This is a genomic window from Myxococcus sp. AM009 (assembly GCF_013372605.1).
GTDB classification, from domain to species: domain Bacteria; phylum Myxococcota; class Myxococcia; order Myxococcales; family Myxococcaceae; genus Myxococcus; species Myxococcus vastator.
The window spans coordinates 1-44,492 of the sequence record NZ_JABXEP010000065.1; the positions used below are offsets into that span (position 1 = coordinate 1).

The 44,492-nt window shown below is 69.9% G+C and carries 41 protein-coding genes and 1 pseudogene; 19 read left to right on the forward strand and 23 right to left on the reverse strand.

What is annotated here, in order from left to right; genetic code table 11:
* Positions 1 to 4,423, reverse strand: a 4,423-nt coding sequence (locus HV824_RS17705) for an SDR family NAD(P)-dependent oxidoreductase (protein WP_306465609.1), incomplete at its 3' end; no start/stop codon positions are given.
* 266 nt (positions 4,424 to 4,689) lie between these two features.
* On the opposite strand from HV824_RS17705, the gene HV824_RS17710 reads away from it, so the two are divergent.
* Positions 4,690 to 5,439, forward strand: a complete 750-nt coding sequence (locus tag HV824_RS17710) for an enoyl-CoA hydratase-related protein (protein WP_176423826.1) — start codon at positions 4,690 to 4,692, stop codon at positions 5,437 to 5,439.
* A gap of 7 nt (positions 5,440 to 5,446) precedes the next feature.
* Here HV824_RS17710 and HV824_RS17715 read toward each other — a convergent pair whose 3' ends face one another.
* The 3 genes from HV824_RS17715 to HV824_RS17725 all read right to left on the reverse strand — a co-directional run bounded on the left by HV824_RS17715 (position 5,447) and on the right by HV824_RS17725 (position 9,637).
* Positions 5,447 to 6,922 carry a hypothetical protein gene (locus HV824_RS17715; RefSeq protein ID WP_255208120.1) on the reverse strand — a complete coding sequence of 492 codons (1,476 nt, stop codon included), beginning with the start codon at positions 6,920 to 6,922 and terminating at the stop codon, positions 5,447 to 5,449.
* 116 nt (positions 6,923 to 7,038) lie between these two features.
* Positions 7,039 to 9,141 carry a hypothetical protein gene (locus HV824_RS17720; protein ID WP_176423828.1) on the reverse strand — a complete coding sequence of 701 codons (2,103 nt, stop codon included), beginning with the start codon at positions 9,139 to 9,141 and terminating at the stop codon, positions 7,039 to 7,041.
* Between the two features lie 10 nt (positions 9,142 to 9,151).
* Positions 9,152 to 9,637, reverse strand: coding sequence for a peptidoglycan-binding protein (locus HV824_RS17725; RefSeq protein ID WP_368738072.1), 486 nt, complete (start codon positions 9,635 to 9,637; stop codon positions 9,152 to 9,154).
* A 387-nt stretch (positions 9,638 to 10,024) separates the two neighbouring features.
* Here HV824_RS17725 and HV824_RS17730 point away from each other — a divergent pair, with 387 nt between their 5' ends.
* Complete coding sequence (locus HV824_RS17730; protein ID WP_176423830.1) at positions 10,025 to 10,918, forward strand: SMP-30/gluconolactonase/LRE family protein; 894 nt, start codon at positions 10,025 to 10,027, stop codon at positions 10,916 to 10,918.
* A gap of 6 nt (positions 10,919 to 10,924) precedes the next feature.
* On the opposite strand, the gene HV824_RS17735 is transcribed toward HV824_RS17730, so the two are convergent.
* The 8 genes from HV824_RS17735 to ccmA all read right to left on the reverse strand — a co-directional run bounded on the left by HV824_RS17735 (position 10,925) and on the right by ccmA (position 17,454).
* A complete protein-coding gene (locus HV824_RS17735) occupies positions 10,925 to 12,037 on the reverse strand; it encodes a zinc ribbon domain-containing protein (protein ID WP_255208121.1) in 1,113 nt (370 codons plus the stop codon).
* 96 nt (positions 12,038 to 12,133) lie between these two features.
* Positions 12,134 to 12,685: a redoxin domain-containing protein gene (locus HV824_RS17740; protein ID WP_176419309.1), complete on the reverse strand. Its 552-nt coding sequence runs from the start codon at positions 12,683 to 12,685 to the stop codon at positions 12,134 to 12,136.
* Positions 12,685 to 14,706, reverse strand: a complete 2,022-nt coding sequence (locus tag HV824_RS17745; protein WP_176423832.1) for a heme lyase CcmF/NrfE family subunit — start codon at positions 14,704 to 14,706, stop codon at positions 12,685 to 12,687. The genes HV824_RS17740 and HV824_RS17745 overlap by 1 nt, the downstream gene beginning before the upstream one ends.
* Positions 14,703 to 15,182 (reverse strand): cytochrome c maturation protein CcmE, encoded by a 480-nt coding sequence (locus tag HV824_RS17750; protein ID WP_163785999.1) that lies wholly within the window; start codon positions 15,180 to 15,182, stop codon positions 14,703 to 14,705. Before HV824_RS17750 ends, HV824_RS17745 begins: the two co-directional genes overlap by 4 nt.
* Positions 15,183 to 15,188: 6 nt before the next feature.
* Positions 15,189 to 15,377, reverse strand: a complete 189-nt coding sequence (gene ccmD / locus HV824_RS17755; RefSeq protein ID WP_176419311.1) for a heme exporter protein CcmD — start codon at positions 15,375 to 15,377, stop codon at positions 15,189 to 15,191.
* 2 nt (positions 15,378 to 15,379) lie between these two features.
* Entirely contained in the window at positions 15,380 to 16,093 is a 714-nt protein-coding gene (gene ccsA / locus HV824_RS17760) for a cytochrome c biogenesis protein CcsA (RefSeq protein WP_176419312.1), read from the reverse strand.
* Positions 16,094 to 16,096: 3 nt separating this feature from the next.
* Positions 16,097 to 16,798 carry a heme exporter protein CcmB gene (locus tag HV824_RS17765; protein ID WP_163786002.1) on the reverse strand — a complete coding sequence of 234 codons (702 nt, stop codon included), beginning with the start codon at positions 16,796 to 16,798 and terminating at the stop codon, positions 16,097 to 16,099.
* On the reverse strand, positions 16,795 to 17,454 hold the full coding sequence (ccmA, locus tag HV824_RS17770) for a heme ABC exporter ATP-binding protein CcmA (protein WP_176419314.1): 660 nt from the start codon (positions 17,452 to 17,454) through the stop codon (positions 16,795 to 16,797). Before ccmA ends, HV824_RS17765 begins: the two co-directional genes overlap by 4 nt.
* Before the next feature lie 381 nt (positions 17,455 to 17,835).
* Between ccmA and exoL the strand changes: the two genes are divergently transcribed.
* The 5 genes from exoL (at position 17,836) to exoP (ending at position 23,396) form a co-directional block, all read left to right on the forward strand.
* The gene (gene exoL, locus HV824_RS17775) at positions 17,836 to 18,993 is read left to right on the forward strand and encodes a spore coat polysaccharide deacetylase ExoL (RefSeq protein ID WP_176419345.1); all 1,158 of its coding nucleotides are present in this window, start codon (positions 17,836 to 17,838) and stop codon (positions 18,991 to 18,993) included.
* The gene (gene exoM, locus HV824_RS17780) at positions 18,990 to 20,510 is read left to right on the forward strand and encodes a spore coat polysaccharide flippase ExoM (protein ID WP_176423833.1); all 1,521 of its coding nucleotides are present in this window, start codon (positions 18,990 to 18,992) and stop codon (positions 20,508 to 20,510) included. Before exoL ends, exoM begins: the two co-directional genes overlap by 4 nt.
* Before the next feature lie 68 nt (positions 20,511 to 20,578).
* Entirely contained in the window at positions 20,579 to 21,097 is a 519-nt protein-coding gene (locus HV824_RS17785; RefSeq protein ID WP_176419316.1) for a serine O-acetyltransferase, read from the forward strand.
* An 18-nt stretch (positions 21,098 to 21,115) separates the two neighbouring features.
* Positions 21,116 to 22,207, forward strand: a complete 1,092-nt coding sequence (exoO, locus tag HV824_RS17790) for a spore coat polysaccharide biosynthesis glycosyltransferase ExoO (protein ID WP_176423834.1) — start codon at positions 21,116 to 21,118, stop codon at positions 22,205 to 22,207.
* Positions 22,194 to 23,396, forward strand: a complete 1,203-nt coding sequence (gene exoP, locus HV824_RS17795) for a spore coat polysaccharide biosynthesis glycosyltransferase ExoP (RefSeq protein WP_176419318.1) — start codon at positions 22,194 to 22,196, stop codon at positions 23,394 to 23,396. Before exoO ends, exoP begins: the two co-directional genes overlap by 14 nt.
* A gap of 12 nt (positions 23,397 to 23,408) precedes the next feature.
* Here exoP and HV824_RS17800 read toward each other — a convergent pair whose 3' ends face one another.
* Genes HV824_RS17800 through thiS form a run of 6 tightly spaced genes read right to left on the reverse strand, consistent with a single transcriptional unit; the run spans position 23,409 to position 28,173 of the window.
* Positions 23,409 to 24,587: a DUF4350 domain-containing protein gene (locus HV824_RS17800; protein WP_176423835.1), complete on the reverse strand. Its 1,179-nt coding sequence runs from the start codon at positions 24,585 to 24,587 to the stop codon at positions 23,409 to 23,411.
* The gene (locus tag HV824_RS17805) at positions 24,584 to 25,477 is read right to left on the reverse strand and encodes a DUF4129 domain-containing protein (protein ID WP_176423836.1); all 894 of its coding nucleotides are present in this window, start codon (positions 25,475 to 25,477) and stop codon (positions 24,584 to 24,586) included. The genes HV824_RS17800 and HV824_RS17805 overlap by 4 nt, the downstream gene beginning before the upstream one ends.
* 21 nt (positions 25,478 to 25,498) lie before the next feature.
* Positions 25,499 to 26,470, reverse strand: coding sequence for a hypothetical protein (locus HV824_RS17810; RefSeq protein ID WP_217917501.1), 972 nt, complete (start codon positions 26,468 to 26,470; stop codon positions 25,499 to 25,501).
* A 47-nt stretch (positions 26,471 to 26,517) separates the two neighbouring features.
* Positions 26,518 to 27,156 (reverse strand): thiamine phosphate synthase, encoded by a 639-nt coding sequence (locus HV824_RS17815; RefSeq protein ID WP_176423838.1) that lies wholly within the window; start codon positions 27,154 to 27,156, stop codon positions 26,518 to 26,520.
* A 16-nt stretch (positions 27,157 to 27,172) separates the two neighbouring features.
* Positions 27,173 to 27,958, reverse strand: coding sequence for a thiazole synthase (locus HV824_RS17820; RefSeq protein ID WP_176419323.1), 786 nt, complete (start codon positions 27,956 to 27,958; stop codon positions 27,173 to 27,175).
* A 14-nt stretch (positions 27,959 to 27,972) separates the two neighbouring features.
* Positions 27,973 to 28,173: a sulfur carrier protein ThiS gene (thiS, locus tag HV824_RS17825; RefSeq protein ID WP_140791124.1), complete on the reverse strand. Its 201-nt coding sequence runs from the start codon at positions 28,171 to 28,173 to the stop codon at positions 27,973 to 27,975.
* A 270-nt stretch (positions 28,174 to 28,443) separates the two neighbouring features.
* Here thiS and HV824_RS37430 point away from each other — a divergent pair, with 270 nt between their 5' ends.
* From HV824_RS37430 to HV824_RS17860, 7 genes are all read left to right on the forward strand, one after another.
* Positions 28,444 to 28,734: a hypothetical protein gene (locus tag HV824_RS37430; RefSeq protein ID WP_255208122.1), complete on the forward strand. Its 291-nt coding sequence runs from the start codon at positions 28,444 to 28,446 to the stop codon at positions 28,732 to 28,734.
* Positions 28,735 to 28,978: 244 nt separating this feature from the next.
* Positions 28,979 to 29,584 (forward strand): hypothetical protein, encoded by a 606-nt coding sequence (locus tag HV824_RS17835; RefSeq protein ID WP_176419324.1) that lies wholly within the window; start codon positions 28,979 to 28,981, stop codon positions 29,582 to 29,584.
* Between the two features lie 212 nt (positions 29,585 to 29,796).
* Positions 29,797 to 30,930, forward strand: a complete 1,134-nt coding sequence (locus tag HV824_RS17840) for a serine/threonine-protein kinase (RefSeq protein ID WP_176423839.1) — start codon at positions 29,797 to 29,799, stop codon at positions 30,928 to 30,930.
* 100 nt (positions 30,931 to 31,030) lie between these two features.
* Complete coding sequence (locus tag HV824_RS17845; RefSeq protein WP_176423840.1) at positions 31,031 to 32,035, forward strand: dipeptidase; 1,005 nt, start codon at positions 31,031 to 31,033, stop codon at positions 32,033 to 32,035.
* A gap of 36 nt (positions 32,036 to 32,071) precedes the next feature.
* A complete protein-coding gene (locus tag HV824_RS17850; RefSeq protein WP_217917503.1) occupies positions 32,072 to 32,449 on the forward strand; it encodes a hypothetical protein in 378 nt (125 codons plus the stop codon).
* 185 nt (positions 32,450 to 32,634) lie between these two features.
* Positions 32,635 to 34,134 (forward strand): hypothetical protein, encoded by a 1,500-nt coding sequence (locus HV824_RS17855; RefSeq protein ID WP_176423842.1) that lies wholly within the window; start codon positions 32,635 to 32,637, stop codon positions 34,132 to 34,134.
* Positions 34,131 to 35,300 carry a hypothetical protein gene (locus HV824_RS17860; protein ID WP_176419329.1) on the forward strand — a complete coding sequence of 390 codons (1,170 nt, stop codon included), beginning with the start codon at positions 34,131 to 34,133 and terminating at the stop codon, positions 35,298 to 35,300. The genes HV824_RS17855 and HV824_RS17860 overlap by 4 nt, the downstream gene beginning before the upstream one ends.
* Positions 35,301 to 35,317: 17 nt before the next feature.
* Here HV824_RS17860 and HV824_RS17865 read toward each other — a convergent pair whose 3' ends face one another.
* The 4 genes from HV824_RS17865 to HV824_RS17880 all read right to left on the reverse strand — a co-directional run bounded on the left by HV824_RS17865 (position 35,318) and on the right by HV824_RS17880 (position 37,803).
* A complete protein-coding gene (locus tag HV824_RS17865; RefSeq protein WP_217917504.1) occupies positions 35,318 to 35,635 on the reverse strand; it encodes a carboxymuconolactone decarboxylase family protein in 318 nt (105 codons plus the stop codon).
* A 48-nt stretch (positions 35,636 to 35,683) separates the two neighbouring features.
* Entirely contained in the window at positions 35,684 to 35,926 is a 243-nt protein-coding gene (locus HV824_RS17870; RefSeq protein WP_217917509.1) for a peroxidase, read from the reverse strand.
* 85 nt (positions 35,927 to 36,011) lie between these two features.
* A complete protein-coding gene (locus tag HV824_RS17875; RefSeq protein WP_176423843.1) occupies positions 36,012 to 36,809 on the reverse strand; it encodes an alpha/beta fold hydrolase in 798 nt (265 codons plus the stop codon).
* A gap of 22 nt (positions 36,810 to 36,831) precedes the next feature.
* Complete coding sequence (locus tag HV824_RS17880; RefSeq protein WP_255208123.1) at positions 36,832 to 37,803, reverse strand: magnesium transporter CorA family protein; 972 nt, start codon at positions 37,801 to 37,803, stop codon at positions 36,832 to 36,834.
* Between the two features lie 52 nt (positions 37,804 to 37,855).
* On the opposite strand from HV824_RS17880, the gene HV824_RS17885 reads away from it, so the two are divergent.
* From HV824_RS17885 to HV824_RS17895, 3 genes are read left to right on the forward strand one after another with little or no spacing between them, the layout of a single operon-like run.
* A complete protein-coding gene (locus tag HV824_RS17885) occupies positions 37,856 to 38,995 on the forward strand; it encodes a hypothetical protein (RefSeq protein WP_176423844.1) in 1,140 nt (379 codons plus the stop codon).
* On the forward strand, positions 38,995 to 39,813 hold the full coding sequence (locus tag HV824_RS17890) for an HAD-IIB family hydrolase (protein ID WP_176423845.1): 819 nt from the start codon (positions 38,995 to 38,997) through the stop codon (positions 39,811 to 39,813). The genes HV824_RS17885 and HV824_RS17890 overlap by 1 nt, the downstream gene beginning before the upstream one ends.
* Before the next feature lie 4 nt (positions 39,814 to 39,817).
* The gene (locus HV824_RS17895; RefSeq protein WP_176419333.1) at positions 39,818 to 41,014 is read left to right on the forward strand and encodes a class I SAM-dependent rRNA methyltransferase; all 1,197 of its coding nucleotides are present in this window, start codon (positions 39,818 to 39,820) and stop codon (positions 41,012 to 41,014) included.
* Positions 41,015 to 41,101: 87 nt separating this feature from the next.
* Here the strand turns inward: HV824_RS17895 and HV824_RS17900 are convergent, their stop codons facing one another.
* Complete coding sequence (locus HV824_RS17900) at positions 41,102 to 42,052, reverse strand: hypothetical protein (protein WP_176419334.1); 951 nt, start codon at positions 42,050 to 42,052, stop codon at positions 41,102 to 41,104.
* A gap of 160 nt (positions 42,053 to 42,212) precedes the next feature.
* Between HV824_RS17900 and HV824_RS17905 the strand changes: the two genes are divergently transcribed.
* The gene (locus tag HV824_RS17905) at positions 42,213 to 42,845 is read left to right on the forward strand and encodes an alpha/beta hydrolase (protein WP_176423846.1); all 633 of its coding nucleotides are present in this window, start codon (positions 42,213 to 42,215) and stop codon (positions 42,843 to 42,845) included.
* A 162-nt stretch (positions 42,846 to 43,007) separates the two neighbouring features.
* Positions 43,008 to 44,477, forward strand: a pseudogene (locus tag HV824_RS17910) (S8 family peptidase); the annotation flags it as partial.
* Between the last annotated feature and the right edge of the window lie 15 nt (positions 44,478 to 44,492).

Here is a 44,492-nt window from a genome sequence, read left to right on the forward strand (position 1 = left end):
CTGAATCCCTGCTCAAGCGCCTGCTTCCCCCGGGCGCGGCGCCCGGGGGAAGCAGGCGCTTGAGCAGGGATTCAGCCAGCGACACGACGTTGGGCGTGCTGAAGGCGAAGGTCGCGGGAATCTTGCAGTCCAGCGTCCGCTCGAGGCGCAGCCGCAGCTCGACACTCATGATGGAGTCCATGCCCAAATCGAAGAAGCCACGCGTCGGGTCCACGCTCCCGGCGTCCGGGAGCCGCATGGCGGTGGCGAGCTCGGCGCGCAGATGGGCGATCAGCCGTTCCTGACGTGACTCCACGTCCAGGGATGCCAGCTCGGCGCGCAACTGTCCGCGAGCGGCGCCGTGAGATGCCGCGCCCTCATCGAGCTGCTTGAGGAGCCCGCGCTCGCCAAAGGACTCGAACAGCGGGCGGAAGCGCTGGAGGTCGAGGTTCGCCACCGAGGCGAGGTGCCGGTCCGTGCGCAGCAGCGCATCGAAGGCGGCCAGTGCATCGGCGGCGGCCATGGCCTGGAAACCGGAGCGGTCGGAGATGCGGCGCTCCTCTTCCGAGGCCTGACGCATGTACTCCCACCGGCCCCAGCGAACGCAGAGGACGGGGAGCCCTTGGCTGTGCAGGTGCTCCGCCAGCGCCTCCATCCCGGCGTTCGCCGCCGTGTAGTGGGCCAGCGCCCGCGAGCCGAGCACGCTGGTGATGGAGGAGAACAGGACGAACATGTCAGGCCGGGCGTCGCGGCAGGCCTCGTACAGGTTCCACGTCCCTTCCAGCTTCGCGCGCATCAGCGCCTGCGTGTCACCGGGTTGCAGCTCCATGAGCGTCTTCGGGGTGATGGACGCCGCCGCGTGGATGACCCCGCCCAGTCTGGGCCAGTCCCGGCCGAAGCGACGGGCGACCCGCGAGAGTGATGGGGCATCACCGACATCGCACGCTTCGGTGCAGACGGTCGCGCCCATCGCCTTGATGGCGGCGACCCGGGCCGCCACGCTGGCGTCGTCGCTCAGGCCCTGGCGGCCTTTGCGGCTGAGCAGCACGAGGTGCCGCGCGCCACGGGAGACCAGCCAGCGCGCCATCTCCAGGCCCAGGTCACCCAGGCCACCTGTCACCAGGTAGGACGCCTCCGCGTGCACCCGTGGATGGGTGTCCTCGCGAGCCCCCTGAGGCGCCTTCGCCGTCTCTGGAGGCGCCCGCTTTACGAGCCGGGCTCCGAGGCGCCGGCCCGCGCGGAAGGCAACCTGGTCCTCGATGGACGCATGAACGAGTTCGTCCGCGAGCAACGCGGTGAGCTCTGGCGTGGCCACGCCTGGCTCGAAGTCGATGAGCCCACCCCACAGGAGGGGATGCTCGAGCGCGATGCTCCGGCCCAGTCCCCAGAGACTGGCGCCGACAGCGCTTTCGAGCGTTGCGCCGTGAGCGCCCTGGGTCACCAGATGAAGTGGCATCTGGCGTGACTCCGCCGGACCCCCGGCGTGCTCCCCGTGGCGCAGCAGCGTGCGCAGGAAGGTGATGCATCGGTTGGACGCGGCCTCCCACGCCCTGGGCCGACCCTCGCGCCCGCCATCGAGGGCAGGGGAGGACAGGTAGACGGCGCGAACCGCCCTGCCCGCTGGAACGGACGCGAGCGCCTCGGTGACGGCGTCCTCACAGAAGCGTTCCCAGCGGGCGGCGTCCGTCTGGTTGCCTGCCTCGGGTTGGGAGACACTCGCCACGTGCCCCCGTGCACCCAATGCCGCGGCCAGGCCCTGGCCATGCTGTCCGCCCTCGTCGACGATGAGCCACAGGGCTTCGCCCGCTTGCTCTCGCGCCTCGCGCTGCTCGGAGGCCAGCTCGCGCCATTCGACCTCCCAGTGCCAGTCGTCATGGGCCCGCTTCTCCGCCACCGCCGTGCCCTGGAGCACCACGCCTCGCAGTTCCACGACGGGGCGCTCCCGCGCATCCCCTAGGAGGATGTCCACGGCGCAGCCCCCCGCGTCGGCCGTGAGCAGCCGGACGCGGGTCGTGACGGTGCCCGCGTAGTCGCGTGGCCAGAGGCGCATGTGTTCAATGTGCGTGGGACGCAGCAGACCCCAGGTGTCGCCGTGAGGGGTCAGCGTCTTGAGGTGCTGGAGGGCCCGCCGCAACGCCGCGCCCGGTAGCACCCACGGTTCGTCGGGAAGGGCCTCGGTGGGCAGCAGCCCGCCGCTCGCTGTGTCCCAGGCGTCGGCGGTGGCTGGCTCCACCCGCTCCACCTGCGCGAGCCCGCTCAGGCACGGCCGCCAGGCGCCCGCGCCGCCATCCGCCCGGCCATGGACCGACAGCGTGACACAGCCTTGTTCGCCGGGCGCGAGGAGCGCCTGGAAGTGCCGAAGGTCCGCGTCCGGCGCCGCGTCAGGGGCGGGCAGGGAGAGCCCCTCCGCGCGCAGGGCCTCGCGCTCGCTCACCTTGCGGAGCGCCGCGGCGGCCAGCTCCAGGGCCAGCCAGCAAGTCCAACCCGAATGGCCGGCATCGCCCTCCGGGCCCGCGAAGCGCTCCCGGAGCGTCCGGGTGACTTCGGACTGGATGAGGTGTCCTCCCGCCTGTTGCGCCAGGCCCAGCACCTGCTGGAGGAGCGGATGGCCGTCGTGTGCGTCGCCGCGCCGGAGCGGCTGGTACCCGGGGCGCCGCGTGAGCCAGTGGCGTGTGCGCTGCCATGCATAGGCGGGCAGGGACACCACCCGGCCGCGTGGGTACTGCTCCGCCCAGTCGACGTCCTCTCCCTCCAGATAGCGAAGCAGCTTCCGGGCTTCCAGCGCGCTGACGGCGGACTCCAGCTCGCGACGGCTGTCCCGCTGGAATGCACCCCCAGCCAGGAGCCGGTCGAGTGACGCCACGAGCTGGTCCCGGCTCTCACCCACCGCGAGCGCCCGGGCGGAGTAATGGTCGCGGCGGACGGCTGCCGTGTAGCAGAGGTCCGCCAGCTCCTCGTCCGGCGCGCTGGCGAGCCGCGCGCGGAACCGGACGAGCATGGCGCTCAGTGCCTGTTCATCCTGCGCGGAGATGGGGAGGAGCCACTGTGCGCGCGTGAGGGGGGCCGGGACGTCGACGGGGGTGGGGGCCGCGCCGAGGAGCAGATGCGCGTTGCTCCCGCTGAGGCCGAACGAGCTCACCGCGACCACGCCCTGCTCCTTGCCGCGGGGCAACTCGGCGAGCGACGTGGAGACCCGGATGGGAGGCCGCCAGTCGATCTTCGGGCTCGGTACGTCGAAGTTGATCTGCGGCGGTATCTTCCCGTTGCGGAGGATGAGGATGCCCTTGGTGAGGCTCGCCATTCCGGCCGCGGACTCCAGGTGGCCGATGTTCGCCTTCACCGACCCGACGCACAGGGCGTCGTCGGTCGCGCGGTTGGCGCCATAGACGCGGCCGATGGCGCCCATCTCGATAGGGTCTCCCAGCGGCGTGCCCGTGCCGTGCGCTTCGAGATAGCCGACCTCCGTCGGCTCGACACCGGCGGCCTCGAGCGCATGCCGAAGGACGGCCTCCTGGGCCTTGCCGCTGGGCACCGTCACTCCGCCGCTGGGGCCGTCATGGTTGCTCGCTGTCCCCCGGAGCACCGCGAGCACCCGGTCCCCCTCTTCGAGCGCCCTGGACAAGGCCTTGAGCACCACGACGCCGCAGCCCTCACCTCGCACGTAGCCATTGGCCGCGGCGTCGAACGCCTTGATGCGTCCATCCGGTGACTGGGCGCCAATCTTGGACAGGCTGATGGTCGTCTGCGGTTGGAGCATCAAGCTCACTCCACCCACCAGGGCGGCCTCGCAGTCCCCCGCACGGATGCTCTGACAGGCCAGGTGCGCGGCCACGAGCGAGGACGAGCACGCCGTATCCAATGTGAGGCTGGGCCCCATCAGCCCCAGTAAGTGGGACAGCCTGCCTGACAGGAAGCTGCCCCCGACCCCGGAGGCGGTGTATGCGTCAATGCGCGCGGGATCCTCGGACTGCATCCGCGCGTAGTCGTCATACATCATCCCCATGAACACGCCGGTGCGCGTCCTGAGCAGCCTCTTTCGCACGAGCCCCGCGTCGCAGACCGCCTCGACCGCGACCTCCAAGAGCAGGCGCTGCTGCGGGTCCATCCGGGATGCCTCGCGTGGGGAAATCTGGAAGAAGCCCGCGTCGAAGCCGTCAATTTGATCAAGGAATGCGCCGTAGCGCGTAGTCATCTTTCCGGGCGCTTCGGGATTCGAATCAAAGAAGGCATCGACATCCCAGCGGTCCGCCGGCACCTCCCGGACCATGTCGGACCCGGCGCATATCATTTGCCAGAAGGCATCCGTGTCTTGTCCGCCTGGAAAGCGGCAGGCCATGCCAATGATAGCAATGGGCTCTCTGCGCTGACGCTCGTGGGTTTCGGCCCGCTCCTTCCATTTTCGAGCGGCAAGGAGCGCTTTGCGCTCTGCGGAGAGCGTTGTCATGGGCTCTGGTTGTCCTGGCAAGGTTCGTTTTACCGGTATTGATATGGAGTCTGTATATTTTGTTTCAAGCGATTTATGTCATGGCGTTGTCATGAAAACTATTTATATGAATATGATGTTGGCTAATGGGATGGTTGTGTGTAGTGATTCCAGTCCCGTTGGGAAGGACAACCTGACTCATGAGGTTCTGTGACAACTGATGTCAGGCGGTCATGGTTCAAGGGAACGGAAAATCGTGATCTGCTTTGTTTGGAGGCCTTGATCTCATGACCGGTACATCAATGACGCGCTTGGAAGCCGGGGTCCTCACGCTCACCTTCAACCGGCCGCAAAAGAAGAACGCCTTCAGCGGCGAGCTCTATGACGCCGCGGCGCAGGTGTTGATCGACGCCGACAAGAATGAAGAGGTCCGGGTGGTCGTCCTGACGGGGGCGGGCGACAACTTCACGTCGGGCAACGACATCAAGGACTTCCTCCAGAAGCCGCCCGGCGGCGAAGACAATCCGTTCCTGCGCTTCATGCGCGCCCTCTCCCGGCTCGAAAAGCCGGTCGTCGCGGGCGTGGACGGTGTGGCGGTGGGCGTTGGAACGACCATGCTGCTGCACTGTGACTACGTGGTGGCCAGTGCTCGCGCGATGTTCAGCATGCCTTTTGTCAACCTGGGGCTGTGCCCGGAGGGGGCCTCTAGCGTGCTGCTGCCTCGCCTGGCGGGGATGTCGCTGGCGTCGGAGTTGCTGATGTTTGGAGACGCCTTCGATGCTGCCACCGCGCTGCGGGCGCGCATCGTCCATCAGGTGGTGCCAGAGAACAGCCTCGCGGAGGTGGTGTCTCAGCGCGCTTCGGCGCTGGCAGCGAAGCCCGTGGAGGCGCTACGCCTGACCAAGCGCTTGCTGCGCGAGCCGCTTCGCGCCGAGGTGGACGCGGCGCTCCAGCGTGAAGGAATACATCTCTTTGAGAGAATCGCGTCCGCGGAAGCCCAGGCGGTCTTCGCGGCGTTTCTCAGCGGCCGGAAATAGATATTTCTCAAATCCACTCAAACGTGGGGCCCAGCACGGGGTCTGTCGTGAGAATGAAGGTGCCCTGGAGCATGTCGAGCAGCTCCAGCGGCACCGCGACAGGCCTTGTCGTAGAGACGGGCTCTTCCCGCTGGCCCGCGTGGACCAGCCGCCCGTCCTCGAGAAGGATGGCCCAGTTCACGCCGCCTGCTCTGTCTGAGTGAGGCTGATGGCAGTGCCGTGCGACGGCCGCGCGCGCGGCGGCTGGGAGTTCCGTCAGCGCCGTCTGTCGAGCGGGAGCTTCCAGCCGGCCGTCGGAGCGGAAGCGCACCTCCACCAGGACGACCTGGTTGGGATTCTTGAGCGACGCGGCGACCAGGGCCGCATGCACGCGGCCCGCCTCGTCAATCCAGACGCCCGGCTCCGAGCCAGGCAGTCCGCGCAGTCCGCGGATGAAGGCGCTCGCCGTCCGGCGCAGCCGCCCGGCGCGGGTGGCGCGAACGTGCTGGATGTCCAGTCCGCCCGGGGCCTCGCTCACCAGGATGATGCTGATGCCGTTGCCCACCGCGGCGGGCTGGAGCGTGGCGCGTGCCGCGACGGGAATGGCGGCGAGCTTCACCCGGCTCACTTCCTTGCCCGGGGTGACGTGGGTGGCATCCTGGCTGGACTGGAAGCGGATGAGGCGCAGGTCCAGGGCTCCCGCCCCCAGGAGAGGGATGAAGAGCTCGCCAGCGTGTGTCTCCAACGGTGGGCGGACAAGCCGGGCGGGAGGCGCCTCCAGGTCGAAGCGGAACGGCGCCTGGGGCGTCGCGGGGGGGGCGAGGGCAAGGATGGAGGCACCTTGGCGCCACAGCGTCCAGGTGACAGCCTCGCCGCCCGGCGCGTCGTTCGTCCACGGGGAGAGTGCGTCTGTGGCCTCCGGCTCCACTGTGCCCAGGGCCTGCGCCGTCCTCCGGCTGACGCCGCGTCCTTCTTCGTCCGTCTCGTCCACGAAGACGGCCTGCATCAGCAACGTGTATCCTCCCAGGTGCTGGAGCCAGACGGCACGCATGCCCGAATAGGGACCTCCTCCCATCATCACCCCCACCGAGGCGGGCCCTGGCCGGCCTGTCATGACCTCGAATTCGATGGGGGCCGACACGGCGTCGATTCCCGCCGCCTGGAGCCGCGCAGTCACGCGGTACCGACCCGGCTGGCGGATGGGCACCCATTCCTGGAGCGGCACGACGGACTCGAGCACGCGCCCCGAGCCCAGCCGGACCTGGGGCGCGACGACGCCACCGAGCGGCTGCGTGCCCTCACGCTCGATGACCGTGTAGTGATTGACGGCATGGCCCTTCGGGTACTCGGGGCCTGTGACGGTGTACGTCAGGGATTGGTCGGAGTGCCGGAAGGGGTCGGGAAACTCCAGGGGCGTGGCGCTCTCGTTGGACAGGGCGATGCGCACGTCCAGGTCTTCTGAAGTGACGAGCTGCGCCTTGGACAATCGGAGTTGGATGCGCATGGGCGCACCTCCAGAGGGTGGGGACGGTGTCGTCTTGACTTGGGATGGCGTGGGAGCGGGGTTCGCCGCCGACAGGGTCAGCACGAGCAGCCAGGGCCCGGAGCGGATGGAGGCGCTCATGGTCGCGCGTTCCGGGCACCGTCGCGTTCCAGGGCGCGGGTATTCCATCCCCGCAGGCGCAGGAGACAGAGCCCACAGAAGCGCCGCTCCGTCGCGAAGTCGTAGCCCATCAGGCAGTCCTTCCCGTCGACGTCGTGGCGCTTCGCCTGGGCCCCGCCAATCTCGCGGTGCACGGGGAAGGGGGCATGCGGCAGGAAGAGCTGGTGCCCGATTTCGTGCGCCAGCGTCTGTTCCAGCGTGTTGACGGTGTTTCGGTAGTTGCCCGGCGCGGCGCATTGGATGACGGCGCAGCGGTCCCTCTTCCGCGAGGGGAACTCCGACGCGAAGCCGTTGACGCGAATGCCGCCGACCGTCGTCTCCAGGTTGTAGAGCCCGGAGAACTGAAACAGCGCGATGCCCGCGGCCGTCCCCAGCGCCGAGTCCAGCGCGCGTGTGAGCAGCGTCTTTGCCCAGTCCTTGCACTGCCGGTGGTACTCGCGCGCCTCCAGCAGGGGCACCTTGCGCTCTCGCGTGGGCGCCAGCCACCGGGGGAGATCCGCATCGCCGCAGCGCTTCACGCGCTGCACCTCGGCCAGGAACTCCGCGTGAGTGCGGAAGGTGACGGCGTGGCCGCCCGCCGCGTACTGGTCCACCGCGGGGGCGATGGCCGCCCGGAGCTCCCAGTGCCGGGACGCCGCCACGGCCTCGGCGATGCGCGCGTTGTAGTCCTCGGCGCTCCATCCCGAGCCCCCGCCCGTGCGGTCCTCCAGGCGCAGGAAGGCCTGCTCGAAATGGCCCTGCACGGTGGAGAGCGAGAAGCCGGAGGCGCCCGCGTCCTTGCGCAAGAGACGGGAGAGGTGGACCTCACGCCACGACTCGAAGACGCCGGTGGACGCGCGCACGGCGGCGGGTAGCGGTCCATCATCGTCCACGTCCAGCACCACGCCGCCGTCCCTGCGGCGGTCATAGGCGAGCTGCACGGTGACGCGCCAGGCGTCTCCCGCGATGCTGGACGGCTGGAACACCACGCCGGTGCGACCCGCGAAGGCGCCCTTGGTCCAGGCCTGGCTGTAGGCCGCCCAGCCGCGCTTGTTGCAGGGCGTGACGCGGAAGGGGAAGGCGCCGTCACGGGGCTCGGCCTGGGGCGCGTAGCCGGCCTGCCTGGGGAACACCGCCGAGGACGGCGCGCCGCGCTTGCCACCCACGTCCCGGTGCGCGTTGTCGCCCTTGGGTCGTGACGTCGAACAGTGCCGGTCCAGCGCATGCCTGAGGAAGGCACGGGCCGTGGGGGCATGGTGTTCGAGCGCCTCCGTCTCGTCCTCCCAGTCCCAGAGGAAGCGCACGCGGCCCAGGGCCTTGGGCGCATCCACCCTGTTGCCGCGCGAGTCCTTCAGCCACGCCCGGGCGAACAGCGGAAGCTCCGGTCCGCCGCCCCAGTGCTTCCGGTGCAGTTGGTGGTCGGTGTCGTCGAACATCTCCGATGGCTTCGTCTTGAAGACGTTCCCCACCAGCCGGAGTTCAGCCTTCTCGCCAGGCGCGGGGAGCCGCTTCAACGATTGGGTCAGCTCGCGGTCGCGTGGTCGCGAGAGCACCCGAGGCTCGCCCAGCTCCAGGTCAACGCCCGCCACCAGGACGTGGAAGAACGTCCACGCCACGGGCGCCTGCGCCAGTCCGCTGCCCTGGAGCGTCAGCTTCAGCTTGTAGGGCGAGTGCTCCACCGTGACGACGCCATCCGGAAATGTCTCCGACTCGGGCACGCGGCCATCCCATTTCCACCGGTGCTCGCCTTGGAGCAGCTCCTCGGCGCCCAGCTCACGCGACCACAGCGGCGCCTTGCGGTAGCGCGTGAAGAGCTCCAGCTTTCCGGCGCGCACCCGCCCGCCCGTATTGAGCAGGTGCCACGTCAGCTCCACCGGCTCGACTTCGGGCGCGAAGTGGAAGCCGTCATCCCCCCCCGCCAGCGCGGGGGAGGGCGCGGGGCGGTGGCAGCGGGATTGGGGGCCTCCCGGACTGCGGAGCCGGAAGTCCGCGACGCCATGGCTGGCGGGACGGAGGCGGTTGCGGTTGCGTCCTCCGGGCGCAGCGAGGGCGACACTGGCCGTCAGTGAGATGCGTGCCATGGGTGGAGCCTCAGGCGTCGTGCAGGCGGATGAGCTCGCGGGAGATGTCCGCGAGCTGTCCCGTTTCCGGCAGGCCATGGCGGCGCTGGAACGCTCGCACGGCGGACTTTGTCGATGCTCCGGGCGACCCACGCTCCCCGTCGATGGCGTAGCCCAGGTTGTGCAACCGCTCCTGCGCGGCCCGGAGTGCGTCGGACTCGAAGCCCGGGAGCGACTGGAGCTGCAGCGCCCAGCGGAGCGTCACCGGCTCGGACGCGGCGGCGGGCGCGGTGTCCGGAAAGTCGTCTTCGGTGACGGTGGGCGGGTAGGGCGGTGGCACGCCCTTGGGGGCGGCGGGCGGCGCGCTCCGGCGAGGCGGCGGCGCTGGCGGCCCGGACAGCTTCACCAGCAGCTCCCCCGCGGCGAGGCCCGGCACTTCGTGGCTCAGCGAGCCATCCGCCGCGGTTCTTCCACAGTGCTCGGTGCGGCCGACCGTGAGCACGTATTCCGTATCCACGTAGGGCACTTCCTGTGGATCCACCAGGACCAGATGCAGCCTGCGCTGCTTCAGGATGAAGGTACTGGTGTTTCCTGTCCGGACTGGTGCCGTCCTCGGACTGACCATGCCGCGCTCCCCCCGTGCCTGGATTCGCGATGGTGTCTGCACGTCGTTGAAGGCGTGCCCAAGGTACGGGAACCCGGAGCGCCCTCCATCACCGGAAGTTCTGGGATAACCCTGTTCTGTGCGTCGGGTTAACGGACCTCAACCTGGTGGGTCAGTCAGAGGACGCAAGGCATGGCCAGCCGGGCGAGGCCGCGTCCGCCGCCGCGTGCATGCCCGGCGCGTGCGGCGTGGCTAACTTTGCCACGGACGTTGTCTCTCGCTTTCTTGGAGGCGCCACGCATGCGCACCGCGGACGTTGTCAGGCACGACGAAGCCAGGTGCGTCTGGCCCGCACGGGCCGTGCTCGGCGAGGGCCCCTTCTGGATGGCCAAGGAGGGCGCGCTCTACTGGCTCGACATCCCGGGCCGAAAGGTGCACCGGCTGGAACTCCAGGGCGGTGCGCAGGCGAGCTGGGACACGCCAATGCGTATCGCCTCGCTCGCGCCCCGGCGGAGTGGAGGCTTCATCGCGGGGACGGAGCGGGGCCTGGCCTTCTACGAGCCCCGGAGCGCGCGTCTGGAGCGGCTTCTGGACCCGGAGCCTGAGCGCCTCCACAACCGCTGCAATGACGGGAAGGTGGACCCGCAGGGCCGCTTCTGGGTGGGCACCATGGATGACCACGAGCAGGCGCCCACCGGCGGGCTCTACCGGTTCGACGCCCAGGGGCACCTCGCTCGAATCGACGAGGGCTATACGGTGACGAACGGCCCGGCCTTCAGCCCCGATGGGCGGACTCTCTATGTGAACGACTCGCCCAGGCGCGTCACCTACGCCTTCGCGCTGAGCCCGGACGGCGCGGCCTCCCGTCGCCGGGAGTTCCTCCGCTTCGACGCGCCCCACGGCTTCCCCGACGGGATGACGGTCGACGCGGAGGGCGGCTTGTGGATTGCCTTCTACGGAGGCGGCTGCGTGCGCCGCTTCTCACCGGAAGGCGCGTGGCTGGCCGAGTACCGGCTGCCCGTGGCGAAGACGACCAGTGTCGCCTTCGCCGGGGATGCGTTGGACCGGCTGTTCGTCACCACCGGGAGAGACGGGCTCAGCGCGGAGGAGCTCGAGGCCCAGCCGCTGGCCGGTGGGCTCTTCGAGCTGACACCGGGCGTCCGCGGCGTCGCGCCGGTGCCCTTCGCGGGCTGAACCGGCTCAGCCCACCTCTTCGGTTTCATCTTCGGATTCGTCGTACCGCGGGGCCAGCTCCGCGGCGCGAGCCGCGCGCAGGTGCTGCACGGCGACGAGGCCCACCGCGCCCAGGCCGAAGACGAAGACGAAGGGCCCGGGGAGCAGGCGCATGTTGAGCCCGGCGAAGGCGAGCGCCAGGGCCACCGCGCCCGCGGGCAGGTAGCGCGTCCAGGACGGGCGCTCCACCTCCGGGCGCAGCGCCAGCAGGGCGAGCACGGCCAGCAGCGCCAGCTCCACCACCACCGACGCCGGCAAGTCCCAGCCCCGCAGGTGGGTGACGCCGCCGCCGTAGCTGTAGAGCATGTCGTCGGTGGGCCGCTGCGTGGCGATGACGCGCAGCTCAGGCGGACCCTGGGGCACCGGCGCGTTGCCCGGCACGACGTCCAGGTTCAGGTTCACCGTGCCCCACGGCGCGAACAGCGCCAGCAGGCACACCGCCACGCCGCCCAGGCCCACCAGCCGCGGCATCGCCAGGAGCTGCCGGGGCTCGAAGTACGCGCCCACGCCGTCCGCTCCCGCGATGACCTTGCGGTACTGGTCATGGGCCACCAGCCCCACACCCGCCACCATCAGGAGCGGCAGCACGCCCAGGCTGAGCGAGCGCAGCGCCAGCGCCACCAGCACGGCGGTGGCGGTGGCGGCGGCCTCCGGCGTCATCAGCACCGCGGGCATCCGCTCGGTGAAGCCAGGGGACTGCTCCGCGGCGCGCAGCTCGCGTGCGCACAGCACCGTGCCACTCACCACCGCCAGCAGCGACCCGAGGAGGCCCACGCCGCCGGAGGAGAGCAGGGCGGACAGGGCGACGGCGCAGCCCACCACGATGACCCCCAGCACCGTGGGCGAGTGGGCCGGCACGTGCGCCAGCCACTTCGGTCCATCATAGGGCGGGGCGGACTGGCCCGGGTCCGTCTGGTCCTCGGGCGGAAGCTCGGGCGCGTCGCTCGCGACGTAGGGCCGCGAGTGCTCATCCGCCTCGTCGAGGATGTCCGCCGCGTATGCGGGCTCCTCCAGGTTGCGCTGGGGCCGCGAGGCGCGGAGCGCGGGCCGGGCCCCCGTTCCCTTGGGCGGCTCGGGCATGGTCGCCCCGCAGTTCTCGCAGTACCGCAACCGGGAATTGGAGTCTTCACCACACTCCTGGCACCGCATACCGCCACCTCGTTGGGACGACAGGGGCTACTTCCGAGCGGCCTCGGCGGGGGCGGAGGGCGTGGACAGCTCCTGGATGCGCAGGGCCAGCGTCTGTGGGTCGATAGGGCCCACATGCTTGCCCCGGATGACGCCGTTGGGGTCGATGAAGTACGTCTCCGGCACGCCCGCCACGCCGTAGTCCAGCGCCATCCGCGAGCGCGGGTCCACCAACTGCGGGTAGCTGGCGCCGTGCTGCTGGAGGAAGCCGCGCGCGTTGTCATCGGTGTCCTGGAACACCACGCCCAGGAACACCGCCTGCGAGCCGTACTGCCGCGCGCCCCACTCCAGCACGGGGTGTTCGACGCGGCACGGGCTGCACCACGACGCCCAGAAGTTGATGACCACCGGCCGGCCCTTCAGGTCCGCCAGGCTCACCTTCTCACCGCTGTCCAGCGCGCGCAGCGCGAAGTCCGGGGCCGGCTTGCCCTTCATCATGAAGGGGACCTCGTGCGGGTTGCGCCCGAAGCCCTTGAACAACACGAAGAGCAGGCCCGCGCAGAGGACCACGAAGCCCAGCGTGTAGCGCCAGCCCTTCATCAGGCGGCCCCTCGCTCGGCGTCACCACCCGTGAGCGGGGGCGCACCCACCGCCGGCGCGCCCGCCATGGCCACGGCGGCCTTCCGGCGCGGCCACAGCGAGATGAGCGTGCCCAGCACCAGCAGGGGGATGCTCCACCAGATCCATCCGACGAGCGGGAAGACCCAGATGTTGATGCTCGCCGTGCCGGCCTGTTCGGAGAAGGCCATCAGCGACACGTAGAGGTCCTCGCCCGGCGTCTCCCGGACACCGGGGGTGCCAATGGGGTCCGTGCTGCGCTCGTAGTAGTTGAGCCGCGGCTTCAGCTCGGACACCTTGCCGCCCGGGGACGTCACCTCCACGCGCGCCGCCACGTAGGTGCGGTGGGGCTCCTCGCCGCTGACCAGGCCCAGGTACTTCATCTGGTAGCCGCCCAGCTCGATGACCTGCCCCTTCTTCAGCGTGCCGGAGGTGTGCTTCACGTACGCGGAGGACGCGGCCACCGCGACGATGATGAGCACGATGCCCAGGTGCACCACGTAGCCGCCGAAGCGGCGCTGGGCCTTCAGCGCGCTGGTCGTCAGCGCGGCGACGAGGCCTTCCTTGCGCTCGGCCATGCGCACCCGCACCGGCGCCACCAGCTCCCGCAGGGTGACGACGGTGACGAAGCCCGCCAGCCCGAAGGTCATCAGCGGATACACGCCGCGCAGGCCCGCCGCGAAGCACGCCGCCGTCACCACCAGCCCCACGACGGAGGGGATGATGAACTGTCGGCGCAGCGTGGCGGGATCCGGCTTGCCCCAGGGGAGCACCGGGCCCACGCCCATCAGGAAGAGCACCGCGATGCCGCCCGGCACCGCCATCTTGTTGAAGTACGGCTCACCCACGCTCACGCGCACGCCGCGCACCGCCTCGGAGATGAGCGGATACAGCGTGCCCAGCAGCACCGTGAAGGTGATGGCGACGAACACCAGGTTGTTCACCAGGATGCTCGCCTCGCGGGACAGCGGCGAGGCCAGCTGGCCTTCCGGCACCAGCAGCGGACCGCGCACCGCCAGCAGGCCCACGCACAGCACCAGCAGCACGCCCAGGAACACCAGGAACGTGGGCCCGATGTCGGACTGGGTGAAGGAGTGCACCGAGTTGAAGATGCCCGAGCGCGTCATGAACGTGCCCAGGATGGTGAGCACGAAGGACGCGAGCGCGAGGCTGAGCGTCCACAGCTTCAGCATCCGCTTGCGCTCCTGCACCATGGTGGAGTGCATGAACGCCGTCGCCGTCAGCCAGGGCAGGAAGGACGCGTTCTCCACCGGATCCCACGCCCAGTAGCCGCCCCAGCCCAGCACGGCATAGGCCCACCAGGCGCCCAGGATGATGCCAATGGACAGGAAGAGCCACGCCACCAGCGTCCAGCGCCGCAGGGGCGCCATCCACGCTTCGCCAATCTCGCCGCGCAGCAGGCCCGCCACCGCGACGCCGAAGGGCACCGTCATTCCCACGTAGCCCAGGTACAGCATGGGCGGGTGGATGATCATCAGGATGTGGTTCTGGAGCAGCGGGTTGGGGCCGGGGCCATCCGCCGGCACCGGGGACACCGCGCCCCAGGGGTTGGCCGGGCCCGCGATGAGGAAGGCGAAGAAGACGCCCACCGCCAGCATGGTGCCCAGCGCCAGCTGCATGTAGCGCGCGTGCTCCTTGCGGTGGATGAAGGCGAAGGCGGCGATGTAGCCGCCCATGATGAAGCCCCAGAAGAGGATGGACCCCTCCAGGGCGCTCCACAGCGAGACGATGGTGTAGACCAGCGGCGTGGCCCGGCTGCCCACCTGCGCCACGTAGCGCACGCTGAAGTCGTGCGTGACGAGCGCGTGGACCATCACCAGGTTGGCGCCCACCATGCAGGCGGCGAAGCCCCACACCGCGCGCAGCACCCACGGGAAGCCCGCGTCACTGCGGCGCAGGCCGCTCACCAGGCCAACGAGCGCGCCGAAGGCCGCGAACGCGAGCCCCCCGAGCACCAGGCCGTAGCCCACGGTTCCGTTCACTTCGCACCCATCGCGGTGGTGGCGTCGGAGAGCGTCTCCTGCCACTGACGAGGATCCTCACCCTCCTTGGGGGCGCGGTACTCGTTGGAGTGGTTCACCATCAGCCGGTTGGAGCTGAAGACGCCGGACTTGTCGTAGGTGCCCTCCACGACGACGCCAATCTTGTCGCGGAACATCTGCGGCGGCGTCTCCGTGGAGCGCACCAGCACGCTGGGCGCGCCCTCCTTGACGTCATCCGCCACGCGGAAGTGCAGGGTGGTGTGCTCGGCGTTCCACTGGATGCTGCCCGGCTCCACCACGCCGCCCAGGCGGATGGTGGCCGAGTACGCCTTGTCACCCTGGCCCAGCATCTCCGACGGGCTCCAGTAGTAGACGAGGTTCTCGCCGATGTTGCCGAAGGCCACGAATCCCAGGCCAGCCCCCGCGACGAGCAGGGCCCCCAGGGCAATCAGACGGTTGCGAGCGACGGGGGACATGGCGACTCACTCCTTGGCGTCGGTAAGTGCCTTGGGCCGACGAACCCACAGGGACACAGCGTAGAGAACGAGCATGGCGACTGTAATGCCGTAGCAGGCCCAGACATAGCCCCAGCCGCCGACGATGCGGCCGCTGCCGACCTGTCCGGGCGCCGCCGCGAGGAGCCACAGCCACTGCGTGGAAAGCGTCATCATGGTCAGGCCACCCTCGAGGAGTTGGCGCCACCCGCGGCGGCGAGGTCCGACGGCAGCGCGTCCGGCAGGGCCACCTCCGCCTGGCGCTCCGCCAGGGCCTGGCGGTAGCGCTGCACCAGGAACCAGAGCGTGAGGAACAGCATGCCGAACGCCGACACGCGCAGGGCCAGCGTCATCTCCGGGTCCACCGTCTTCGGCGTGGACTGCACCTGGTGCAGGCTGCGCCACCACCGCACGGAGAACCAGACGATGGGCAGGTTGATGGCGCCGATGATGGCCACCACCGCGCTCCAGGTCGCGCGCTTCTCCGGGTCCTCCACGAAGCGCCGCAGCACCAGGTAACCGGTGTACGTCACCAGCATGATGGCCTGCGAGGTCAAGCGCGGATCCCACGACCAGTAGACGCCCCAGGTCGGCCGGCCCCAGATGGCGCCGGTGATCATCCCCGCGGTGCCTAGCACCAGGCCAATCTCCGCGGAGGCCTCCGCGGTGGCATCCAGCTTCCAGCTCGCCTTCATGAGGTAGCCGATGGCCACCACGAAGTTGATGGCCATGGCCACCATGGCCACCCACTGGAGCGGGACGTGGACGTACATGATGCGCTGCACGTCGCCCATCTCACGGTCCGGCGGTGCCCACGCCAGTCCCAGCCACCACCCCGCGGCGAGAACGACCAGCGCCAGCGCCGGCAGGCCCCACTTGATGAACTTTCCCATCCGTCAGTCCTCGATGATCCGCGGGAACAGCAAGAAGCCTACGCCCCAATAAATCAGATTGAATCCGCCTAAAAGCCCCAGCCATGAGCCAAACTGATTCATGGGGTCTCCCTGAAGTACGAGCGTGGTCGCCTTGGCCGCGGAGAGGAGGGCGGGGATGACCAGCGGGAACAATAGCAAAGGCAGGAGCACATCCCGTGCCCGGGCATTGCTCGAAATCGCGGCGTAGACGGTCCCAGGGGCGCTCAAGGCCAGGCTGCCGAGCAGGAGGATGAGCCCCAGGTCCACCACGCTGGTGACGATGCGCACCCCGTACAGGGCCACCATGACGGGCACCAGCAGGGCGCCCAGGGCCGTCAGCAGCAGGGTGTTGCCCAGGGCCTTGGACAGAAAGATGGCGCGGGCATCCGCGGGCGCCAGCCGGATGCCGTCCATGCACGCGTTCTCCGACTCGACGCGGAACGACTCGCCCAGGGCGAGCACGCTGGCGAAGAGGATGGCCAGCCAGAAGTAGCCGCCGGCGTTCTTCTCCAGCAGCTTCGTGTCGGGGCCCAGCGCGAAGGAGAACATCAGCAGCGTGGCCAGCGCGAAGAAGATGATGGCGTTGAGGCGCGCGCGGGTGCGCCACTCGATGAGCAGGTCCTTGCGCAGCAGCGCCAGGGTCGCCGTCAACAGGCCGATGGGGCGGGGACGCGAGGCGCTCATGCCGCCACCGCCCGGCCTTCCTGCAGGTGAAGCCGCTCTTCACACAGCGTCAGGCCTTGCTCGACGAGGTGGGTGGCCAGGATGACGGTGGCGCCGCTGGCCTTGAGCTGGGCGATGATGGCCTCCATGTCGCGGATGCCCGCGGGGTCCAGCTCGCCGAAGGGCTCGTCGAGCAGCGCGATGGACGGCGCCTTGAGCAGCAGGCGGGCAATGGCCAGGCGCTTGCGCATGCCGGCGCTGAAGCCGCGGACCGGGCTGTCGGAGCGGCGGTTGAGCCCCACCCGGGTCAGCTCCGCGTTGGCGGCGTCCGCGGGCGAGGGCAGCCCCAGGAGCCGGGCCAGCACCGTGAGGTTCTGGTGCGCGGTGAGGTCCTCATAGAGGAAGCTGGCGTGCGACAGCAGCGCCACGTCACGGCGCACCGCGTCGCGCTCCACCACCGCGTCGCGACCGAGCACCTCCACCCGGCCCGCGGTGGGGCTCAGGGCGGTGGCCAGCAGGCGCAGCAGGGTCGTCTTCCCGGAGCCGTTGTGGCCGGTGAGCAGCAGCGAGCGTCCGGCGGGGAGCGCGTACGTGAGACGCGCCAGGGCCCACCGGCGGCCATACCGCTTGCTGACGTCATGCAGGGCAAGCGCGGGGGCGGCGGAGAGGGGAGGCATCGGCGGGGGCGTTCGTATCCGGAAACCAGAACGTCCACCAGTGAAACCCAAGGTGGTGGCCTGGACGGAGAAAGGGCGAGCCTGGGGGGAGGAAAGGATTTCCTCCCCATGTGGTCGCAGGTGCCCGCCGGGGGCCTCCAGGGTTCCACGGAGGGGAACGTCCACTGCTCACCAGGCGAGCCGTTCGGCCGGACGGCCCTCTCGACTGCCCGGCCCTGGGTGCCCAACCTCCTGGCACCTCCCCTGCAACGGTGCGCGGGCATGCGAGGCGGACGCAGCAGGTCCGCGCGGAGGGCGTGAATGGCGACGGGTAAGGTGTTGCGAAGAGCGGTCAAGGCGGCGGCGGCGGGGATGATCCACTACAGCGGGATGCGGCGGGCGATGGCCGCGTATCGGCGCTCCCAGTCCGGCGGGAGGCGCATCCTCATCGTGAGCTACCACCGCGTGGTGAGCGACTTCACCGGGGAGCTGCAGCGCTCGATTCCCGGGCTGCTCATCTCCCAGGAGACCTTCCGCCGGCATCTGGAGGAGGCGCACGCGGCGGGCTTCGAGCTGGCCTCCATCGGTGACGCGGTGGACGTCATGCATGGCCGCCGGGTGGCGAAGAAGGACCTGTGCGTCGTGACGTTCGACGATGGTTACCGGGACGTCTACCGGCATGCCTATCCGGTGCTCAAGGAGATGGGCGTTCCGGCCATCACCTATCTGCCCACGGCGTTCATCAACACCGACAAGCGCTTCAACCACGACCGGCTGTTCCACCTGCTTCGCCGGGTCCAGGAGCGCCGCTTCCGGCCGTTCTATGACTCGCTGCCCGCGCCCGCGCTGCAGCTGCTGGGGCCCATCCTCTCTGGACAGAAGACGGTGTCGGCGTCGCTGGACGACTTCATCGGCGAGCACCCCACGCGCGTGCTGACGGAGATCATCGACGCGCTGGAGCAGCAGCTCGGCGGCGGCGCGGACCTGGTGCCGGAGCAGGGCGACGTCATGAACTGGGACGAGGTGCGCCGCATGGCGCGCGACGGCTTCGAGTTCGGCGCGCACACGCTGGGCCACACGGTGCTGACGCTGGAGCCGCAGGAAGTCGTGGAGCGCGAAATCCTGGAGTCCAAGCGCGCCATCGAGCGCGAGGTGGGCATCACCGTGCGCGACTTCGCCTACTGCAACGGCTGGTACTCGGACGAGGTCATCCGCGTGCTGTCGGCCAACGGCTTCCGTTCCGGTGTCACCACGGAGGACATGCCCAACCGCATCGGCGGCGACCCGTTCACCCTCAAGCGCAAGGTGCTGTGGGAGAACTTCAGCCTGGGCATGCTCGGCGACTACTCGTCGTCGCTCACCGGCTGCCAGTTGGACGACTGCTTCGGGGTGCTGGGCATGAGCAGCCCGGTGCCGGGGAAGCGCCCCCATTTCATCAGTGCCCCCGCCGGGGGAAACCAGTTGAGCAGTGCCCCGGCGCGGGTGAGCCCCAACCCAGCGAACAGTAACGAAATCGTGGTGGGTCCGGAGACCGCCACGACCCTCCAGGAGGCTCCGTGAGCGGAAGTTCCACGTCGGCCGCGTCCGGGGGCTCGTTCCTCGGGCGCGCCGGCCCGTTGGTGTTGGCCCGGCTGTTCACCGCCGGGCTGACGCTGTCCATTCCCCTCGTGCTCGCCCGGGTGCTGAACCTGGACGACTACGGGACGTACTACCAGCTGTTCCTCATCGCCACGACGCTCTACTACGTCCTGCCGTTCGGCGTGGTGCAGAGCCTCTACTACTTCCTGCCTCGCACGGACGCGAAGCGGCCCTTCCTGGGACAGACGCTGCTGTTCATGTCCGCCATGGGCCTGGTGGGCGCGGGCGCGGTGTGGGCGCTGCTCGGGCATGTGGCGGGTTGGTTCTCCAACCCCGCGCTGGCCGAGTACCGCCTGCCCCTGGCCGCGTACACCGCCTTCCTGCTGGGGAGCTTCCCGCTGGAGGTGTCCCTCACCTCGCAGGGCCGCACGAAGGCGTCCGCGGTGGTGTATCTGGTGTCGGACGCGGTGCGGGCCTCGGTGATGGTGGTGCCGCCGCTCCTGGGGGCCTCGCTCTACGGAATGATGATGGCGGTGGCGGCCTTCGCGGCGCTTCGCTACCTGGCGACGTGGGTGGTGTCGCTGCGCGGTGCCGCCGGGCCCTTGGTGGATGGCCAGCGCTTCCGCGAGCAGTTGACCTACGCGGCGCCGTTCGGCGCGGCCATGCTGTTGGCCATCCCCCAACAGAACGCGCACCTGTACGCGGTGGCGGGCGCGGTGGCGCCGGCGCTGTACGCGCTCTACCGCGTCGGCTGCTTCCAGCTGCCGGTGGTGGACCTGCTGTACACGCCCACCAGCGAGGTGCTGATGGTGCGGCTGGGCGAGCTGGAGCGCGAGGGCCGCCTGGAGGAAGGCGTGGAGGCCTTCCGTGAAGCGGCCGGGAAGCTGGCCTACTTCTTCCTGCCCTTCGCTGCGTTCCTCTTCTCGGCGGCGCCGGAGTTCATCGGGGCGATGTTCGGTGAGAAGTTCCTGCCCGCGGTGCCCGTCTTCCGCATCAGCGTGCTGGGCGTGGTGCTCTCCATCCTCCCCATGGACGGGACGCTGCGCGCCCGGGGGCAGACGCGGGCCATCTTCGCGTCCTACGCGGTGAAGGCGGCGGTGACGGTGCCGCTGGTGTGGCTGGGTGTGAAGCACTTCGGGCTCATGGGCGGCATCGGCTCGTGGGCGGTGGCGGAGGTGGTGGGCAAGGCCATGCTGCTGGCCCGGGTGCCCGCGGCGCTGTCCACGCCGGCGCGGAAGCTGAGTGTGGCGGATGTGATTCCCTGGCAGTCGCTGGGCAAGGCGACGCTGGCGGCGTGCGCGGCGGCGGCGGCGGTGTTCGTCCTGCGGGCCGGTGCCCACGGGGCCTGGGCGCACCTGCCCACGGGCTTCTTGTGGCGCGTGCTGCCGCTGGCGGTGGCCGGGACGCTGTTCTTCACCGGATACCTGGTGGTGCTGCACTTCACGGGGGTGAGGCCGCTCAGCCTGATCGCGGGGCTGCGGGCGCGAAGGGCGGGGTAGGGCACTTCCCTCCCCGCGGGGGGGTACTTAGTTTGGTGCGTGTCGGAACACGGGGTTTGGGAGGCGTGATGGGTGTCGACGCGATGACGTTCTACCGGCTCGCGCGCGGGCTGAAGAAGCGGGGGGTTCCCCTGCTGCCAGCCGTGCTGCGCAAGGCCATCTACTATCTGCACAGCTCGCACATCCCCGAGGACGCGGAGATCGGCGAGGGGACGCAGCTGGGCTACGGCGGCATCGGCGTGGTCATCCACAGGGCCGCGCGGATTGGACGCCACTGTCTCATCTCGCAGCAGGTGACCATTGGCGGGCGCTCGGGCATCGAGGGCGCTCCCGTCATCGGTGACTACGTGCGCATGGGCGCGGGCGCGAAGATCCTGGGCAACATCCGCATCGGGGACTTCGCCGTCATTGGCGCCAACGCGGTGGTGGTGAAGGACGTGGCGCCGGGCACGGTGGTGGCGGGGGTGCCCGCGAGGGTCATCCGGCAGGACCCGGACCCGATAGGGACGTACCAGCGGGAGATGGGGCAGGAGCCTCCCCGCGTGCCGCTGGTGGCGGTGCCGTCGTCTTCCACGCTGCGCCAGTAGTCCGCGGGAGCCACATCGATGCGCGTGCTCCTCGTTGGGGACTACCCGCCGCCGCATGGCGGCGTCGCGGTTCATGTTCAACAGCTTCATGGCTCCCTGCGCGGCCGCGGGGTCGACGTGAAGGTGCTCGATATCGGGAAGGGTGGCCGGCCGGCTCCGGACGTCATCCCGGCTCGCGGCGCCGCTCCGCTCGCCCTGCGGCTCGCGCGGCACGTCGCCACCGGGTGGACGATTCACCTCCACACCAGCGGCAACAACCCGAAGTCCTGGGTGCTGGCGGGGATGGTGGGGGGCCTGCCCGGGCCGAGGTCTCCCCGGGTCATCACCCTCCACTCCGGACTGCTGCCGGACTACCTCGCCGCGTCCAGCACGCGGCGGAGCCTCGCGCGCGTGGCGCTGGCGGGCTACGCGCGGGTGGTCGCCGTGTCCGAAGCCGTGCGGTCCGCGCTGGTGGGCTGCGGCGTGCCAGAGGAGAAGATTGACGTGCTCCCGGCCTTCTGCGCCTCGCAGGTGCGGCCAGGGCCTGTTCCGGCTGCGGTGGAGGCCGCGCGTTCCCGGCGGCGGGTGCTGCTGTCCATGGCGCACCATCCATCGCCCGTCTACGGACGCACGTTGATGTTCCGGGCCTTGCGCGAGCTGGCGCGGACGTGGCCGGACGTGGGGCTGGCGCTCTTCGGTCCGGGCCTGGAGTCCGAGGCGTTCATCCGCGACGTCCGTGAGGCGCGCGTGGCGGGCCATTTGGAGGTGTTGGGGGAGCTCGAGCACTCCGCTGCGCTGGGGCTCATCGCGCGCAGCGACGCTTTCGTGCGGCCCACCACCCATGACGGAGACTCCATCTCCGTGAGGGAGGCGCTGACGCTGGGCGTGCCCTGCGTGGCCAGTGATGTCTGTGTCCGGCCCGAGCCCACCCGCGTGTTCGCCGCGGGCAATGCCGGGGAGCTGGCGCGGGTGATTCGCGAGGCCGTGGCGGCAGGGCCCATGCATGTGCCCCAGGTGGATGCGGGGCCGGAGCTGCTCGCGCTGTACGGGGAGCTGTCCTCCAACAACGCTTTGAAGTCGTCACACGAACAAGGTTCAGGCCTGGGGGAGACGAGACATGCGGCGCAGTGATGAGCTGGACCTCGCGCGCAGGACGCTGCGCGGACGTGACCTGGTGGTGTTCTCCAACGACTGGGATGGGGATCCGCTGTCGAAGGTCCACATCATGCGGATTCTCTCCCGGGAGAACCGCGTCCTCTGGGTGAACAGCATTGGCAACCGCGCGCCGAAGGCCAACGCGCATGACGTGAAGCGCATCTTCGACAAGCTGGGCCGCTTCACCGAAGGCGTCCGCGAGGTGGAGCCCAACATCCACGTCCTGTCGCCGCTGGCCATTCCCTTCTATGGCTCGGAGCTGGTGCGTGGCGCCAACCGGCGCTTGCTGCGGCTCCAGGTGCTGCGGGCGATGAAGCAGCTGGGCTTCCAGAAGCCCATCTCCTGGAGCTTCCTGCCCGCGTCCGCGCCGGTGTCTGGCACGCTGGGCGAGGAGTTCGTCATCTACCACTGCGTGGACGAGTTCTCCGCCTTCAGCGACACCAACGGCCGCCACATCGCGGAGCTGGAGGAGCGGCTGCTCAAGCGCGCCGACCTCTGCATCACCTCCGCGGAGCGGCTGCGTGAGAACAAGGCCCGCGTCAATCCGCGCACGGTGCTGGTGCGGCATGGCACCGACTTCACCCACTTCGTGAAGGCGTGCGACCCGGCCACGACGATTCCCCCGGACATCGCCCGTCTGCCCAAGCCCATCATCGGCTTCTTCGGGCTGGTGGCGGACTGGGTGGACCAGGAGGCCCTCATCGCCACGGCCCGCGCCCACCCGGAGGGCTCGGTGGTCATCATCGGCAAGACGACGCCGGACTGTGACGACTCCGCGCTGCGCGCCGAGCCGAACATCCACATGCTGGGCCGCAAGCCGTACGCGGACCTGCCCGGCTACAGCAAGGCGTTCGACGTGGCGCTGATGCCGTTCAAGGTCAGCGAGCTGACGCTCAACGCCAACCCGCTCAAGGTGCGTGAGTACCTGGCGTCCGGCCTGCCCGTGGTGTCCACGGACCTGCCGGAGGTGCGCAAGGTGGGGCTCTGCAAGATTGCGAAGGACACCGAGGACTTCGTGCGCAAGGTGGACGAGTGCCTGGCGGACAAGCCCGGTCCGAACCGCGAGCGCGCCGAGCGCATCTTCAACGAGAGCTGGGACGCGCGCGTGGACGAGATTCGCCACCATGTTGGCGCGGCGCTCATGGCGGACGGCAAGGAGCTCTGACGTTCCGCCCGCCTAGGCGCGGGCTTCGCGGCCCGCCAGCGCCCGCTCCAGGTGGGCGTAGCGGCGGGCCACCCGCGCGTAGTCCGCCGGTGCCACGGTGGGCTGCGCGTGGGTTCGCGTGAGGTCGGCCTTCGCCTCCAGGTACTCGGTGGCCTGGACGCCTCCGTCCTGTTCCATCAGGCGCGCGGCGTCCGCGTCCGACAGGCTCAGGGGGATGCCCAGTCGCTCCTGCAGTTGCTGGCGCAGGGCCTGGTCCAACTCCGGCAGCAGCTCCTTCTCCACCTTCGCGCGGCGCATGAGCCAGCCCATGCTGCGCACGTACTCCAGCGCGGACCGGTGCCGCTCCACGCGCAGCGGGCGCGGGGCGCCGAAGCGTGTGCCTCGCGCCACGACGTAGAGCAGTCCCACCGCCAGCACCTGCGCCGCGAAGACCCAGATGCCGCGGGAGAAGGGGGGCGGCGGCGCGAGCTGGTGGTGGTACTCGTCGAACAGCAGGGGCCCGCGGGCGGCCAGCGCTTCCCAGAAGCGCAGGTTGTCCAGCAGCTCCAGGCGCCGGTTCTCCAGCAGGTCCGAACCGGCCAGCACGTACACCTCGCCCTTGCCCACGGCCCTGCGCCACACCGCCACCGCGCCGCCCAGGCCAGCGACGGGCACGGCGTCTTCGTGGTCCATGCGCAGGCCCCGGCCCTGGGAGACTCGAAGCCGGGAGAGTCCGTGCAGGGGGCCCACGGGCAGCCACACATCCACGGTGGTCCCGCCCACGTCGGACAACGTCGAGTCCAGGCCGCGGCTGCTCGCGGGCATCATCAGCCCGGACTCCAGATGCAGCCACGCCTCGAGCGCGGCCTGATGTTGCCCCAGCTCGCGGGGCGACAGGTACACGAGCGTCCCGCCCTCCGTGACGAAGCGCTCCAGCTCGGTGACTTCTTCCGGCGACACGGCCCGGCCCTCGGGCGCCGCCAGCACCAGGGTTCGCGTGCCAGGGGGAAGGGCTTCGAGCGGCGAAAGCTGCGTGTCCACGGCCCGGCCCCCTTCGCGGAGGTACAGATAGAGCGCGCGAGCCCCCTGCGGCGCCGTGTTCTCCACGGTGGGCACCGGCGAGTCGGGTGCGTCCGTGCGCGTGGACAGGCCCACCGCCAGGGCCAGCGCGATGAGCACTCCGAAGAAGACGATGGCCCGGGTGTTCGTCACCGCGCGCCCTCCGTCGCCAGGGTTCCGTTCAGCGATTCGACTTCGGTGACGAAGCGGGCGGCTTCTTCCTGCGCCACCGGCGCGAGCGAATAGAAGGTCCGGTCGTACCAGCCCATGAGCCGCTCCACCTCGCGCACCAGCGTCGCGGGCGCGCCGCGGCCTGGCAGCTCCGCCGCCAGCTCACGGTTCGTCCGCACCCGGTCTGGCCGGGCCAGCCGTTGCTGCTCCAGTGAGGACAGCAGGCTCAGCAGTCCTTCCCGGATGGCCTCGCGCGCATCGGTGGAGAGCGCCGCTCGGGCCCTGCGCAGGTGCTCCGCCGGAGAGTCCAGGACCAGCGGCTCCGCGATTGCGCCGGAGGCGGCGGAGGCCCGCGCCGCCGTCCGTCCACGCCTCGCGCGGAGCCGGAGCACGCCCCACAGGATGAGCGCGAGCGCCAGCCCCAGCATCACCGCGCGCGTGGCCACCGCGAAGCCTTGGGCCTCCCTCGATTCGAAGAGGCCCTCCAGCCACGCCGTCACCTCCCGCATGATGCGCTTCAAGGCATCGCCGTGCCGCTGGCGTGCGCGGGCGAACTCGGGCCGGTCGAGGATGGCCTCCAGCCGCTCGGGCTCTGTCGGTGGGGGCGGGGCGGCGCTGGGGCTGTTCGCCAGCGCCTGGACGTCACAGGCCTCTTTCAGGAAGCGGGCGAGCTGCTCCGCGCGCTCGGGCGGGGTGACCCCGTCCTGGGCGGGAGGCAGCGGGATTCCGCCCAGGCGTGCTGCCAGCGTGCTCACTTCATCGGCGAACCCGGCTGGGCGGTGTTCGGCCGTCTCGCGCAGGTCCAGGGCGAGGTCCTCGCGCTCGGCGCAGGGCAGGGAGGCCAGCAGCAGGAGGAGGGGCAGGCTCGGCACGGAGGAGTCCAGGGGGCGCCGTCAGACGACGGGCGTCATCGCGTTGAGCTGGTGCTCCAAATCCAGGGCTTCGCGGCGCACGCGCATGTCCAGGTAGAAGAGCGCGCAGAAGACGAAGTTGATGGGCGTGAAGAAGGACTGCGCCACCGTCTGCAGCAGCTCCACGGGCACCAACAGCAGCTGCGGCGTGCGGGCCATGGTCCCCGGATCGAAGGGGCTGCCATAGGGCATCATCGCCAGCCACGACGGCAACCCGGAGACGAGCTGGACGGAGATGAGGATGAGGCTCACCACGGTGAAGAGAATCATCGCCCGCACCATCACCCGTCCCATGAAGCCCGGCTCCACGCGGCCCGACAGGAGCTGACCAGAGCGCCGGAAGGTCTCCCAGGCGCCCAGGTCCTCCATGGCCAGCACCGGGGGCACCAGCAGGAAGCGCAGCATGTACCAGAGCGCCGCGGCCAGCAGGCCCAGGCTCGCGAGCAACGCACCGGCCACGCCCAGCACGACGGCCAGGGTGTTGGAGCCCGAGGTCGCTCCGACGGCGATGCCGATGACCGCGAGGATGAGCCCGGGCAGCATGAGCGCCACCGTCACCAGCGTGGACCAGCCGAGCGACAGCAGATACACCCCGGTCAGCGTGCCCAGCCGCGAGAAGCTCCGGCGCAGGGCCTCCGCGGGGCGGACCGGCTCTCCCATCTGGGAGGCGAGGACGTAGCGGGACGCGGCCACGGTGGCCAGCCAGTACGTCCAGACGAGGAACAGGAACAGGCCCATCCACAGCGCCATGGTGATGCTCGCTTGCGGCAGCATGACCGCCGGGTCCAGCTGGGCGCGCGCCTCCGCGTTCCCCATGTAGAACAGGGGCGCCACCCGCTGGCCCATCACCAGCGTCGCCTTGGTCATGATGTAGTTCACCAGCGTGAAGCCGAAGCTCAGCAGGAAGAGGGGCTTCAGGTGGGAGCGCCAGAAGGTGGCGGCACGGTCGATCATCTCCCCCATGGCGAGGGGGCGCAGCGCTGCGGCAGCGGGAATGGATCTCACGGGGCGCGCAGCATAGCCCGCCCGGCGCACGCGGCCAGCAGGCTCCGCGCCGCCGCCGTGGGATCGTCGGCCTCCAGGACGGACGAGATGACCGCGAAGCCCGCCGCGTCTGGCAGCGTCACCGCGCGCGCGGGGGTGATGCCGCCAAGGGCCAGCGCGGGGCAGGGCAACGTCGCGGCCAGGGCGCTGAACCCCTCCAGCCCGAGGGGAGGCCGCGTGTCCCCTGGCTTGGAGCCGGGAGCGAACACCGGGCTCACCAGGGCGAGGTCCGCGCCTCGGGCCGCATGGGCCTCCGCCACGTCATGGACCGCGGCGCTGATCCACCTCCCGGCGGGAAGGTGTGGGCGGACGTCCACGGGGGAAGGGCCATGGGCGGGGAGGTGGACATGGGCGCCGACGAGCAGCGCCACGTCGACCCGCCCGTTGATGAAGAGCGGGTTGCCACGCGGGAGGCACAGCGCGGCCAGCTCCCGCGCCTCTTCAAGGAAGCGACGCCCGGCGGCCTCGGGGTGGCGGTGCTGGACGGCCACCTCGGGCCCGGCGTCGAGCGCCCGGGCGAGCGCCCACCTCAGCCGTTCGGACGGCAGGCGCCAGTCGGTGATGACGACGAGCCGGGGAAGGGGGGAAGGCACCACCGTGCGCACCCGGCCGTCAGTGGTGGACGAGCCCTTCAATCGGGCTGGACGCGGAGCCATAGGCCTTTCGCGGGATGCGGCCCGCCAGGTACGCGTCGCGGCCGGCCTCCACCGCCTTCTTCATGGCCACGGCCATGCGCACCGGGTCCTGCGCGCCGGCGATGGCGGTGTTCATCAGCACCGCCTCCACGCCCAGCTCCATGGCGATGGCCGCGTCGGACGCCGTGCCCACGCCCGCGTCCACGATGACGGGGACCTTCACCGTCTCCAGGATGAGGCGGATGTTGTGCGGATTGCGGATGCCCAGGCCGCTGCCGATGGGCGCCGCCAGCGGCATCACGGCCGCGCAGCCCGCGTCCTCCAGCTTGCGGGCGGTGATGGGGTCATCGCTGGTGTAGGGCAGCACGGTGAAGCCCTCCTTCACCAGGATGCGGGCCGCCTTCACCGTCTCCTCGACGTCCGGGTAGAGCGTCTTCTCGTCGCCGAGCACCTCGAGCTTCACCCACTTGCTCATGCCCAGCTCCTCGGCGAGCCGGCAGGTGCGGACCGCGTCATCCGCCGTGTAGCAGAGCGCCGTGTTGGGGAGCAGGCGCAGGCGGTTGCGGTCAATCCAGTTCATCAGCGACGCATCGCCCGTGGCCTTGAGGTCCAGGCGGCGCACGGCCACGGTCACCATCTCCGTGCCGGAGGACTCGTGGCAGCGCTTCATGATGTCGTGGCTGGGGTACTTCCCCGTGCCGAGGATGAGCCGGGAGCTGAACGTCACTCCGGCGATGGTGAAGGGCTTGTCCTGGATGCTCATGTGCGGACTCCTGGCTAGCCGCCGCCGACGAAGGTGACGATTTCCACGCGGTCCCCCGCCTGGAGGTGGTGTTCGGGATGGCGCGCGCGGCGCACCACCTCCGCGTTCACTTCCACGGCGACGCCGGGGCCGCCCACTTGAAGCGACTCCAGCAGCGCCGAAAGGGTGGTGCCCTCCGGCACCTCGCGCGTCTCTCCGTTGACCCAGACCTGCATGGCCTCACGGCTCCTTGCGACGACGGGGACCTGGGCACGCACTACAAGGGTGACTCCGCGCTGTCAACGCGCTCGCCGGTCCGTGCGACCGCCACCGTCACCGGTATACTCGGGGGCATGTTCGTGGCTTCTCGTCGGCTCATCGCGCTCGCACCGCTCTGCATGGTTGCCTTGCCGGCGTCCGCGGCGGACCCCGCCGCGTTGGATGTCCCCCGCCGCGAAGCCACACTCGACCTGCACGGGCGCCGCCATGCCTGAGTCGCCGGTGAGGTGCTGTTGCTGGGCGGCCTGGGGCTGGGCTTCCTGGCGCAAGGAGAGTCGCGGCGCGCCCAGGGGCTGACCTCCGCGCGCGAGGCTCGCGCGTCGCTGGACCGGGCGCGCATGGCGGCGCGAATCCAGGCGCGAGCCGACGTGTTCCAGGACATGCCGCCTCCGGGGAGTCCGGTGCCCATGCCGACGGCACAGGAGCGCGAGCGCATCGCGCGGGAGGGCGCGCCGCTGTGCGCGGGCGCTGGCACTGACGAGGTGCCCGGTGACGGTGGCGTGGACGGCGGTCTTTAGCCGTTCGCGCGGCTGTACCCGGTATCTCCATTTCCCGCCCTTGTTCCCTGGTAGGGCAGGCAGGCGGCCATGCGCCCCGTGGTCCGTCGTATGCCCCTAAGGTCTCCGCGTCCGCCGGACAACCCCTGTTCAAGGGCGGGGGGAGCACCCACTTTCTGCCCAACGCCGGGGGAAACGCTCTCTCGGCCGCAAGTGAGTGAGGGGGAAACCTTCTCCCATTTCCACGTGAAAGGAGCAGGAACAAATGCGCAAGCTCATGATGGCGGTCACTGCGGTTGCGGGTATGTCGCTGGTCGTCACTGGCTGCAGCAAGCGCGACAACGTCGAGTCGCAGCGCCAGGACGTCGCCGAGGCTCGGATGGAGGCCCAGCAGGAGACGGCGGAGATCCGTCAGGACGCGCGGGAGGACATCGCCAACACGCAAACGGAGGCCCAGGAGGACATCGCTGGGACACAGCGTGAGGCCGCGGAAGAGGTCGCCAGCGCGCGGCAGGACGTACAGGAGGAGCGCGAGGACCTGGCCGAGGCCGAGGCTGATCGCCGGGCGGACCTGAATGACGACCTGGCCCTGGGTGGCTCCGGCGTGGCGGGTGCCACCGCTGCCGCGAGCAGTGTCAGCGGCCGCGTGCTCTCCACCGGCGGCGACGAGCTGACCGTGGTCGATACCCGCAACAACAAGCAGCTCGAGCTGAAGACGAACGACCAGACGCGCATCCTGCACAACAACCAGCCGCTGAAGCTGGATGACATCGAGGAGGGGGCCCAGGTCCGCGCCTCGTATGTGCAGGACGGTGAGGACATGGTGGTTCGCGAGCTGACCGTGACGCAGCCGGTGCAGAAGAAGAAGTAGTCAACGCATCGAGCGCATCGGGCGGCTCGTTGACTCACGGACCGCTCAGGGACGGCCTCCGCTTCGGCGGGGGCCGTTTCCTTTTTTTTCCTGAATCCGTGCTGGGAGGTTGGAAGGGTGTGTCGGACGTGGGTGGTAGGAGAGATGCGTGAGGTTTTCTCACGCCTTCCCAACCCAGGGGAGGACTTCCTGCCCAGGAGGCATCACCCGAGATGTCCACTCACCCCCCAGAGCCACCCGCTTCAAAGCCGTTCATCCTCTTCACCACCGGGGCCACGGCTTATGAGTTGATCCGCTACCTCGGGGCACGGGGCTCCGGAGAGCTGCTGCTCGCCCGGCGGCACTATGCGGGCGTCCCCGGCGATCTCGTGCTCATCAAGCGCTTGCAGGATGTCGAAGACGCGCAGGGCCGCGCGCGTCTGCGGGAAGAGGTCAAGCTGCTGATGCGGCTCAGCCACCCGGCCATCGTGCAGGTGTTCCTGGTGCGGGTGCATGAAGGCCTGCCCCACCTCGTCATGGAGCACGTGGACGGAAAGTCCCTGGAGACGCTCATCAGCTACGCGGCCCTGCGGCGCCGGCCCTTCTCGGAGGCGTTCGCCGCCTATGTGGGCGCGGAGGTGGCGGATGCGCTGCACCATGCCCATACGCTGGAAGACGCCCGGGGCCGTCCGTTGGGCATCGTCCACCGGGACGTGTCGCCGCGGAGCCTGCGCCTGGACGCGCGGGGCCATGTGAAGCTGTCTGACTTCGCCATGGCCTGGGCGAAGCTGCCGGGGCGCCTCGTCACGCAGACCCATGTCGTCCGGGGAGACCTGGCCTACGCCTCACCGGAAGCGCTGGAGCGAAAGCCGCTGGACGGCCGCGCGGACCTGTTCTCCCTGGGGGTGGTGCTGCTGGAGGTGCTCACCGGCCTGCACCTGTTGGACTTGGAGGACGTGGAGCGGGCCGCGCTTGCCGCGGGGCCGCTGCCTGACGCGGAGGTGCTGCTGGCGGAGGTGCCCAGCTGGCTGCCCGCGCCCTTGATGGCCGCGCGCATGGCGTGCCTGGCCCCGGCGCATGTGGAGCGCGCCACCCAGGGACTGTCCCCGGCCATGCGGGCCATCCTCGGCCGGCTCTTGCGTCGGGAGCCCTCGGAGCGCTTCCAGTCCGGGCAGGAACTGGCGGACGCCCTGCGCGCCGTGTTGGCCGGTCAGGGGTACGCCTACGGCCCGAACGAAGCCGTGCGGGAGGCCACCCAGGTCCGCCGCGACGCCCGCTGCCGCCGGCAGATGGCGGAGGTGCTGCGCTGGGAGGACTCCGTGCGTCCGGAGGCCCCTCCGCGGACGACGTCCGGATCGGGGCCTTGAGGGGCGGCGGGGGCAAGGTCCCCCGGGCAGGGGTCTCTGTGTGGGCACTGGGACGCGGGTGGTGCTTGTTTCGCGCACGCGGGTGGGCAGACTTGCGCGCATGGGTGACGTGAAAGAGTTCCACCAGCGGTGGTGCATCGCGGACGGCCATGCGGATTCCCTCATGTGGAACCGCGACCTGTGTGCACGTTCTGAAGAGGGCCACGTGGACTTCCCCCGCCTGCGGGAGGCGGGGGTGAAGCTGCAGTGCTTCACCATCGTCACCCGGGGCTTTCCCTTCATCGGAGGCTTCCCCGTGTTCGCCGCGTGGCGTGGGTGGCCCCGGGACGCCCGGGCGAGCGAGTGGACCCGGGCGCTCTGGCAGATTGAGCAGATGGCTTCATTCTGTGAGCGCTCAGGGGACGCCGCCCGCATCACCACCACTGGCGCCATGTTGGAGGACAACCTCGCCCAGGGGCGGCTGTCCGCGGTGCTGGGCGTGGAAGGAGGGCACGCCATTGAAGGCCAGGTGGCGCGCCTGGCGGAGCTCCACCAGCGCGGGGTGCGCTTCATGGGCCTCACCCACCTGTCCAACAACGACCTGGGAGGCTCTTCCTTTCCGATGATGGGCAACCGGGGCCTGACGCCGCTGGGGCAGGAGGTCATGGAGGAGATGGCCCGGCTGGGCCTGAGCGTGGATGTGGCGCATGCCTCGGAGTCCACCCTCAAGGACCTCTTCACCCACCCCTCGGTCCGGTTCTTCTGCTCGCACACGGGCGTTCGCGCGGCGGGCGGCGGCTGGCGCAACCTCTCCGACCAATCCCTGCGCTTCATCGCGGACCGGGGTGGGGTGGTGGGCATCATCTTCGCCCCCGTCTATCTGGGCGGTGACACCGTGGATGACGTGGTCCGGCACATCGAGCACGCCGTGGACGTCATGGGGGAGGGCGGGGTGGGGTTGGGCTCCGACTACGACGGCATGGTGCCGCTCCCCCGCGGCATGAAGGATGTCACCGGGTTGCCATTGCTCACCGAGGCGCTGCTTCGCCGCCATCCACCGTCCTGGGTGGAACGCGTCATGGGTGGAAACTTCCGCCGTTTCTTCCAGGAGACACTGGGTGGTTGACCGGCGACGGGACGCTCGAAATATTGGCTGGTGCCCATGAACCGCTCACTTCTCGCACTCGTCCCGTTGGTTGGCTCTCTGCTCCTCGCTGGTTGTGGCCCGAGCGCGGGAGGCGACTGCGACGGGGGCGGCTTCGTCTGTCAGGAGCGGGTGCTGGCGCTGGAGTGCCGGGGTGGCGCCTGGCGTGAGCTGCCCTGCCGGGGCCCGCTGGGCTGCCGTGAGACGTCGGAGTCCGTGCGGTGTGATACGTCCAACAACGTCGCGGGGGACGCCTGCGCGTCCAGCGCCGAGGGCACGGGGCTGTGCCGTGCGGACGGCCAGGCCGTGTTGGAGTGCCGTCAGGGCGTGTTGACGGAGACGGCCACCTGCTCCGCCTGCACCGTGGAGAACAGTCAGGTGACGTGCCAGCCCTGAGGTGGGTGCTGAGCGGGGTGTCAGGCCCCTCGCCGCGAATCGTGTGGTAGCCTCGGAGCGCCGCTCGCGGGACTCCGATGCGACTTCCGATTCAAGCCTTTGGAGCCTGACCCGCGGTCGTTTCACTCTTCCCCGAGCGGCGCTTGCTTTCCCAAGCCCGGGTGCCCGGGGAGGACGTGCACACGATGGCCGCACTGGCGGAAGTCCGCGGCGAGCAGGTCGCCCGTGAAGACCTGGTGATGTTCGTCAACGCCTGCTTCTCCTGCACGGGGCAGCGGGAGTTCTACGGCGACGCGCGCGGCCAGTCCGTCTCCATCGAGTTCCTGCACCAGTACATCCTGGGCAACTACCGCCGGCTCTACGCGCGGACACTCGCTGCGGGCATCAACCACTTCAATCAGGCGCAGATCATCCTCAACCTGCTCGCCAGTGGCAGCCCGGCGGATGTCCGGGACAAGGCGGAGGAGGGCGCGCTCATTGCCGCCGCGCTGCGCGCCCTGCCGCCCCAGCGGGCCTTCCGTGTCCTGGAGTCCCTGCGCGGCCGGCGCATCAACAACCGCCGGGCGCGGGCCATTGCCCGGGACTACGTCCACGGCCGCGCCAACCTGGTTTTTGACGCGGTGAAGTACCGCTCCAAGCTGCGCGCCGCCGTGTCCCACGGGCACCTGAAGCTGGAAGGGGAGCTGGGGCCGTTCCTCTTCCGCGGCTGGAAGAAGCGCGCCTTCACCCAGCCCTTGCTGGAGACCTTTCGCCGCGCGCACTACACCCACGAGGCCCTCTACGAGCTGCCCTACACGGTGGCGGAGGGCCTGGCGGTGAAGCATGGCATCTCCCGCGAGGTGTTCCTCCAGCGCATCGAGCCGCGCCTCACGGCGGCGGAGCGCCTGCGCCTGCAGGAATCCGCGGCGCGCGCGCGCGGGACGCCGCCCCCGGTGGAGCTGGGGCGGGCCTCCCTGACGAAGCTGGCGCTGTATGTCCTGGCCCTGTCTCCGGAGGTGCGCAGGGAGCGCCACGCGGAGCTGCACGCCGCGCTGGAGCAGGCCGCGGCCCGCGTCCTGCGCAGGGCCCCGTCGCCGTTGCAGCGGGTGGCCGCGATTCTGGACAACAGCTATTCGTCGTCCGGGTCGCTGGAGAAGCGTCGCCGGCCGCTCGGTGTGGCGCTGGCCACGCACTACCTGCTGTCCGCGGCCGCCCGGGAGTACCGCGCGTGGTGGACGTGCCCGGTGGAGGAGCCGCTGCTGGTCAGTGCACGAGGGCAGACGGACATCGCCACGCCGCTGTTGGATGCGTTGGCCTGGGGCGCCGACCTGGTGGTCATCGTCTCCGATGGCTACGACAATGACCCGCCCAGGGCGGTGGCCGAGCTGACGCGCGTGTTCCGCTCGAAGCTTGACCCGGAGCACCGCACTGCGCTGGTCCACGTCAATCCGGTGTTCGACTCAGAGGGGTATGCCCCCCGTTCCTTCGGTGCGGCCGTGCCCACGGTGGGCGTCCGGGACGCGGAGGACGTGCCCACGGTGCTGGGCTTCGCGCGCTTCGCGGAGGGGGCGGCGTCGCTCTCCGAGCTGGAGGCCTACCTCGCGTCGCGCGTGGGCGCGATGTTGCAGCGGGACGCCGGGGGCCGGCAGGTCCACGACGAGGGGCGCCGTCAGGATGCGCCGCTGGCGGAGGAGGGCGAATCATGACGGACGCACGGCTCATTCAGCGGCTGGAGCCCGCGGGCTTGCGGTTGGCGCCCTCGCAGGTCTGGGGTGGCATCCGGTTGGTGCCTGTCTTGAGGGACGAGGTGCGCGGCGACCTCCGCATGACCTTGCGGACGTACGACGACGTGGCCGCGGTCGTCTCGGTGAAGGGCGGGCTGAAGGAGCCTGGCCTCAAGTACATCTCGTATGTCCCTCACGGCCTGGTCATGACGTGGGGAAACCGCCAGGCGGAAGCCGTCTATGGAGCGCAGCTGCAAGCCGTGGACGGGAAGCGGCTGAAGGCCGGCCCCTTCTCCATCCGGCTGCTGCACCGGATGGTGCACCGGGAGGACCGCCGCCAGCTCCGGATGCTCCCGTTGCATCTGGCGATGGAGGGCTTCCTGTCCCTGCAGTTCGGCGGGCCGGAGATTGCCTGGGCCGAGTATTCCCGCGAGGGCCTCGCGCGAGGCCTGGACCCTCGCTTCGAGAGCGCGGTCCCCGGGTGGGTTTCGCCGATGCTGGACGGGGCGCTGCGCACCTTCGAAATCCATCCGCGGCAGGTGGGCCTGCTGCTGTTCAACGCGGACGTGTTGTTGTCGGCCTTCGTCGTCGCGCACCCGGACGACTACCGCGCGCTCCACAGGACCTTGGTGGAGGACTTCTATGGCGACCTGCTGCTCCAGTACGGATTCCTGGGGGACGCGCCCGAATTGGGGCTGACCCTGGATGACGCGCGGGTGTCCAGCTTGGAGGACTTGCGCAACGAGGTGCACCGCATGCGCCAGGACTGGGCCGACTTCCACGGCTTCATGGCCGGGAGCCTCTTCGGCGCCAGCATGACGTCCACCCGTGTCTACAAGGCGGGCGGCTTTCTCCTCCAGCGCTTCCACAGCTCGCTGGACCCGGCCGAGGAGAACCACATCGGCGAGGCCATCGTCGGTCCGAACGGCACCCTGGAGTACCTCAAGACGTATCGCCTGTCGGCGGCCCAGACACGCCGGGCCTACCTCTTGTCACAGCTTGCCCAGTGCGATTGGCATCTGGAGGTCACGGCGGAGCGCCTGCGCACCACGGCCAGCGACCTGGCCCTCCGCCTGCGAAACGCCGGATTCGGCTATCTGCTCAAGGACTCCGTCCTCGAAGCCGCCCAGCGGAAGCATCGCCGCTGAGCGCTCACGCGGCGGCGTCACTCCTCGGGCTTCGCGGGTGGCGGCGGCGCATAGCCTGCGGCGGCCATCCGCTGCCCGCTGCGCTGATACATCTCCGCGGGCATGTCCTGCACGCCGGTGCCGTCAATCCAGCGATTGTAGAAGTTGAAGAGCGCGCACACCGTCACGGTGTCGAAGACGGCTTCGTCCGTCCACCCGGCGTCCTTCAAGCGCGCGATGTCTTCCCGTCCCACCTGCGCCGCGCGGTGATTGAGCGTGTCCACGAAGGCAAAGAGGGCCCGCTCGGCCTCGGAGATGGGGGCTGTCGCCACGTCCTCCAGGACCGTCTTCACCATGTCGGGATTGCCCAGCAGTTCCGCCGCGACCGCGGCGTGAGAGCCCGTTCAAAACAAGCATTGGTTGCCGCGCGACGTATACGCGGCAATCAGCTCTCTCAGTCCGGGCGACAGCGGGGAAGGGCCCCGCATGACTTCATGGGTGAAGCGGGACAGGGCCTCGCCCAGCCGAGGCTTGTAGGCGAACAGGTGCCAGATTTGCGGCACGGGCGAGCCCACCTCGCGGGCCATGCGAATCAGCCGGCCGTAGTGGCCATCGGAGTCGCGGTCCTCGACGTCCTTCAGATGCATGCGGTCCACGGCACCCTCGGCGGAAACGGGCTGGAACGTCCGGCCCGCATGCTCGCATGGGGCACGGCGAGCCACCAGCCTTCACTCAAGCGCTGGGCCCCTGAAGCGACGTCAGGAAGGCCTCCAGCACGGCGTTGACCCGATCGGGCTGTTCCTGGTTGGCCAGGTGCCCCGCCTCCGGAATGACCTCCAGCTTCGCCCCGGCAATCAGTCCGGCGATCTCCTTCGCCTTGGCTGGCGGGGTGAGCGTGTCGTGCTCTCCCACCACGACCAGTGCCGGGCCTGCGTACCGCGCCAGCATGTCCTTGCTGTCCGGACGCAGGGCCATGCCGCGCTGCGCGGCAGCGACCCCCGCGGGCGAGGCCGTGCGCATCAACGCGGCCACTTCCTGGGCCACCGGTGAGTCCGGTCCCGAGGCCACCAGCTTGGGAAGCATGGCCTGGATGATGGGCTCCACGCCGGACTCCAGCGCCTGCTTCGCGGAGGTCTCCCGCCGCGCCTTGCCTTCCGCGTCGTCCGCGGTGGCCTGCGTGTCCATCAACACCAGCCCGCTGACGCGGCCCGCGTCCTCGCGCAGCAGGGCCATGGCGGCGTAGCCCCCCATGGACACGCCGCCCACCACCACGGTGTCCAGGTTCAGCGCGTCCAGCAGCGCCAGCACGTCACGCGCGATGCGGGACATCTCCGTGGGGCCGTCGCCCAGCGCGCTCTCACCGAAGCCCCGGATGTCCGGGACGATGAAGCGGTAGCGCCCCGACAGCGCCTTCACTTGCTTGTCGAACGCGCTGCCGTTGAGCGGAAATGCATGCAGCAGCAGCACGGGGAGGCCCTTGCCCTCGTCCTGGTAGTGCAGGGGGACGCCATCCACGGTGACGGTCAGCATGTTTCCTCTCCTCGCGGAAATGTCAGAGCCACTCTTTGTGCTTGAACCAGAAGATCATCCCCACCGGCAGCCCGAGAATCGACGCCCACATCAAGTACCAGGCGCCGTTCGTGTAGAGCCGGTCGAAGTTCTGGCCGAAGAAGCCGACGATGCAGGACAGCGGCAGGAAGATAGTGGCGAAGATGGTGAGCTGCTTGGAGATGTCGTTCGTCTTGTTCGCCACCATGGACAGGTAGCCATCAATCACGTTGCCGATGATGTCGCGCCCGGCATCAATCTGCTCGTACAGCCGCACCAGATGGTCGTACACGTCACGGAAGTAGAGCGTCGTCTTCTCGTGGACATGGGGGATGCCGCGCCGGGACAGCAGGCCCACCACGTCGCGCTGGGGCGACAGCACCCGCCGGAGCGTCACCAGCATCCGCTTCAGGGCGAAGATGCGGTGCAGGTGGGACTTCTCCGGCTTCTCGAAGATGGCACCCTCCAGGTCCTCGAGCTCGTCACTGAACGCGTCGAGGATGGGGAACTGCGCGTCCACCAGCGTGTCCGCGAGCATGTAGAAGACGAAGTCCGTCCCGCGGATGAGCGTCGCCTGCGGGTCGTCCTTCACGCGGCGCAACACCGTGTCGTGGCCGGTGAAGGGGAGCTCGTGGACGCTGATGAGCCAGTCCTTCGCCAGGAAGTAGTGGTGCTCGTGCAACGTCAGCTCGCAGATGTCCTTGCCCGTGACGGAGAATCCCTGGAGGACGACGAACTGGTGGTTGGGGTATTCCTCCAGCTTGGGCCGTTGGTCCAGGTGGAGGCAGTCCTCCACGGCCAGCTTGTGCAGCCCGAACCGCGCGGCCAGCCGGGCCAACACCTCCTCGGTCGGATGAAGGACGTCGATCCACTTCCGGCCCTCCTCGCCCAGCAGCTCTTCACCACCGGTGAGAAGTTGACCGTCCTTCACAAGACAGACCTGAATCATCCCGTAGCGCTCCCAAGCCAGCGGCATGGCCCGCAGGCGAGTGCTAGAACTCCCCCGCGCGGAAGTCGAGCGCTAGAGTGTGACACCCGTGTCTGAAGCCGCTGAGACCCCCCAGGCCTCGCTGTCCGCGAGGCTCGAAGAAATCCTCCAGTCCCATCCGGATCCGGCGTTCGCCGGCCGCCTGCGCAAGGTGTACGTCGCCACCGCGCACGCCATCTCCCGGCTGAGCGACCTCGACCTGGTGCGGTACGAGGCGCCCGTCGTGGACTCCTCCCCGGACCTCTCCCTGTGGGAGGAGATGGCGCCCGTCATCCGCGACACGGTGATGGACGTCAACGGCCTGCTCAACGTCATCCGGGAAGAGTTCCCCGCGCAGTCCCCGGGTGGCGCCAGCACGCAGGCCCCCGTCGGCATCCTCCAGGAGGCGATGAGCCAGATTGCCCAGGGCATCACCCAGCTGGGCGAGGCCATGCGCAACCCGTCGGTGGTGAGCGACCGGTGGACGCTGCTGGCGGAAGTCCAGCGCGTCCGCGCCCGGTTCCGCGAGCAGATGAGCAACCTGGTGTTCGAGTCGGCGAGCCTCCTGGGCGAGGTGACGCGGGCCCAGGTGGTGCCGGGCTACGCGGCGGAGGTGAAGGCCGCGGTGACGGTCCGCGCCATCACCGCCGACCTGGGCCGCATCCTCACCGCGCGCCTGAAGAAGGTCCGCGATGCGGAGGCGCAGGACGTGCAGTGGAATGCCCAGCAGCTCCAGACGGAGCTGGACGCCTTCGGGCGCACGGCCGCGTACCGGAACCTGCGCGCGCAGGACAAGCGGCACGTCGTGGAGATGCGCGCGGAGGTGGGCCGCCTGGCCATCCTCCCGAACCCGTCCCGCGCGGAGCTGGTGGCGGTGGTGGAGGCCCTGGACACCTTTGTTCAAGGCCTGTCCGCGGTGAACCAGCGGCAGCTGCTCATCATCCATGACCGTGAGGTATGGGCGTCGTGCGGTGTCCGGCTGGAGCGCGCCATGGCGCTGGTGGGCTCGGACCCCGCGGGCGCGGCCCGGGCCCTGGCCGAGGCGGCCGGCAGCGGCCAGTCCCTCTACGGCCGCGCGACGGAGCTGGACGCCTTCCTGCGCAAGGCGCGCAAGCTCCAGGTGGGCCAGCTCCCGCCCGACGAGCTGCGGTCCACCATCGTCACCTTCCAGGGGCTGCTCGCCGGCCTGGACGTGATGTGATGAACGCGCGAGTCCCGCGCCCGCTTCGCGAGGCCGACCTGTCCCGCGTGGAGGGCGTCTTCACGGACGTGGATGGAACGCTGACCACGGACCACAAGCTGCGCTCGGGCACGGTGCGGGCGCTGGAGCGCCTGTCGTCCGCGGGTCTTCGCGTGGTGTTGGTGAGCGGCCGCCCGGCGGGCTGGGGAGAGGCCTGGGCGCGGCAGCTCCCCGTGGATGGCGTCATCGTTGAGAACGGCGGCCTGTTCTTCCTGAAGGGCGCGCACGGCCGGCTGCGGAAGGTCTACGCGGAGGCGCCGGCGGAGCGGGTGGCCAACCGGCGGCGGCTCCAGTCCGAGGTGGCCCGGGTCCTCAAGCAGGTGCCTGGCGCGCGGCTGTCGATGGACAGCGCGTACACGGAAGTGGACCTGGCGGTGGACTACAACGAGGAGGCCCGCCTGGGGGCCGCGGGGGCGGATCGCATCGAGTCCCTGCTGGTGGCCCGGGGCGTGACGGCCGTGCGCTCGTCGGTCCACATCAACTGCTGGCTGGGGCGCTTCGACAAGCTGAGCGCCACGCGGCGCTTCGCGCGGACGGCGTGGGGCGAACGGCTGGACCCGCGTGACGGCCGTTATGTATACGCGGGGGATTCTTTCAACGACGCCCCGATGTTCGCCGCCTTTGGACTGGGCGTGGGCGTGGCCAACGTGCGGGCCGTCCTGGACCGCATCGAGGCACCACCTGCTTTCATCACCCGGGCGCCCGAGGGGCGGGGCTTCGAGGAACTGGCTCGCGCCATCCTGGCCCGGAGGGGCCGCGGCGCGGCTCGTGAGGAGTGACACCGTGAATGTCGTGAAGCTGGAGCTGGCGCGCGGGCTGGGGCGCCACCTGCGCGCGGGGCACCCGTGGGTGTTCCGCAAGGCGCTGGAGCACGTACCGAGGATTCCGGCCGGCAGCGTGGTGGACCTGACGGAGAACGGGAAGTTCGTGGCGCGCGGGTACTATGACCCGCACTCGGCCATCGCCGTGCGTGTGCTCACGCGCGACCCCCGCGACACCGTGGACGCGGGCTTCATCACCCGGCGGGTGCGTCAGGCCCTGTCCGAGCGCACGGCGCTCATCGACCTCACCGACACGGACAGCTACCGCCTGATTCATGGCGAGGGCGACGGCCTGCCGGGCGTGGTGGTGGATCTGTACGCGGGCTGGGCGGTGATGAAGCTGTACTCCGCGGGCCTCACGCCATACCGGCCGCTCCTCATCGAGGCGCTGAAGGCCGGCGTGCCCGGGCTCAAGGGCATCATCGGCCGCGACGAGGTGGGCCGCGACGACGTCGACGAGGACGAGGGCCGCGGCTCCGGGAAGATGCTCTACGGCCACGAGGCCCCGGAGCTGATTCCCATCCGCGAGCGCGGGGCCACCTTCATGGTGGACGCCTGGAAGGGGCAGAAGACGGGCTTCTTCCTGGACCAGCGGGAGAACCGCTACCTCATCCGGCGGCTGGGCAAGGGCCGCGACGTGCTCAACTGCTTCAGCTTCAGCGGCGGCTTCTCCGTCAACGCGGCGCTGGGCGGGGCCAACAGCGTGTTCTCCGTGGATCAGGACCCGGACGCCATCGCGCTGGCCCGGGAGAACTTCACGCGCAACGGCCTCGCCGCGGAGAAGCACGACTTCCTGGCCGCGGACGTCTTCAAGATCATCCAGTCCTTCAAGGACGAGGGCCGCACCTTCGACCTCATCATCCTGGACCCGCCCGCCTTCGCCAAGACTCAGCGCGCGGTGCAGGCGGCCATCGACGGGTACGCGTCCCTCAACCGGCAGGCGCTGGCCCTCCTCCGGCCGGGCGGGCTGCTGGCGACGGCGTCGTGCTCGGCGCGGGTGACTCCGGACGACTTCATGGGCGCGGTGCGCGAGGCGGGCTTCAAGGCGGGCGTGGACCTGGCGCTCGTCGAGGAGCGCTACCAGCCGCCGGACCACCCGGTGCGCCTGCAGTTCCCGGAGGGGAAGTACCTCAAGTTCTACGTGCTGCAGTCCGTGTAGCGCGCCCGCGCTCCAGGGCTGAAACGCAAGAGGCCACGAGGTGATGAACCTCGTGGCCTCTGCTGTCTCCCGTTGGGAGAGGGCGGCTCAGAAGTTGCCGGTGCGGGCCTCGTCGAACGGGGCGCGGTGGTTCAGGTACGTCTCCGTCAGCGAGTGGGCGCCGCTGAACATGCCCCCCTCGGAGAAGTGGTGGACCTGCGCGCCCTTGCCAGCGTCGCGGAACAGGTCGCCCGGCGTCCAACCCTTGCTTCCCTGTCCGAAGATGACGGGCACCGCGTCCTTGTTGTTGACGTAGTGCACGTAGTTGGGGCCGTCCGGGTAGGTGGCCGCCGCCGCGCCGAAGGTCTCCACGTTGACGCGGCTGAGCAGCTGCTCCACCTGCGCCTTGGACATCCCATCTTCGATGCGCAGCCGGTTGCCGACATCCTTCAGCGCGCGCGAGGTGATGAGGCCGCCGTGGCTGTAGCCCATCAGGTGGATGTCACGGCCCGCCTTCAGCTCGGAGTAGACGATGTCCGACAGCGAGTCGACCGCGGGGTTCTTGCCCTTGTTCAGCTTGTCCTTCGCGGCCTGGATGACGTCGGCGATCATCCCGGACGTGGCGTTGTGCACGCCGAGGGTGCGCATGCCGGTGCTGTTCGCGATGGCCTGCAGCTCGCGCGCCTGGCCGTCCTTGTTGGTGCTGATGCCGTTGACGTAGACGACCGTCGCCGTGGCGTTCGGGTTGTTCGCCGGAACAAAGGCGGGCACCTGGTTGAGCGGCGTGTTCGGCTCGAACGTCTGGCCGCCGGCGCCCACCAGCTTGCCGTCGAAGACCTTGTCCTTGGAGCCCGCGGGCGCGGTGAAGACGCCACCCACGGCGCGCGTCTGCGCGGAGCGGCTGTCGAAGCCATCCACCACGACGCCGCGCTGAGCGGCGCCACCCGTCACGGGAGGCTGCACGGTGTTGGTGGCAGGTGAGCCACCTCCACGAACACGGTCGGCGGTGCTGCGGGAGGTCTGCGCGATGCTGTTCCGTCCGCGCTGGATGGTGCTCATGAGGTGGGGGCTCCTGCGGAATCTGGGGGTGTTTCCGCATTGTCCTCGAATCCACCTGGAAGTTTCCTTCTGGCGGAGATTTTGCGTGAAATCGTGTGTGGGTTCTTGTCGGACGCCGCGTGTGGGCGGCCACGCGAGGGGGGAGGGATTAAGGTGGGGCATGGTCCAGAAAGGTCAGTTCCTCGAGCGCGCGACGCTGGTGCCGGTGGGTTCGGAGGTCATGGAGGGCACCACGCACCGAGGGAGCCGGGTACCGCCGCTGCTCGTGATTCCGCCCCGGCCGGACGAGGGGGGCGGGATGGACCACGTCATCGCGGCGGAGCTCGTCTGGGCGGTGGCGAACGCGGGCTTTCCGACGCTGCGCTTCAACCACCGGGGTGTGGGGGCCAGCCAGGGCAAGCGGGGCCGGGACCTGGAGTTGCTGGCGGACGCGGAGGCCGCCATGCGGATGCTCCTGGAGAACGCGGGGACCCACGCGCTGGCCGTGGCGTCGCTCCACGGGGGCGCTCAGGTGGCCCTGGCGCTTCAGGCGAAGTACCCCGCCGTGGGCGGCCTGTGTCTGGTAGCCCCGGCCCTGGTGGCGCCGGAGGTCCTGTCCCGGGTGACGTGCCCGCTCCTGGTGGTACAGGGCGAGGAGGACACCCGGCTGCCCCGGGCCGCCGTCTCCGCCGCTGTCGCTCGGACGGGGGGCGACTTAGAGGTCATCGACGATGCCGGTCCCACCTTCCAGCGGAACCTTCCTCAGGTCGGCCGGGCCGTCGCGGCCTGGCTGCGGCGGCTCTCCGGCGTATGACCGGTGTAGCGCAAACCATCGTACTTCTTCACGTTTCTCCTCCTTGCCGCCCTTGCACGCAGGGAGAGGGGACATCCAGACTGTCGGTGCAGACCCAATCGTCGCGACGTTCGTTCGTAGGGGTCTTCCAGACGCGTGTTTCGTTTCTCAAGGAGTGGCCTGATGCGGATGGTGCGATGGACCCTGGGTGGCGCGGCGCTGGCCCTGACGCTGACGGCCGCCTGTGCGCCCGCTTCTCGTGAGCAGGACACGCCTCCCCCCGCGAATCTGCGAACGCTCGACGCCCGGGACGTGGTGGCGAGCGCCATCGTCGTGGACTTCAAGGACGGCACGACGAAGGCGGAGTTCGACGCCTGGGAGGCCGACTGGGGCGTCGACCTGGAGCTCAACTCCGTGGAGAGCGCCGACGAGGCCCTCACGGTGGCGGTCGGCGTGGACGACGTGGACGGGGTGCTCGAGCGCATCCGCCAGCACCCGGCCGTGGAGGCCGCCGAGCCGCTGATGGAGGTCCGCGCCAGCTTCACGCCGAACGACCCGCACTTCGCGCAGCAGTGGAACCTGCGGATGATCGACATGCCCAAGGCCTGGGAGCGCAACCGGGGCAAGGGCGTGGTGGTGGCGGTGCTGGACACCGGCATCGCGTACGAGGACCACGGCGACTTCAAGCAGGCGCCGGACCTCAAGGGCGTGAAGTTCGTGAAGGGCTTCGACTTCGTCAACGACGACGAACACGCCAACGACGACCACGGGCACGGCACGCACGTGGCGGGCACCATCGCCCAGGCCACCAACAATGGTGAAGGCGTGGCGGGCGTGGCCTTCGACGCGACGCTGATGCCCGTCAAGGTGCTCAACCACTTCGGTGGCGGGAACACGGCGGACATCGCGGACGCCATTCGCTTCGCGGCGGACAAGGGCGCGAACGTCATCAACCTGTCCCTGGGTGGCGGGGCGTACTCGCAGGTGATGGCCAGCGCGGTGGAGTACGCGCGCAAGAAGGGCGTCACCGTGGTGGCCGCGGCCGGCAACGGCGGGCGCGCGACGGTGGAGTTCCCCGCGGCCTACCCGGGCGCGGTGGCGGTGTCGGCCGTGGGGCCGGACGGCGTGCTGGCCCCGTACTCCTCCTACGGAAAGGAGCTGGACATCGCCGCGCCGGGTGGTGACAAGCGCCGGGGCGACCAGGGGGGCATCCTCCAGAACACGCTGGACCCGCGCGACGTCTCGCGCTTCGTCTACGCGTCCTACCAAGGCACCAGCATGGCCACGCCGCACGTCGCGGCGGTGTCGGCGATGCTGTACGCCGCCGGCGCAAAGGGCCCGGACGAGGTGGAGCAGGCCCTCTACGCGGGCGCGAAGAAGTCGGCGGACCAGGCGTGGAGCGAGCAGTACGGCCACGGCCTGCTCAACGCGGAGGCGTCGCTCGCGTCGCTGCGCGGCGGGGGCTCGGCGCGGTGGCCGCCGCTGTACTGGGCGCTGGCGCTGCTGGCGTTCGTGCTGCTGACGCTGCGAGGCCGGGCGCGGCCGGGCTACCTCAACGTGCTGGTGCGGCCCGCATTCCTCATCCCCCTGTTGCTGTCCACGGTGGGCGCCTTCTTCCTGCGTGGCTGGTTCGGGGGCGCGGAGGGGGCCGCACCAGCACGTTGAGGT

Bases quoted from the DNA above. Each gene is read 5' to 3' on its own strand.
- HV824_RS17765 (WP_163786002.1), bottom strand. From the start codon at position 16,798: ATGAGCGCCTCGCGTCCCCGCCCCATCGGCCTGTTGACGGCGACCCTG.
- HV824_RS17860 (WP_176419329.1), top strand. From the start codon at position 34,131: ATGACGGACGCACGGCTCATTCAGCGGCTGGAGCCCGCGGGCTTGCGG.
- HV824_RS17900 (WP_176419334.1), bottom strand. From the start codon at position 42,052: ATGAGCACCATCCAGCGCGGACGGAACAGCATCGCGCAGACCTCCCGC.
- HV824_RS17855 (WP_176423842.1), top strand. From the start codon at position 32,635: ATGGCCGCACTGGCGGAAGTCCGCGGCGAGCAGGTCGCCCGTGAAGAC.
- HV824_RS17810 (WP_217917501.1), bottom strand. From the start codon at position 26,470: ATGATCGACCGTGCCGCCACCTTCTGGCGCTCCCACCTGAAGCCCCTC.
- HV824_RS17890 (WP_176423845.1), top strand. From the start codon at position 38,995: ATGAACGCGCGAGTCCCGCGCCCGCTTCGCGAGGCCGACCTGTCCCGC.
- HV824_RS17870 (WP_217917509.1), bottom strand. From the start codon at position 35,926: ATGCATCTGAAGGACGTCGAGGACCGCGACTCCGATGGCCACTACGGC.
- HV824_RS17785 (WP_176419316.1), top strand. From the start codon at position 20,579: ATGGGTGTCGACGCGATGACGTTCTACCGGCTCGCGCGCGGGCTGAAG.
- HV824_RS17835 (WP_176419324.1), top strand. From the start codon at position 28,979: ATGCGCAAGCTCATGATGGCGGTCACTGCGGTTGCGGGTATGTCGCTG.
- exoO (WP_176423834.1), top strand. From the start codon at position 21,116: ATGCGCGTGCTCCTCGTTGGGGACTACCCGCCGCCGCATGGCGGCGTC.
- HV824_RS17850 (WP_217917503.1), top strand. From the start codon at position 32,072: ATGAACCGCTCACTTCTCGCACTCGTCCCGTTGGTTGGCTCTCTGCTC.
- HV824_RS17750 (WP_163785999.1), bottom strand. From the start codon at position 15,182: ATGTCCCCCGTCGCTCGCAACCGTCTGATTGCCCTGGGGGCCCTGCTC.
- exoL (WP_176419345.1), top strand. From the start codon at position 17,836: ATGGCCGCGTATCGGCGCTCCCAGTCCGGCGGGAGGCGCATCCTCATC.
- HV824_RS17710 (WP_176423826.1), top strand. From the start codon at position 4,690: ATGACCGGTACATCAATGACGCGCTTGGAAGCCGGGGTCCTCACGCTC.
- HV824_RS17840 (WP_176423839.1), top strand. From the start codon at position 29,797: ATGTCCACTCACCCCCCAGAGCCACCCGCTTCAAAGCCGTTCATCCTC.
- HV824_RS17730 (WP_176423830.1), top strand. From the start codon at position 10,025: ATGCGCACCGCGGACGTTGTCAGGCACGACGAAGCCAGGTGCGTCTGG.
- HV824_RS17865 (WP_217917504.1), bottom strand. From the start codon at position 35,635: ATGGTGAAGACGGTCCTGGAGGACGTGGCGACAGCCCCCATCTCCGAG.
- ccmA (WP_176419314.1), bottom strand. From the start codon at position 17,454: ATGCCTCCCCTCTCCGCCGCCCCCGCGCTTGCCCTGCATGACGTCAGC.
- HV824_RS17845 (WP_176423840.1), top strand. From the start codon at position 31,031: ATGGGTGACGTGAAAGAGTTCCACCAGCGGTGGTGCATCGCGGACGGC.
- thiS (WP_140791124.1), bottom strand. From the start codon at position 28,173: ATGCAGGTCTGGGTCAACGGAGAGACGCGCGAGGTGCCGGAGGGCACC.
- HV824_RS17720 (WP_176423828.1), bottom strand. From the start codon at position 9,141: ATGGCACGCATCTCACTGACGGCCAGTGTCGCCCTCGCTGCGCCCGGA.
- HV824_RS17715 (WP_255208120.1), bottom strand. From the start codon at position 6,922: ATGCGCATCCAACTCCGATTGTCCAAGGCGCAGCTCGTCACTTCAGAA.
- exoP (WP_176419318.1), top strand. From the start codon at position 22,194: ATGCGGCGCAGTGATGAGCTGGACCTCGCGCGCAGGACGCTGCGCGGA.
- HV824_RS17820 (WP_176419323.1), bottom strand. From the start codon at position 27,958: ATGAGCATCCAGGACAAGCCCTTCACCATCGCCGGAGTGACGTTCAGC.
- HV824_RS17740 (WP_176419309.1), bottom strand. From the start codon at position 12,685: ATGAAGGGCTGGCGCTACACGCTGGGCTTCGTGGTCCTCTGCGCGGGC.
- ccsA (WP_176419312.1), bottom strand. From the start codon at position 16,093: ATGGGAAAGTTCATCAAGTGGGGCCTGCCGGCGCTGGCGCTGGTCGTT.
- ccmD (WP_176419311.1), bottom strand. From the start codon at position 15,377: ATGATGACGCTTTCCACGCAGTGGCTGTGGCTCCTCGCGGCGGCGCCC.
- HV824_RS17905 (WP_176423846.1), top strand. From the start codon at position 42,213: ATGGTCCAGAAAGGTCAGTTCCTCGAGCGCGCGACGCTGGTGCCGGTG.
- HV824_RS17735 (WP_255208121.1), bottom strand. From the start codon at position 12,037: ATGCCCGAGCCGCCCAAGGGAACGGGGGCCCGGCCCGCGCTCCGCGCC.
- HV824_RS17880 (WP_255208123.1), bottom strand. From the start codon at position 37,803: ATGCCGCTGGCTTGGGAGCGCTACGGGATGATTCAGGTCTGTCTTGTG.
- HV824_RS17875 (WP_176423843.1), bottom strand. From the start codon at position 36,809: ATGCTGACCGTCACCGTGGATGGCGTCCCCCTGCACTACCAGGACGAG.